The sequence below is a fragment of the Curtobacterium sp. Curtsp22 genome (assembly GCF_059492135.1).
This window is the reverse complement of the sequence record NZ_CP168519.1, coordinates 227,182-283,732: the sequence shown is the minus strand read 5'-3', so window position 1 is coordinate 283,732 and position 56,551 is coordinate 227,182. Positions and strand designations below refer to the sequence as shown.

Sequence of the window (56,551 nt, the reverse complement as noted above, 5' to 3'; positions counted from 1 at the left end):
GACGGCTTCGTGCTCGCGGACGGCGCCGCGGCGCTCATCCTCGAGACCAAGGAGCACGCCGAGGCCCGCGGGGCGACGATCTACGCCGAGGTCGCCGGCGCCGGCATCACCTCGGACGCGTTCCACATCACCGCGCCGGACCCCGAGGGCAGTGCTGCCGCCCGTGCCGTCCTGCAGGCGCTCGAGCACGCCGGTGCTGCGCGCGAGGACGTCGTGCACGTCAACGCGCACGCCACCTCGACCCCGGTGGGCGACGTCGCCGAGTACCACGCCATGCGCCGCGTGTTCGGCGACCACCTCGACAACGTCGTGGTGTCCGCCACGAAGGCGTCGACGGGGCACCTCCTCGGTGGTGCCGGTGCGATCGAGGCCGCGTTCACGGCCCTCGCGCTGCACAACCGCGTCGCGCCGCCGACGATCAACCTCACCCAGCAGGACCCGGAGATCGTGATGGACGTCGCCACGGCGCCGCGCGAGCTCCCGCAGGGCGATCTGCTCGCGGTGAGCAACTCGTTCGGGTTCGGTGGGCACAACGCCGTGGTCGCGTTCCGGAGCGTCTGAGTCCGGTCCGTCGGTCCGTCGGGTCCGTCCGTCGGTCCTGGAGGCCCGTCCCGCGTCGTCGGGGCGGGCCTCCGTCCGTCCCTGGTCGGTCTGGGCGCGGCGCACTCCCCGCGGCCGCGGCCCGTGGCGTGTGGCCGCGTCGGTGCGCCGACACTCGGCCCCGCGGACGGTTTCGCGGCTCCGGAAGCGCGAAACTGTCCGCCGAGGCGAGACTCGGCGCGGGCGGGCGGGCGGGCGGGCGGGCGGGCGGGCGGCCGCGGACGCACGAACCCCCCTCCGAGGGGCGGCGTTCGTGACGGAGGATCGGGCGCGACTCAGCCGACGCGGTGCAGCCAGACGACCGGGTTGCCCTCGGCGGCGTGTCGGAACGGTTCGAGTTCGTCGTCCCACGCCTGACCCAGGGCGAGTCGGAGCTCGCGGTGGAGTTCGAGGGCGTTGCTCCCCGCCACCTCCATCGCGTAGCGGACGCGGTCCTCGGGGACGACCATGTTGCCGGTGACGTCGGTCTGCGCGTAGAACACCCCGAGGTCGGGCGTGTGCATCCAGCGGCCGCCGTCCGACTCGGAGGTGGGTTCCTCGGTGACCTCGTACCGGAGGTGCTCCCAGCCGCGCAGGGCCGAGGCGATCGCCGCGCCCGTACCGACGGAACCGGTCCAGGTGAACTCGGTCCGACGGGCGCCGTCCTGTGCGGGCTGGTCGAGCCACGAGAAGTTCACGGCGCGACTCATGGCGCGACCTGCCGCCCATTCGACGTGCGGGCAGAGCGCGCGTGGTGAGGAGTGCACGTAGAGCACCCCGGTAATCGTTCCGTTCACGATTCCTCCGATTCGTCAGGTGCGACTTCCCCATCGACCTGAACTGGAGGTTCTCGTTTCGGAACCATCGATATCCGATTGTGATGTCCTTCCGGACACGCCCATTATGCAGGCTGCGCGCTGGGAACACCAGGCACCGCGACAGAGTCAGTGGAAGACGTGCCCCGATGCGTCGAGCGGGTGCCGCTCCCCCGCGGTGACCGGCACCGGGATCCGGTTCTCGGCGGGCGGGATCGGGCAGGCGAACTGGTACGAGAACGCGCACGGCGGCAGGACGAGGAGGTTCCAGTCCAGCTCGACGTCGGCAGCGACACCGGGGTCGTCGAGGTACAGGAACCGGCCCATCGAGTAGGTGCTGCCGGGATCGTCCTCGGGCAGGGCGCTCGTGGCGTCCTGCACGATGAGCTGCAGCCGTGCGGCGCCTCGGAAGGCCGCGGAGCGGACCGCCACCAACCGGACGGCCGATCCGCCCAGGGTGGTCTCGACGTGTCCGGCGACCTCGAGGGGATCGCCGGCTGCGTCGACGACGCTCGCCGCGCCTCCCGGGACCCCCGGCGTGTACCTGCCGGACGTGACCCACGCGGCGGAGTGGTCGAACCGGGCGATGTGGGCGAAGCGGGCGATCGCGTCGGACGCCGGGTCCCACACGCGCAGCGTGCCGCGGGAGACGGTGCCGGCGAGGCCGTCCGGGAAGGCGACGACCGACGGGACGACCGCCTCGTCGCCGGCGACGAGCACGGTGCCGTCCACCGGGTCGCCGTCGACGACCACCCCGTCAGCCGCGTCGGCGGTGACCGTCAGGCCGCCGGGTGCCGGTGCCCACTGCCCCGCGACCGGCCACACGGGCTGGGCGTGGTCGACACGCTGGGCGTTCACGAGCGCGAGCGGACCCCGAGCGCTGGTCGCCCAGCGGTCGCGGTCGGCGCGGTGCTCGTCGAAGGCGGTCACGCTTGCTCTTGGCGGGGGTAGATGACCTTCTGGACGATGATGATCACCGACGCGGCGACCGGCAGGGCCACGAGTGCGCCGAGCACCCCGCCGATGGTCCCGCCCGCGACCGCTGCGATGACGACGAGGGCGCCGGGGACCTGCACGGCACGCGACATGATCCGCGGCGAGATCACGTACGCCTCGACCTGCATGTACACGAGGTAGTAGATCGCGGCGGCGAGGGCCGTCGCGGGCGAAGCGAACAAGCACAGCAGCGAGATGACGATGGCCGACGCGAGCGTGCCCACGAGTGGGATCAGCGACCCGAGGAAGGCGAACGACGCCAGCAGCACGGGCAGCGGAGCACCGATGATGAGCAGGAACACCAGGCTGAGGATGCCGTTGATGAGCGCCTGGGAGATCTGCCCGACGACGTAGCGACCGACCGCCTGGGTGATCTGCTCGCTGACGTCGATGAAGTTCTCGCGACGGGACGCCGGGACGAAGCGGTAGGTCATCGACTTCATGCCGCGCATCGACGCGAGGAAGTAGAGCATCAGGATGATGACGATGACGGCGCCCGTGAGACCGGTCAGGATCCCGCTGCCGACCGCGAGGATCCCGCCGCCGAGGCTCAGCAGGTTGCCGGGGTTCTCGACGAAGGACTGCACGGACTGCAGCGCGTGGTCGATGTCGAACGACCCCGACAGCTGGTCGGAGAGGTTCTGCACCCACTCCTGCCTCGAGATGTCCTGCACGATGTCGGGGAAGTTCTGGATGAGGTTCGTCGCCTGCTGGACGAGGATCGGCACGACCGCGAACACCACCCCGGCGAACGCGGCGAGGACCCCGACGACCACGACGGTGATGGCCACCCAGCGCGGAACGAACCGTTCGAGGAAGGACACCAGCGGGTCGATGCCGAGCGCCAGGAACAGCGCGACGCCGACGTAGACGAGCACGGTGGAGAGCTCGTTGACGATCGCCCCCGCGACGACGGCGACGAGCACGCCGAGCGCACCCATGAAGCCGATCCGGAAGGCGTTCACGCGCACGCCGGTGCCACCACGGGTCACCTCGAACGTCACGTTGGGCGTCGGGCTGTGGTCGTCCTGTTGCTGCTGCGTGTCGCGCTTCCTCGGGAGGTGCACGCGGGGCGGGTGCGGTCGCTTGCTGTTGCTCGAACCCGCGTCGGCTTTTGACATGTAGGGCGGGCGGGACTTGAACCCGCGAATCGTTCGGTTATGAGCCGACTGCCTTGACCAGCTTGGCTACCGCCCCGTGCCGGGGACCGTCAGGCCACCGGTTCCCCACGATACAGCGACTCGAACGTCGAGAGCGTGCGGTTGATGTCGTGTGCCTCGATCATCGCCAGGCTGCGGTCGCGCATCGTGACGTAGTCCTCGTCCGACGCGGTCAGCACCGCCGTGAGCTTCGCCGCGAGGTCGTGCTCGTCACCGGGGGTGAAGAGGTAGCCGTTGCCGTCGATGAGGTGCGGGAGCGCCATCGAGTCCGCCGCGACGACGGGGAGGCCGGAGGCCATGCCCTCGAGCGAGGCGATGCTCTGCAGCTCGGCGGTGGAGGGCATCGCGAACACGGTCGAGTTGGTGAGCGCCTGCTGCTTGACCTCGTCCGAGACGAAGCCGAGGAACCGGACGCGGTCCTCGAGCCCGAGCTCCTTCGCCTGCTGCCGGAGCTTGGGGATCATCTCGCCGTCGCCGACGATCGTCAGCGTGGCTCCGAGCTCGGACGGCAGCAGTGCGAGGGCCTTCACGAGGACGTCGAGGTTCTTCTCGGGTGCGACCCGACCGACGAATACGATGTCGTTGTTGGCAGGCCGCCCCTCGCGTGCGACGTACCGCGTGGCGTCGATCCCGCACGAGATCGCCAAGACCCGCTGCCCGGCGATGGCCCGGCGCAGGTAGTCGGCGGCGAGGTTCGTCGGGGTCGTGATCGCGTCGGCGAGCCGGTAGGTCTTGGCGGCGTCGTTCCAGGCGATCTTCACCGCGATCGGCACCGTGCGCTTGCCGAACGGCGTGTACTCGAGGAGGTTCTCGGGCATGAAGTGGTTCGTGGCGATCACCCGGATGCCGCGCGCGTGCGCCTCGGGCACCATGCCCCGGCCGACGACGACGTGCGACTGGATGTGCAGGACGTCGGGCTGGAACGCGTCGAGGATCGGGGCAGTCCACTTCTTCACGCTCCAGGGCCACACGAAGCGCAGCCACGCGTGCAGCGGCCACTTGTAGGACTTCAGGCGGTGCACGACGAGGGTCACGCCGTGGAGCTCCTCGTCGAAGGTGCCGTAGTGGCGGCTCGCCGCCGGGGCGACGATCTGGACCTCGTGCCCGCGTTCGGCGAGGCCGACGGCGAGCTGCTCGGCGAAGGTCGCGGCTCCGTTGACGTCGGGTGCGAAGGTGTCCGCTGCGATGAGGACGCGCAGCGGTCGTCGACCGCCCGTCGCACCCGTCGGTCCGGCGGTGGCGGTGGTGGCGTCGTCTGACACGGCTGGCGTCGTCCTCTCGTGGGCGATTGCTGGTCGTTCGACGACGCTACCGCACGCCGCTCGGGCTGCGCGTCCGCCTCGCGGTGGACGCCGTCACCCCACGGGACGACGGCTCAGGAGCGGGTCTGCGGGTGGTGCTTGGCGAGGAGGAACACCCCGGTGATCGCGATCGCGGCGGCGACGACGAAGCCGAAGACGGCGAAGACCGGGGCGCCGGCGGCCTCGCCGAGGACGATCACCCCGATGCCGACGGCGACGATCGGGTCGATGACCGTCAGCCCCGCGATCACGAGGTCGGCCGACCCGCTCGAGTACGCGTTCTGCACGAAGTACCCGCCCAGTGAGGCGGCGACGACCACCCCGACGATCGCGAGCACCGTCAGCCAGTCGAACGTGCCGTTCACGAACCGGTTGAGCACGACCTTGGCCAGGGTCGCGACGAACCCGTAGAGGACACCGGCGCCGACGATGTAGTACAGCGCGTTCTTGTGCTTCGCGACGAGGCGGAACGACACGAGCACGAGCACCAGCACGACCGCCAGGATCACGAGCACGGTGACGAGCTGTCGGCTCGTGATCGCGCTCTCGTGCCCGACGAAGGCCGCGATGCCGACGAAGATGCCGACGCCGATGATGCACGTCCAGACCGCTCGCCGTGCCCGACGGCCGAGCGGCACCCCGGAGGACCGCGACGAGAACCAGGTCGTGATCACGAGGGCCACGGCGCCGAGCGGCTGCACGACGATGAGCGGCGCGTACGTGATGCTCACCAGCTGTAGGACCACGGCGATGCCGAGCATGAGCGTGCCGAGCACCCAGTAGCCGCTCGAGACCAGCCCGACGACGTGTCGGACGCTGAGGCCCTTCGACTGCCGACCGAGCCGCGCTTCCACCCGCTGCACCCCGCGGCTCTGGAACTGCGCCCCCAGTGAGAGGAACACGGCCCCGATGAGCGCGACGGGGATCATGAGCGCCTGGAACGGCGTGAGGTTCACCGCGTCGGGCAGCTGGAGGTCCGTCGTCACGCGTCGAGGCTACCGTTCCCCGCCGGATAACCTGGGTGAATGGCCGTTCTCCCGATCCGCATCACCGGCGAACCCGTCCTGCACGAGCGTGCAGCCGAGGTCACCGACTTCGACGACGACCTGCGATCGCTGGTCGCCGACATGTTCGAGACGATGGACCTCGCACCCGGGGTCGGACTGGCCGGCCCGCAGGTCGGCGTCGGCAAGCGGCTGTTCGTGTACTCATGGACCGATGATGACGAGGTCCTGCACCGCGGCGTCGCGGTGAACCCTGTTCTGTGGACGACCCCCGCCGTTCCCGAGGCTGTGGAGGAGCTCGACGAGGACGAGGAGTCCGAGGGCTGCCTCTCGGTCCCGGGCGAACGGTTCCCGCTCCGCCGCTCCGAGGGCGCGCTGCTCCGTGCCGTCGACGAGCACGGCACGCCGTTCGAGGTCGAGGCCCACGGCTGGCTCGCCCGCATCTTCCAGCACGAGTACGACCACCTCGACGGGTACCTCTACGCGGACCGGCTCGTGCACCCGTACGGCAAGCAGGTCGCGAAGGCCATCAGGAAGAACAGCTGGGGCGGGCCGGGCAAGTCCTGGCTGCCGGGGCGCGACCACCCCGAGGGCTGACGGCGGCGGACCGCGTCGGCTCGGGCCCGGTCGACGGCCGACCGCGTCGGCCCCACGCTGATCAGCAGGGCCCAGGAGGCGCGGCTCACCCCCGCCAGGCAGCGATCGCGTCCCGCAGGTGCTCGGTCTCCGGATGCCCCGGGCAGTACTCGAGCAGACCGGCCGCGACGTGCGCCTCGGCCGACGAGTCGACGGAGGCCGCCCACGGCCCGGTCCCCCGCACCGCGCAGGTGGTCGCGAGTTCCTCGAGCGTGGCGTCCCCCTCGGCGGCGTCGACCGCGGAGCGCTGCTGCGTCGACATCTCGGTGCCGGTGATCCGCTGCGCCCGGCAGTCGGTGCGCTCGTCGTCCCACACGGCGGAGTAGGTCGTGTACGTCTCGGAGCGGTCCGACGTCCCCACGTCGCAGACGAACGCGAAGACGATCGGCGCCGTGCCGGACACCGCGACGCCCGAGGTGGCGGTGGTGTCGAGCGAGTCGCCCGGCTCGGACTCCGCGCCGGCCGTGCACCCCACGAGGCCGATCGCCGCGGCCGCGACGACGCCCGCGGCGAGGGCTCGGCGCACGGTGATCACCTGTGAACGCTAACAGCTTCCGGCCATGCGTCCGCTGCGAGCTCTGACGCCACGCAAAAGGCCCCCACCCGAAGGTGGGGGCCGTTCGCTCCCCGAGTTGGACTCGAACCAACAACCTGCCGGTTAACAGCCGGCTGCTCTGCCAATTGAGCTATCGAGGATCACTGTCCGCTGGCGAATGTCGTGCGAACAACGGGTAACAGCATAGCAGCACCCGGGAGCGACCCCGCGCATCCGCCACGCATCCCGGGCGTGCCGCGCTCAGTACCCCGCGACCGGATCCACCACGCCGACGAAGCCCTCGCCGACCCCGCCGAGGAACGCCACGGTGTTCACCCGCACGCGCTCGGCCAGCAGCGGCGCCACCATCTCCGGCGTGTCGGCCTGGTGCGGCGTGATGATCGCGCCCGGCTCGTCCCAGAGCGGGTGACCGTCCGGCAACGGCTCCGGGTCGGTGACGTCGAGTCCGGCCGCCGCGATCGCACCGCTGCGCAGGGCGTCCACGAGCGCGGAGGTGTCGACCAGTCCCCCGCGGGCGATGTTCACGAGCCGTGCCGACGGCTTCATGATCGCGAACTGCGCGGGCCCGAACAGCTTCGCGGTCCCCGAGGTCATCGCCGCGGCGATCATGACCACGTCGGCATCGGGCAGGACGTCGTCGAGCTGGTCGGTCGTGACGGTCCGGTCCGCCCCGGGCACCGGCGAGGACGACCGGCGCACCACGGTGACCGAGACCTCGAACGGCGCGAGCAGGCGGATGTACTCCAGCGCGATGCCACCCGCGCCGATGACGACCACGTTCCGGCCGTAGAGCGAGACACCCTCGGGCTCGGTCGCCCACGACCGCGCACGGGCACGCTTCTGCAGCACCCGCAGCGTCCCGAGCGTCAGTGCGAGGGCGTGCTCGGCGACGGGCTCGGCGTACGCGCCCTTGGCCGAGGTGAACAGCACCCGGTCGCCGTGCTCGGCGATCAGCGAGGCGAAGGCGTCGACGCCGGCGAACGGTAGCTGGACCCAGCCGATGGACGGTGCGCCGTCGAGCGCGTCGGCGAGTCCCGCGGGATCGCGAGGGTCGAGCCACACGAGTCCGGCGGTGTCCGCCCCGAGCGGAGCGATGGTCCCACCGGCTGCGGCGACGGCGTCCTCGTGGAGGGCGGTGCCGTCCCCGGCGGGCAGGATCGCGATCGGGCCGGCGGTCGGCGGGGCGACCGGCAGCTCGGCACCCGCGTCGGTCACCACGGCCCGGTGCCCGCGCACCCCCGACGACGCATCCGCGCTCATGCGTTCTCCTGCCGCTCCGCGCGCGGGCCGGTGCCGGCGGCGACCGGCCGACGCGGCGCCGAGGACCGACGGGGTGCGGCCGACGCCGGCTGCCGACGCTTCACCGGACGGGCCGCCGTCGACGCGAGCGTCTTGACGTAGGGGTCGACGGGGTTGTCGAGGACCTCGTCGAAGGTGCCGAGGCCGACGAGCCGGCTCTCGGCCATGATCGCCACCCGGTCGGCCAGTGCTCGGGCCTCGCGCAGGTCGCTCGACACCACGACCGCCGAGAACTGCCGGTTCCGCTGCAGGGTCGCCAGCGCCTCGAGCACCGACTGCCGCACGAGCACGTCGACGCCGCGGGCGGGTTCGTCGGCGACGAGCAGCTGGGGCTCGAGCACGAGCGCCTTCGCGAGCGCGACGCGCTGCCGCTGCCCGCTCGAGAGCTCCCACGTGTTGAGTCGCATCACCCCGAGCGGCAGGTGCACGGCGTCGACCAGGCGGGCGACGATGAGGCCGGCCTCCTTCCGGTCGAACCGGCGGTCACGGGCGTAGATCGGTTCCGCGATCGCCTCGCCGACGGTGAGGTCCGGGCTGAGCCGGTCCGCGCCGTCCTGCGGCAGGTAGCCGATGCGGCCGCTGAGCCGCTCGAGCTTGCGGGACGTCGGTCGGAGCCCGCGCGTCTTCTGCCCGAGCACCGTGAGTTCGCCCCCGACGATGTGCCGACGGTGGGCGCCGTCGCCCTCGCCGGTGGTGCCGAGCTGGCCGGCGATCGCCGCGGCGAACGTCGACTTGCCGGACCCGGACTCGCCGAGCACGGCCAGGATCTCCCCCTGACGGACCGTGAGGCTCACGCCGTCGACGGCCCGGATCGCATCCGTCCCCCGTCCGCTCCGGTACTCGATCGACACGTCGTCCGCGACGACCGCCGGTCCGTTGACCGCGATCATGGGTCCCCTTCCACGCCGCCCCCTGGCGGCGGTTCGCGACGGACCGGGCTGCACCGACCGTCGTGCGTGTTGCGGTGGAGGTGACCGTCCAGGAGGCGCGGCGTGCGTCGTCGACGTCAGCCGCGCCTCCGGGGATGGTCGCGTCGGGTCAGGACCCGGCGTTCTCCAGTTCCACAAGCGTACGCCGTCGCTCCGCCTGTTCCGCCGGATCCGGCACCGGGAGTGACGCCAGGAGACGCTGCGTGTACGGGTGCTGCGGCGAGCCGAGGACCTCGGCCGTGGTACCCGTCTCGACCAGGTCGCCGCGGTAGAGCACGGCGATCCGGTCGGAGAGCGCGCCGACCACGGCGAGGTCGTGGCTGATGAACAGCGACGCGAACCCGAGGTCCTGCTGCAGCTCGAGGAACAGCTCGAGCACGCGCGCCTGGACGGACACGTCGAGCGCACTCGTCGGCTCGTCGGCGATGAGGAGCTTCGGCCGGAGCGCGAGCGACCGTGCGAGCGACGCGCGCTGCCGCTGACCGCCGGACAGCTCGTGCGGGTACCGGTCGCCGTAGGCCGCCGGGAGCTGCACGGCCTCGAGCAGTTCGCCGACACGCTTCCGGGCGGCACGCGGGCTCGACACCTCGCCGTGCACGACGAGCGGTTCGGCGACGCACTCCGAGATCGTGAGCAGCGGGTTGAACGAGGTCGCCGGGTCCTGGAAGACGAACCCGATGTCCTTACGGTGCCGCTTGAAGTCGCGTTCGCGGTACCCGAGCATCTCGGTGCCGAGTACCTCGAGCGACCCGCCGGTGATCTTCGTCAGGCCGGCGATCGCGCGGCCGATGGTCGTCTTGCCGGAGCCGGACTCCCCCACGAGGCCGAGGACCTCGCCGGGACGGATGTCGAGGTCGACGCCCTTGACCGCCTTGAACGCGTGCGACCCGAGCCGGCCCGGGTACTCGATCTCGAGCCCGCGTGCGCGGACGAGCGGCTCGACGTCGTCACTGATCGCCGCACGGCGGGCGACCCCGGTGGAGGCCTCGAGCCGGGGCACGGCGGCGAGCAGGCGCTTCGTGTAGTCGGCCTGCGGCGCCGCGAACAGCTCGGCGACCGGGGCCTCTTCGACGACCTCGCCCTGGTACATCACGGCGACGCGGTCGGCCAGGTCGGCGACGACGCCCATGTTGTGCGTGATGATGACGATCGCCGCGCCGAACTCGTCGCGGCACCGGCGGAGCAGGTCGAGGATCTCCGCCTGGACCGTCACGTCCAGGGCGGTGGTCGGCTCGTCGGCGATGATCACCGACGGTTCGAGGGCGAGCGCGCTCGCGATGACGACGCGCTGCTTCTGACCGCCGGAGAACTGGTGCGGGTAGTGGTCGACCCGGGTCTCGGGATCGGGGATGCCGACGCGGCGGAGGTAGTCGATCGCCTTCGCGCGGGCCTCCTTCGCGGAGACGCCGCCGTGGGCCCGGAGCCCCTCGGCGATCTGCCACCCGACCGTGAAGACCGGGTTCAGCGCCGTGGAGGGCTCCTGGAACACCATCGCGCCGGCGGTGCCGCGCAGGCTCCGGAGCTTCTGCGCACCGACCGTCACGACGTCCGTGCCGTCGAGGAACACCGCACCGCCGAGCGTCGCCGTCTCCGGCATGAGGCGCAGGATGCTCCGCGCCGTGACGGACTTGCCCGAGCCGGACTCGCCGACGAGGGCGAGGACCTCGCCGGGGCGGACGTCGATGCTGACGCCCTTGACCGCGTCGACGGCACCACCGTCGGTCGCGAAGGTGACGGTCAGGTCATCGACGACGACGACCGGTTCCGTCGTGGTGTCGCCGGCCTGGAGGCGCGTGGAGGCGCGGGACTGGTTGGTCGCGTCCGTCATGCGGTCGCCCCTTCCGTGCTGGCCGTCTGCTTGCGGGACACCAGCTGCTTCAGCCGGCGTCGCGCACGCAGGCGCGGGTCGGAGATGTCGTTGAGGCTCTCACCGATGAACGTCACGCCGAGGACGAGCACCACGATCGCGACCCCCGGGAAGACGCCGGTCCACCAGACGCCGCTCGCGACGTCGGACAGCGCGCGGCTGAGGTCGTAGCCCCACTCCGCGCCGCTGGTCGGGCCGATGCCGAAGCCCAGGAACCCGAGGCCCGCGAGCGTCAGGATCGCGTCGCTCGCGTTCAGCGTGAGGATCAGCGGGAGGGAGCGCGTGGAGTTCCGGAGGACGTGCCGGGTCATGATGCGCCACGGGTTCGTGCCCATCACCCGCGCGGACTCGACGAACGCCTCGTTCTTGAGCCGCACGGCCTCGGCGCGGACGACCCGGAAGTACTGCGGGACGTACACGACCGTGATCGAGATCGCCGCGGCGATGATGCCGCCCGCGTAGCTCGAGTTGCCGCCGGAGATGACGATCGACACCACGATGGCGAGGAGCAGCGAGGGGAACGCGTAGATCGCGTCCGCCACCACGACGAGGATCCGGTCGAGCCAGCCGCCGATGTAGCCGGAGACCATGCCGAGCAGCACGCCGATGATGATCGAGACGACGACGGCCACGATGACCACGAGCACCGCGGTCCGGGCGCCGTAGACGACGCGGCTGAAGACGTCGAAGCCGCCGACGGTCGTGCCCCAGATGTGCGTGGCGCTCGGTGCACCGGTGCGCGGGAAGCTCTGCCCGTCGGCGCCCTGCAGCTGGCCGAAGCCGTACGGGGCGATGAGCGGTGCGGCGATCGCGACGAGGAGGTACAGCGCGCAGATGACCACGCCGGTGATGAGCATGGCGCGCTGCCAGCCCGTGCTCCGACGGAGCTGCAGCACGACGGGGAGCCGCTTCCAGAGCGGCTCGTGGCGGTCGACGAGGGAGGTGTCAGCCATCTCTAGAACCTCACTCTCGGGTCGATGAGGGCCGCGACGACGTCCACGATGAAGTTCGTCACCGCGACGATCACCGCGAGCATCGCGACGATGCCCTGGACCGCGACGAAGTCGCGGGCCGACAGGTACTGGTTGAGCTCGAAGCCGAGCCCGCGCCACCCGAAGGTGGTCTCGGTGAGGACGGAACCCCCCAGGAGCATGGCGATCTGGAGTCCCATCACCGTGATGATCGGCACGAGGGCGGGACGGAACGCGTGCGTCCGGACGAGCCGCGCCTCCCGAACGCCGCGCGAGCGGGCCGCGTCGACGTACTCGGAACCGAGCGTCCCGATCATGTTCGCGCGCACCAGGCGCAGGAAGATGCCGGCGGTGAGGAGCCCCAGGGTCAGTGCCGGCAGGACGGCGTGCGCCAGCACGTCCCCGATGATCTGGGCGTTGCCGGTGCGCAGGGCGTCGATGAGGTAGATGCCCGTCGCGCCCTGGATGTTGTCGAGGACGAGCGACACCCGCGTGGACGCGCGGTCACCGAGCGGGAGCCAGCCGAGCCACACCGAGAAGACGAGCTTGAGCAGCAGGCCGCCGAAGAACACCGGCGTCGCGTAGGTGAGGATCGCGAGCGCGCGGAACAGGACGTCCGGCCACTTGTCGCGCATGTACGCGGCGAGCATGCCGAGCGGGATGCCGAGCAGCAGCGCGACGATGAGCGCGTAGAAGACGAGCTCGGCGGTCGCGCCGCCGTACGTGACGATGATCTCGGTGATCGGCCGGTTGTCGGTGGCCGTCGTACCGAAGTCGCCGCGGACGATGTTGCCGAGGTACTCGATGTACTGGACGAAGACCGGGCGGTCGTAGCCCGCGGCGTGCAGGCGTTCCTGCAGCTGGGACGGCGTGAGTCGGCCGCCGACCGATGCGGTGATCGGGTTCCCGATGACGCGCATCAGGAAGAACACGAGCGTCACCAGGATGAAGACGGTCGGGAAGATGAGGAGGAACCGGACGAGGACGTACCGGCCGAGTCCGCCGCCGCTGCTCCTGGCACTGCGCTGTGCCTCGGGCTTGGTGGGGTCGGTGGCCAGTTCCGAGCTCGCCTCTGGGGTGCTGAGGGTCACGGGGACGGGTGCCTTTCGGTGCCGTTGGGGACGCGGTCACGGGGGCGCTCCTCGTGGGAACGCCCCCGTGGACCGGAACCGGGCTTACTTGGAGAGGGTCGCGTACCGGAACTTGTACGAGGAGTCGAGGGTCAGGCCCTTGACGTCCTTGGCCGCGACGGCGACCGACTTGCCCTGCAGCAGCGGCAGCGTCGAGATCTGCGTCGCCTCACGCTCCTGCGCCTGCTCGATGAGGTCGGCGCGCTTGTCCTTGTCGGACTCCTGCTGCTCCTCGGAGATGAGCTGCTGGATCGTCGGGTCGTCGTAGTGGTTCTGCACGAAGTTGTCCTTCGTGAAGAACGGCGACAGGTAGTTGTCGGCGTCCGAGAAGTCCGGGAACCAGCCGAGCTGGTACACCGGGTAGGCGTCCTTCGTGCGCTCCTGGGCGTAGGTCGTGTAGACCGTCGACTGGATGTTCACGGTGAACAGACCGGAGTTCTCGAGCTGGGTCTTGAGCTCGGCGTACTCGTCGTCCGACGTCGAACCGTAGTGGTCCGGTGCGTACTGGATGTCGAGCTGCACCTTGCCGGTGACGCCCGCCTTCGACAGGGTCTCCTTCGCCTTGTCGACGTCCGCGCCGCCGTCGCCGTCGCCGTAGAGCTCCTCGAAGGGCTTCGCGGCACCCGTGAGGCCGTCCGGCACCATCGAGTAAAGCGGCGAGTAGGTGTCGTTGTAGACGTCCTTGGCGAGCTTCTCGCGGTCGACGACGTCCGCCACGGCCTGGCGCACGGCCAGGGCCTTCGTCTCGTCGGCGTCCGACTGCTTCGCGCCGAACGGCTGCGTGTTGAAGTTGAAGACCAGGTAGCGGATCTCACCGCCGGGGCCGTCAGTGACCTTCACCTTGTCGTCCTTGCGGAGGTCGGCGATGTCGGTCGGCGTCAGCGAGCGGTAGGCGACGTCGACGTCGCCCTGCTGCACGGCGAGCTTGAGGTCGGTCTCCTTGGTGTAGTAGCTCGCCGTGACCTCGTCGGTCTTCGGCTTGCCCAGGAGGCCGTCGTAGTTCTTGTTCGCCTTGTACTGGATCGTGTCGTTCTCCTTGTAGGAGCTGATCGAGTACTGCCCGGCGAACGCCTTGCCCTTGACGATGTCCGCAGCCGGCGTGAGCTTGTCGGCCGAGAAGACCTGCTCGTCGACGATCGGGCCGGCGGGGCTGGAGAGCACCTGCGGCCAGGTCTGGTCAGCGTGGTCGAGGTGGAACACGACCGTCGTGTCGTCCGGCGTGTCGATGCTCTTGAGGTTGGCGAGCAGGGACTGCGGCCCGTTCTCGTTGTTGATCTTCAGCTCGCGCTCGAACGAGAACTTCACGTCGCTCGACGTGAGGTCGTTCCCGTTCGCGAACTTCAGGCCCTTCTTGAGCGTCACCGTGTACGTGGTGTCGTTCGTGAACTCGCCCTTGGTCGCGATGTCCGGCTTGACGTCGGGGCTGCCCACCGGCGTGTTCATCAGGAACGGGAAGACCTGGTTCTGCACGGCGAACGAGCCGTTGTCGTACGAGCCCGCCGGGTCGAGCGACGTGATCTTGTCGGTCGTCCCGATGCTGATGCCGTTCAGGGCGGTGTCGCTCACGCTGCTGCTCGCGCAGCCGCTGAGCACCAGCGCCGTCGCTGCCACTCCGGCGCCGAGCGCGATGCCGCGCTTGCCCCACTTGGTCACGGATGCCATGTCCGATGCCTCTCTTGGTGATGAATGCAAGGGTCCTGGGCCGGAGGTGGATCGACTGTGTGCCCGGCCAGGAACGCTCATTGCTATCACCCTGTCACGGAACTCCACGAACCGAGGGAGATTTGTTTACACCGCTGTAATGCACGGTCGCGTCGCGTGCTGCATCATCCGTGCGTCTCCGGGCGGCGCGTCGCGCAGGATTGTTGCGCGCTGCAACGCGGGGCGTTGCGGGGTTCGGGAGCGCCGAGGTCGCACGAAGTGCCGCTCCGAGCGCTACCGACCGGCCGTTCGTGCGACCTCGGCGACACGCACGCGGCGTGTCGTGGGACCTCGGCGAGCGACCCCGGCGAACGACCCCGGGGCGAACGACCCCGCGCGAGCGACCCCGGCGAGCGACCCCGTGCGGGCGACCGAGGGCGAACGACCGCACGGCAGCCAGGTGGGCGCCGCGGCCCGCCTACGAGTTCGCCGCCGCCTCGGCGTCCGCGCGCAACCGCATCCGCTGCGCGTCGATGTCCACGAGCTGCCGCTGGATCTCCGCCCGCCGATCGGCCTGCTCGTTCGGGTCCGCCCGCTGCAACTGCCCGAGCAGCGATGCCTTCCGGGCGAGCAGGTCCCGCTCCACCAGCGCGACGACGATGCTCCGCGCGTAGATGGCCAGGTCCTCGTCGGTGCGGGCCGGGATCGGTGCGAGCGCGAGCTCCTGCACGAGGCCACGGAACGGTCCCGGCACGTCCTGCAGCAACCGTTCGAGCCAGTCCCCCGCCCCGATCGCGTCGACGTTCGCCACGACGGCGTCCCGGACGACGGACAGCATCGGCGCCGAGAAGGTCGCGGCCGCCGCCAACCCGAGGAGCGGCGCCCCGACGTGCCCGGGCTGCTGCACCATCGCCATCACGGCGTCGCGCTCCATGCGGGTGATCGGGTCGCTCGGCAGGAGTCGGAGCCCGGCCACGGGCTCGTCCGGAACGGCGGCCGCCTCGCCACCGGAGCCGGCGTGCGTGGCTGGAGCCGCGCCTCCTGAGCGGTGGTCGGTCGTCGACGCGCCCGCGCGCTGTCGGGCGTTCTCGACCGCGCGACGCACCTCGGGGATGTCGAGGCCGAGCCACTTGGCGGTCTCGCGCGTGTACGCCGTCGCGAGCGTCCGGTCGCGGATGCCCGCGACGACCGGTGCGGCGTCGCGGAGGCCGGCGACGCGCCCCTCGGCCGTCTCGATGTCGTGCGCCGCGAGCCGGCGACGGATGATGAACTCGAACATCGGGCGCTTCGTCTCGATGAGGCGCGTGACCGCGGCGTCACCCCGCGCCAGCCGGAGGTCGCACGGGTCGAGCCCACCCGGCGCCACCGCGACGTAGGTCTGCGAGGCGAAGCGGCTCTCTTCCGCGAACGCCCGCGAGGCAGCGCGCTGCCCGGCCTCGTCCGGGTCGAACGTGAAGACGATGTTGCCGAGCTGCGAGAGGTCGCGGCTGGCCGAGTCGCCGAGCATCGGCCGGAGCACCTTGATGTGGTCGACGCCGAACGACGTGCCACAGGTGGCGACCGCGGTGGTGATGCCGGCGAGGTGGCACGCCATGACGTCCGTGTACCCCTCGACGATCACGACCTGCTTCTGCTTCGAGATGTCCCGCCGGGCGAGGTCGAGCCCGTAGAGCACCTGGCTCTTGTGGTAGATCGGGGTCTCGGGCGTGTTGAGGTACTTGGGGCCCTTGTCGTCCTCGAGCAGCCGCCGCGCACCGAAGCCGATCGTCGCCCCGGTGACGTCGCGGATCGGCCACATGAGGCGCCCGCGGAACCGGTCGTACGGCGACCGGTCGCCCTGGCTGACGAGTCCGGCGGAGACGATCTCCTCGAGCGTGAACCCGCGACCGCGCAGGTGGTCCCGCAGCGCGTCGTACGACTTCGGGGCGAAGCCGACGCCGAAGTGCTGTGCCGCCGCGGGGTCGAACCCGCGCTCACCGAGGAACTGCCGAGCCGGCTCTGCCGCCGCCGTCGTGAGCTGCGCGGTGTAGAACTGCTGCGCCGCCTCGTTCGCGGCGATGAGCCGCGCACGGGCGTTGTAGTCGGTGCGGGGGCCGTCGCCCTCTTCGTAGTGGAGCGTGAAGCCGATCTTCGCGGCCATCCGCTCGACGGCTTCCTGGAAGGTCGTGTGGTCCTGCTTGATGACGAAGTCGAAGACGTCACCGTCCTCGCCGCAGCCGAAGCAGTGGTACCGCCCGACCTGGGGACGGACGTGGAACGACGGGGAGCGTTCGTCGTGGAAGGGGCAGAGGCCCTTCAACGACCCCACCCCGGCGGACTTCAGGGTCACGTAGTCGCCGACGACGTCGGCGATGTTGACACGCGAGCGGACCTCGTCGATGTCGTTCCGCGCGATCCTCCCAGCCACCCCTCGATCCTAGTTCGTGCGACCGACGTCGGCCGACCGTCACGAGACCTGTGGACAACGGCCAGGAGGCGCGGCTCGGCCCCGCCCCGCCCGGCGCCACCCCGCCGCGGGTCGCATCCAGGGCGCGGCGCACGTGGCCGCGCGCGCGACCGTCAGACCGGGATGTGCACCGTCTCGCGGTCTCCCACCACGAGCCGCTTGTGCCACGCCAGCGCACCCTGGTCGGTCAGGCTCGCCACCTGGTCGACCACGGCCCGCAACCGCCCGGCGTCGTCGGACGCAGCACGCCAGTCCGCCGCGAAGCCCGGCTCGAGGTCGGCGCTGCCGCTCGCCGCGAGGGCGTCGAGGAGCTCGGTCAGGATCCGCCGCTGGTCCTCGTACACGGGCTGTCGATCGCCCTGCGTCATGACGAACGCCGCGACGATGCCCTTCAGCACGGCGATCTCGCCGATGATCTCGGGCGGGGTCACGACCGACGCCGCGAAGCGCACGAGGGAGCCCGAGGCGTAGGACTCCCGCGTCGCCGCGGTCGCCGTCCGCGCGAACCGACCGATCAGCTGCGAGGTGAGGTTCTTCAGCCGCGCCAGGTCTCGTCGCGACCCGTCGTAGGAGGTCATCCACAGCGGCAGCGCGCGGAGCCGGTCGAACGCCTCGAGCAGCTCGTCGCGGCTGAGGTCCGAGCCGACCCAGGCGTGCATCGCCGACACGATGTCGTTCTCGCCGACGCGGTCGCCCAGTGCAGCGACGTCGATGAAGCCAGCGACGACGGCGTCCTCGAAGTCGTGCACCGAGTACGCGATGTCGTCCGACAGGTCCATGACCTGCGCCTCGATGCAGCGCTGCCGACGGGGAGCACCGGCCCGGAGCCACTCGAACGCGTCGTGGTCGTCGTCGTAGAAGCCGAACTTGGTGCGGCCGGACGACGCCTCGGACACGCCCTGGGCTGCCGGCCACGGGTACTTGCAGCTGGCGTCGAGCGATGCCCGCGTGAGGTTCAGCCCGTACGGACGGTGGTCCTCGGGCTCGGCGCCGTACACCTTCGGCTCGAGCCGGGTGAGGAGCCGCAGCGTCTGCGCGTTCCCCTCGAACCCGCCGATGCCCGCCGCCCACGCGTTCACGGCGGTCTCGCCGTTGTGGCCGAACGGCGGGTGCCCGATGTCGTGCGCGAGGCAGGCGGTGTCCACGACGTCGGGGTCGAGGCCGAGCGAGTCGGCGAGCTCGCGGCCGACCTGGGCGACCTCGAGCGAGTGCGTCAGACGGTTCCGGGCGAAGTCGAGCCCGGTCGTCGGACTGAGCACCTGGGTCTTCGCGGCGAGCCGTCGGAGCGCGCTCGAGTGCAGGAGCCGGGCGCGGTCACGGGCGAAGTCCGACCGACGGTTGCCGTGGGTCTCGGGCAGCCAGCGTTCGGCGTCGGCCGGCCCGTACGAACTCGTGGCGCTCATCCGCCGCTGTGGTGCAGCTCGGCGGCGGCGAGGACCTTGCGGAACTCGCTGTCGACGTCGCGCGACTCGAGCCAGCGGTCGGGCAGGGCGGTGCGCTTCGGGTGGCCCGCACGACCTCGGGGCCCTTCGGCGTCGGCACCGGGGTAGGGAGCGTCGTGGTCGAGCTGCCCGAGCAGGTCGTCGATCTCCTGCAGGCTGGACGCCATCGCGAGCCCGGACCGGACGTCTCCGCCGATCGGGTACCCCTTGAAGTACCAGGCGACGTGCTTCCGGACGTCGCGGCAGCCGTGCTCCTCGCTGCCGAAGAACTCGACGAGCAGTTCGGCGTGCCGCTTGAACGCCACCGCCACCTCGCCGAGGGACGGCATGTAGCGCAACCCCTCGCCGCGGAACGCCGCCGCGAGGTCGCCGAACAGCCACGGCCGACCGAGGCACCCGCGCCCGACGACGACGCCGTCCGCCCCGGTCTCGTCGACCATGCGGAGTGCGTCGGCAGCGGACCAGATGTCGCCGTTGCCGAGCACCGGGATGTCGGTGATGGTCTCCTTCAGCGTCGCGATCGCCGACCAGTCCGCGTGGCCCGAGTAGTGCTCGTTGGCGGTGCGGGCGTGCAGGGAGACCGCCGCGACGCCGGCGTCCCGCGCGATGCGGGCGGCGTCGAGGTACGTGAGGTGGTCGCCGTCGATGCCCTTGCGCATCTTCACGGTGACGGGGACGTCCCCGGCGGCGCGGACCGTCTTCGTGACGAGTTCCTCGAAGAGGTCGAGCTTCCAGGGCAGGGCCGCTCCCCCGCCCTTGCGCGTGACCTTCGGCACGGGGCACCCGAAGTTGAGGTCGATGTGGTCGGCGCGGTCCTCGCCCACGAGGATCGTCGCCGCCTCGGCCACCGTGTTCGGCTCGACGCCGTACAGCTGGATGGACCGCGGGGTCTCGGACTCGTGGTGCTGGATGAGCTGCATCGACACGGGGGTCCGTTCGACGAGCGCGCGCGAGGTGATCATCTCGCACACGTACAAGCCGGCGCCGTACTCGCGGCAGAGCCGGCGGTAGGCCATGTTCGTGATGCCCGCCATCGGCGCGAGCACGACCGGCACGTCGACCTCGATGGGGCCGATGCGCAAGGGCTTCGCCGGACGGGTCGCCGTCCCGGGTGCGTCAGTGATCGTCATACGTCTCCCATCCTCCCACGTCGGTGCGCGCCGGTAGCGTTCTCCACATGACGACCGACGCCATCACCAGGTTCGACGCCGACGCACGGGCCCGAGGGCTCCGGGTCGACGTGGTCGAACGACCCGCCGCGGACTCCCTGCACGGGGCAGCCGCACTGCTCGGCATCGAGCCCGGCGACATCGTGAAGACCCTCGTCGTGAAGCGGCACGACGGCGGCTTCCTGCTCGCCCTCGCACCCGGCGGCCGTGCCATCGCCTGGAAGAAGCTCCGCACCGTCGTCGGCGTCAACAAGCTCTCGATGCCCGACGCCGCCACCGCGCTCGAGGCCTCGGGCTACGAACGCGGCACCATCACGCCCATCGGCGCGACGGGCGACCTGCCGGTCTACGCCGACGAGCGGATCGTCGGACGCCGGGTCGCCCTCGGCGCCGGTCGGCACGGCGCGAGCGCCTTCGTCGACGCCGACGACCTGGTCGCGGCGTACGGCGCCACGGTCGCCGACATCACCGACGAGGAACCCGTCCGCTAGCACCCGCTCAGTCGGGGACCTCGGTCCAGACGCCCTCGGCGCCGGGCACGAAGCACGAGTCGCCCTCGCAGACCGGCGCACCGCCGGGCGTGACGAGCGTGAGCAGGGCGGGTCGCGCCTCCTGGCCGTCGGACTGGAGGCGCGGCTCGGCCGAGCCGTCGACGCGGACGTCCGTCATCGGGTCGCCTCCGCGTCTGCTGCCGCGTCCTCGGCGGACCGCTGCTCGGCCTCGGCGACGTCCGACGGGGTCGTCCCACGGAGGGCGACGACCTGCGTCAGCACCTGCTCGAACGCAGCCGGGTCCTGCGCGCCGGAGACGCCGTACTTGCCGTCGATGACGAAGAACGGGACGCCGTTGATGCCGTACGACTGCGCCTGCGCCTGGTCGGCGCGGACGGCCGCGAGCTGCGAGTCGTCGCGGAGCGTGGCGCGGACCTCGTCCGGGTCGAGACCGACCTCGGCCGCGAGGGACGCCAGCGACTCGTCCTGACCGACGTGCTCACCGCGCTCGAAGTAGGCGGCGAAGAGGCGCTCGACCATCTCGAGCTGCTTGCCCTGCTCGTTCGCCAGGTGGATGACCTGGTGCGCCTTCACCGTGTTGGTGTGGCGCATCGACTCGAAGTCGTAGTCGAGGCCCACGCTCGCGGCGATGCCGGAGACCTGGTCGAGCATCTGCTGCGCCTGCTCGACGGGCATGCCCTTGTGGCCGGAGAGGAACTCGGCCTCGGTGCCCTCGAAGTCCACGGGGGTGTCGGGGCTGAGCTCGAAGGAGTGGTACTCGACCTCGACCGGGGCGCCGTTCGGGGTCGAGGCGAAGGCAGCGACGCCGGCCTCGAACTTCCGCTTGCCGATGTAGCACCAGGGGCAGGCGATGTCCGACCAGACATCGACCTTCACAGAGTCGTTCATGCTGGTCGCAACCGGGGCCGCCGCAGCCGCATTCCCGCGCTGCCGGGCGCGGCGGGCGCGGCGCACAACCAAAAGCACCCCGCGCCGCGCATCAGCGTGGTTCGGGGTGCCTTTGGTTGTGCGAACGGCAGCGCCGCCGCGGCCGCGCCGCGCCGGCCGCACCGCGCCTACGCCCCGAGCAACCGCGCCGCGAGGTACCCCTGCAGCTGGTCGAGCGCCACCCGCTCCTGCGACATCGTGTCGCGCTCGCGCACCGTCACGGCCTTGTCGTCGAGCGTGTCGAAGTCCACCGTGATGCAGAACGGCGTGCCGATCTCGTCGTGGCGACGGTAGCGACGGCCGATCGCCCCCGCGTCGTCGAAGTCCACGTTCCAGTACTTGCGCAGGTCGTCCGCGAGGCCACGCGCCACCGGCGACAGCTGCTCGTTGCGGGACAGCGGCAGGACGGCGGCCTTGACCGGAGCGAGCCGCGGGTCGAGCCGCAGGACCGTGCGCTTGTCGACGCCGCCCTTCGCGTTCGGCGCCTCGTCCTCGTGGTAGGCGTCGAGCAGGAACGCCATGAGCGCGCGGGTGAGACCGAACGACGGCTCGATGACGTACGGCACGTACTTCTCGTTCGCGGCCTGGTCGAAGTACCGGAGGTCCTTGCCGGAGGACTCGATGTGGTTGTTGAGGTCGAAGTCCGTGCGGTTCGCGACGCCCATGAGCTCGCCCCACTCGGTGCCCGCGAACCCGAAGCGGTACTCGATGTCGGCGGTGGCGTCGGAGTAGTGCGCGCGTTCCCCGTCCGGGACGTCGAAGCGCCGCAGGTTCTCCGGGTCGATGCCGAGGTCGGTGAAGAACGCGACCGAGTCGGCGATCCACTGCTCGTAGTGCTCCTGCGCGGAGGCCGGCGGGACGAAGTACTCGATCTCCATCTGCTCGAACTCGCGCGTCCGGAAGATGAAGTTGCCGGGCGTGATCTCGTTGCGGAAGGCCTTGCCGACCTGGCCGATGCCGAACGGGGGCTTCATGCGGCTGGTCGTCACGACCTGCGCGAAGTCCACGAAGATGCCCTGCGCGGTCTCGGGGCGGAGGAAGTTCAGGCCCTCTTCCGACTCGACCGGGCCGAGGTAGGTCTTGAGCATGCCGGAGAACTCGCGCGGCTCGGTCCACTGGCCGCGGGTACCGCAGTTCGGGCAAGCGATCTCGGCCATGCCACCCTCGGGCTGCCGGTCCTTCTTCGCCACGAACGCCTCGATGAGGTGGTCTTCGCGGAACCGGTGGTGGCAGTGCAGGCACTCGACGAGCGGGTCGGTGAACGTCGCGACGTGCCCGGACGCCTCCCACACCTTGCGCGGCAGGATCACGGCCGAGTCGAGGCCGACCATGTCACCGCGGCCGCGGACGAACCGCTGCCACCACTGCCGCTTGATGTTCTCCTTCAGCTCGACGCCGAGGGGCCCGTAGTCCCATGCGGAGCGCGATCCGCCGTAGATCTCCCCCGACTGGAAGACGAAGCCACGGCCCTTGGCCAGGGCGATGACGCTGTCGAGACGGGAGGACTGTGCCACGGGATGCTCCAGAGGTCGCCGAGCTGGGTGCCCGGTTCGGAAACGTACCGGGCAAGCGTACCGGCCCCACGGGCCTCGGCGGACGGGAGGCGCGGTCCCTGTGGAGAACGGGCCTCACCCCTCCGGTCTGAAGCCGTCCACCGCGCCCAGTGCGTCCGCCACGCGCGTCACGTCGTCCTCGTCGTTCCAGAGGTGGAACGCCAGCCGGAGCCGACCGGCCCGCCCGCTCGCGGTGATCCCGGCTGCCGCGAGGGCCCGGAGGGCCGCGCCGTCGGCGTCCGCGAACGTCGTGATCGCCTGACCGCTCCGAGGTGACCCGAGCGTGTCGGCGAGCCGGTCCGTGAGACGCGTGGCGTGCCTCCAGGACGACGTCGCGTCGAGCGCGGCGACGTGCCGTAGCGCAGCCACCGCGCCCGGCCACGCCTGCCACGCCGGCGAGACGTCGAACCGACGCGCGTCGTCGGCGAGCCGCATCGCGGGGCCGTAGCAGGACGCCCACACGTCGGCGCCCGCGTACCACCCGGCCTGCACGGGGCGGAGCCGTTCGAGCGCGGCGTCCGAGAACGTCGAGAAGGCGACCCCGCGCGGCGCGCACAGCCACTTGTACGCGTGCGTGACGGTCACGTCGAACGGGGCAGCGTCCACCGGGAGCACACCGGCGGCCTGCGTGAGGTCGCACAGCGTGAGCGCGCCGACGGTCCGAGCCGCCTCGAGCACCGGCTCCGGATCGGTGACGACACCGCTCGACGACTGCACCGCGGACCAGGCGACGAGGGACGTCCCGGGCCGCACCGCGTCGACGAGGGAGGCGAGCGGGACGCTCCGGACCCGGACGCCCCGGTGCGCCTGGGCGAGGAACGGGAACACGAGCGAACTGAAGTCGCCGTCGGGGACGACCACCTCGGCACCGTCCGGCAGCGCAGCGGCGACGACCGCGACCATGGCGGAGGTCTGCGACCCCGTGGCGACCCGGGCCCGGTCGACGCCGACGATCCGTGCGAAGAGCGAGCGGCCCTCCTCGACGAGCGCGCCGTACGCGACCGGCGTGGACGCGGCGTGCTCCCACTCGTCGAGGTCGGCGCGCATGGCGGCGAGCGTGCCGCGCGTGGGGAGTCCGGCGGTGCAGGCCGCCAGGTAGCCGGAGCCGTCGACGAAGGAGTCCATGCCTCCACGGTGGCGCGGGGTCGCCCATCACACCAGGGCAGGCTTCTTCGATCCCCCATAACATGACGTTGTGGACGACCTCGATCCCCAACTCCTCCGCGTCCTGCGCGCCGTCCGTGACGCCGGCTCGATCAGCCGCGCGGCCGCCGCCCTCGGGTACAGCCAGCCCGCGGTGAGCCAGCTGCTCGCCCGCGCCGAACGCCGGACGGGCCACGAGCTCGTGCTCCGCGGAGCGCGCGGCGTCACGCTCACCGAGTCGGGACGGGTCCTCGCCGACCACGCCCTCGCCGTGCAGGCAGCCCTCGCGGCGGCGCAGGAGGACCTCGACGCCGTCGGCGGCCTCGCCCGCGGACGGGTGCGGATCGCCGGGTTCCCGAGCGCGTCGTCGACCCTCGTGCCGCCGGTGCTTGCCGCGATGTCGGCCACGAGCCCGGGCGTGGTGACCTCGTACGTCGAGGCCGAACCGCCGGAGGCCGTCGAGCTCCTCCGCCGCGGCGAGGTGGACGTGGCGCTGACGTTCTCGCACGCGTTGCAGGGCGACGACGTCGGCGCCGACCCGACGCTCACGACCCGGGTGCTCGGTCGCGACCCGCTCGCCCTCGTGACGCCTGCCCCGGCACTGAGCGGGTCCGCGCACGGTGCCGACGCGGTCGCGGACCTCGCCGCCTTCCGCGAGGCGCGCTGGATCGGCGGGTGCCCGCGCTGCCGAGGGCACCTGCTCGCGTCGTGCGCCGCCTCCGGCTTCACCCCGGACATCGTCCTCGAGACGGACAACGCCGCGGCGGTCGTCGGGTTGGTCGCGGCGGGCCTCGGTGTGGCCCTGCTCCCCCGCCTCGCGCTCACGACCACCGTGGTGCCGCCCGGCGTCTCGGTCACGCCGGCGAGCGACGAGCTCGCGCGGCGCGTCGAGGTGGTGGTGGCACGGGGCGCGGACCGGGTGCCGAGCGTCCGCGCGGCGCTCGACGCGGTTCGCGGCGCGGCGCACCTGCTCGGCTGAGCCGGAGGCGGGCGCTCGGTCGAGCCGGGAACCGTCGGACGGGAGGCGCGGGTCGGCGCCGCCCCGCGCCTCCTGTCAGGCCGTCGGTGCGTCCACCGCCCCGCCGAACCGTCGATCGCGGCGCGCGTACTGCTCGATCGCTCCCCACAGGTCGGTGCGACGGAAGTCCGGCCACAGCCGGTCGAGGAACACCATCTCGGCGTACGCCGACTGCCACAGCATGAAGTTGGACGTCCGCTGCTCCCCCGAGCTGCGCAGGAAGAGGTCGACGTCCGGCAGCTCCGGCACGTACAGCCGCTTCGCGAGGGCCTTCTCGGTGACCTGGCTCGGCTTGAGGCGCCCGGCCGCGACGTCCTCGGCCATGCCCCGCACCGCGTCGACGATCTCGTTCCGACCGCCGTAGTTGACGCACATCGTCAGCGTGCAGACGTCGTTGTCGGCGGTCATGCGCTCGGCGGTCTGCAGCTCGTCGATCACGCTGCGCCAGAGCCGCGGCCGCCGTCCCGCCCACCGGATCCGGACGCCCCACGCGTTCAGTTGGTCGCGGCGGCGGTGCAGGACCTCGCGGTTGAAGCCCATCAGGAAGCGGACCTCGTCGGGTGAGCGCTTCCAGTTCTCGGTCGAGAACGCGTACGCCGAGACGTGCTTGACACCGATCTGCACGGCGCCGGCGACAACGTCGAGGAGCGATGCCTCACCCGCACGGTGCCCCTCGACCCGGGTGAGGCCGCGCTGGTTCGCCCAGCGGCCGTTGCCGTCCATCACGATCGCGACGTGCTCGGGGACGAACTGCAGCGGGATCGCCGGAGGGCGCTCACCCGTCCAGTCGACGGGCTTCAGCGGCTCGGACTCGGCGTACCGGCGAGGGCTCATGCAGGGGTTCCTCCGTGGTCGGACGGCTGGTCGGGCGCGTGGTCGGTTGCGTTGCCCGGCGCGTTGCCGGTCGCGTTGCCGGACAGGTCCGGCGGCTCCGGCAGCGTGGGTGCCGGGGTGGCGGCGACCGCGGCGGGCACACCACCCGGTGTCGGCGCGACCGGGGACGGGTGCTCGGTGCGGTCGACGTGCGGCAGCGACCGGAGCGATCGTTCCAGGTGCCACTGGGCGTACGCCGCCACCACGCCGGACGCTCGGGAGCGCGTGCGCTCGTCCGACGCGTCCACCGTGCGCCAGTCGCCGGCGAGCAGTGAGCCCAGGAGCTGCAGGGTGTCCGGGTCGAGCCGCGGTGTCCCCGGCGGAGCCGCGTGGTCCGCCACCACGCCGCCGAGCTGCACGACGAACGCCGAGTGCGGCCCGGGCTCGCCGGTGACCGCGCAGTCGCGGAACGACGGCGCCCAGCCCGCGATGCTCATCGCGCGCAACAGGTACGAGTCGAGCGTCGCACTCGTCACGTGCTCGCCCCGCGCCAGCGACCGGAGGGCCCCGACGAGGAGCAGGTACTGCTGCAGTCCGGCGTCCGCCTCGCTCAGGCGGTCGGCGGTCTCGACCATCGCGCTGGCGGCGGTGTAGGCCCCGTAGTCGGCGACGATCTGCGCGCCGTACGAACCGAGCGACTCGGCCTGGGTGACGATGTCGAGCGAGCGGCCCTCGTAGAACTGGGCGTCGACGACCATGAACGGCTCGAGCCGGGACCCGAACTTCGACGCGGTCCGCCGGACGCCCTTCGCCACCGCCCGGATCTTGCCGTGCTGCCGGCTCAACATCGTGACGATGCGGTCGGCTTCACCGAGCTTGTGGGTACGCAACACGACGCACTCGTCCCGGTACAGCGGCATTGGTCAAGTATCCCCCGCGCCACCGACGCTGCGCGCCGCGCGGCTCGCGGCGCACGAGCGTTCGCGGCGCGCGATCAGGCGGGCGTCGAGCGCGCGGGGGTCGAGCGGGCGCGACACGCCGCTCACGTCCGCCGAGCGGGCGGAAGGCGGCGCTCGCCACCGCCGAGCGGGACAGAAACGTCCCGCCCGCGGCGCGCACGCACGCACGCACGCACGTAAGCACGCACGCACCAGCGCGACCACGCACAGGAGGCGCGGTGCGGGTCGGACCCGCACCGCGCCTCCTGGACGGAACGCGTTACGCCGAGACCAGCTCCGACGCGCCGGACGCAGCCCCCGCGCGCACCGCGCGGTTGACCGCCGAGACGATCGCCTTGAGCGACGCGGTGGCGATGTCGGCGTCGATCCCGACGCCCCACAGTCGGACGCCGTCGACGTCGAGCTCGACGTAGGACGCGGCCTGCGCGTCACCGGAGGCGCTCATCGTGTGCTCCGAGTAGTCGTAGAGCGTCACATCGACGCCCTGTTCCCGCATGACCGTGAGGAACGCGTCGATCGGGCCCGTCCCGACGGCGTCGGACGTGATCGAACCGTCGTCGACGCGCAGTGCGACCGAGAGCTTCGTCGTGCCGTCGAAGTCGCTCGACGTCGCCGTCTTCGTGATTTCGTAGCGGCCCCACTTGTCGGACTCGTCGGCCGCGGGCAGGTACTCGTCGCGGAAGAGGTCCCAGATGCGCTCGGACGAGAACTCGCCGCCCTCGGCGTCGGTGCGCTGCTGCACGACACCGGAGAACTCGATCTGCAGCTTGCGGGGCAGGTCGATCGAGTGGTCCGTCTTGAGCAGGTAGGCGACGCCGCCCTTGCCGGACTGGGAGTTGACGCGGATGACTGCCTCGTACGAGCGGCCGATGTCCTTCGGGTCGACGGGCAGGTACGGCACCGCCCACTCGATCTCGTCGATGTCCTTGCCAGCGGCCGCGGCCTTGGCCTTCATGGCCTCGAAGCCCTTGTTGATGGCGTCCTGGTGCGAGCCGCTGAACGCCGTGTACACGAGGTCGCCCGCCCACGGCTGGCGCTCCGGCACCGGCAGCTGGTTGCAGTACTCGACCGTGCGCTTGATCTGGTCGATGTCCGAGAAGTCGATCTCGGGGTCGATCCCCTGCGTGAACAGGTTCATGCCGAGTGCGACCAGGTCGACGTTGCCGGTGCGCTCACCGTTGCCGAACAGGCAGCCCTCGATGCGGTCGGCGCCGGCCATGTACCCGAGCTCCGCGGCCGCGACGGCGGTGCCACGGTCGTTGTGGGGGTGCAGGGAGAGGATGACGTCCTCGCGGTGGGCCAGGTTGCGGGACATCCACTCGATGGAGTCGGCGTAGACGTTCGGCGTCGCCATCTCGACGGTCGCCGGCAGGTTGATGATCACCTTGCGGTCGGGCGTCGGCTCGAAGACCTCGAGCACGGCGTTGCAGATCTGGACCGCGACCTCGAGCTCGGTGCCCGTGTACGACTCGGGCGAGTACTCGTAGAACACCTTCGTGTCGTGCTGCAGGGTCGCCTCGGCCGCACGGCACAGCTTCGCACCGGACACCGCGATGTCGACGACGCCCTGCACGTCGGTGCGGAACACGACCTCGCGCTGGACGATCGACGTCGAGTTGTACAGGTGCACGATGGCCTGCTTCGCGCCGTCGATCGCCTCGTACGTGCGGTTGATGAGGTGCTCGCGCGCCTGGGTCAGCACCTGGATCGTGACGTCGTCGGGGATGGCGCCCTCGTCGATGAGCGAGCGGACGAAGTCGAAGTCGGTCTGCGAGGCGCTCGGGAACCCGACCTCGATCTCCTTGTAGCCCATCCGGACGAGCAGGTCGAACATGGCGCGCTTGCGCTCGGAGTCCATCGGGTCGATCAGGGCCTGGTTGCCGTCGCGCAGGTCGACCGCGCACCACCGCGGCGCCTCGTCGATGCGCTTCGTCGGCCAGGTGCGGTCCGGGAGGTCGACACGGATCTGCTCGTGGAACGGGACGTACTTGTGGATCGGCATCCCGGAGGGGCGCTGGGTGTTCTGCATCGTTTCGTCGCTTTCGTCGTCAGGTGTGGGTCAGGCCACGACGGACTCCGCGACGAGGTGGGCCGTTGTGTCAGGCCTCGTCGCGGCAGCGAAGGAGGAGGAGCGCCGAGTACATCGGGTCCACGGTAGCACCGGCGGCGGTCCGTGTGACAGACCGAGCCGCCGCGGGGCATTGAGGTCGCACGGGTGCCGCGGCCAGGGCGTCGAGGTCGCACGGACGCCGCGGTCGCACGACCCGCACCCGGCGAACGGGGCGCCGAGGTCGCACGACATGCCGCGGCCCGCGCGACGAGGTCGCACGAACCGTCGCCCGCAGGCGCCGCGAGCGACACTTCGTGCGACCTCGGGCGACCCGAACGACCGAACGTGCGACCTCGGCCGACCCGAGCGACCGAACGTGCGACCCGAGCGACCCGGCGACCGCGGGCGACGGGTCAGTCGACCGCAAGCGCCTCCGTCGGCGGCACCCGCATCGCACGCCGCACCGGACCGAGCACCGACCAGAGCGCGACCGCGAGCGTCCCGATCACGACCACCGCGACGGCCGAGAGTGGGAAGACGGGCGCGATCAGCGCTGCTCCCTGTGTCGTCCCGAGGATCGAGTACGCGCCGGCCCAGCCGTAGCCGACACCGAGGAGCACGCCGAGGACCAGCGCCACCGTCACCATGACCACCGTCTCGACCGTGACCATCACGGCCACCTGACGCCGGGTCGCACCGAGCGTTCGAAGCAGTCCGAACTCCTGCCTGCGTTGTGCGACGGTCATCGACGAAACGTTCACCACACCCGCCGCCGCGATCACGCCGGCACCACCGATCAGCACGGTGAACATCGTCGAGAGCGCGACGAACTGATCGTGGATGCCGCGGTAGTAGACCGGGTCCCCGTCGACCTGTCGGACGAGCATGGCCTCGTAGGTGGCGAGCCCGACCGAGAACGTCACGACGAGGGTGACCGCGATGAGGAGCCCGACGGCGGCCCGGGAGGCGCGCGCCGGCGACCGCAGGGCGTTGCGGCCCGCGAGCATCGCCATCGGGAACCGGCCGACCGCGGCCACGAGTCGGAGGACGGGCGGCAGGACGACCGGCGACCCGAGCACCAGCCCGGAGAACGAGACCGCCCCCGCCGCGACGGCGAGCAGCACGGCGAGGTACGACGTCGCTCCGAGGACGATCGAGCCGGCGACACCGATCCAGCCCCCGAGGAAGAGGACCACCGCGACCGCCGTGCGCCACGGACTCGTGCGTGCTGAGACCTCGGACTCGACCGTCGACCCCAGCGCCTGCAGGGGCGCGAGCGAGAGCACCCGACGGGACCCGATCCGGAACGCAATGACCACGGCGCCCGCGACCGTCACCCACACGACGAGGGACTGCAGGGGCACCATCGGACTCGAGTCCTCGACGATGCCGGTCGACGCCGCCACGACGACCCCCACGTTCGCCAGGGCGAGCGCAAGGAGCACCCCGGCCAACGCCCCGACGATCCCGACGACCGCGCCGTCGCGGGTCAGCCGTCGGCGGAGCAGGGACGCCGAAGCGCCCAGCAGTCGCTCGAGTGCGAGCACCCGGGTCCGACCTGCCATCGCGGTCCCGCACGTGTTCACCGTGACGACCGACGCGACGGAGAGTGCGACGCCGAAGAAGACCCACGCCGCCAGCGGGAGGAGGACTGCGACGGTGCCGCTCTGGCCGGTGCGCGCTCCCGCGTCGAGGATCCGCCCTGCGAGCTCGGCAGCCGCGACGACCACTCCACCGAAGGTCCCGGCGAGGACGGCGACGACGACCGAACCGCCGTTGTCCGCGAGCGCTCGTGTCGGGACGGACCACCGGCGGGAGCGGCGCGCACGGTGCTGCCCGTTCACGCTGCGGTCTCCATCCCGAGCATCGTGGTCGAGATCGCCGCAGCATCCATCGCCGGACGATCCCCCACCACACGACCATCCGCCAGGAACAGGATCCGATCAGCATTCGCCGCAGCCACCGGATCATGCGTAACCATCACCACGCTCTGCCCCCACTCCGACACCGCACCCCGCAAGATCTGCAACACATCACGACCCGTCCGCGAATCCAACGCCCCCGTCGGCTCGTCCGCGACCACCACCGCCGGCCGCGACGCCAACGCCCGAGCGATCGCCACCCGCTGCTGCTGCCCACCCGACAACTGGTGCGGACGATGCGACAACCGATCCCCCAACCCCAGCATCTCCACGAGACCATCGATCCACGCCGACTCCTCACGCGACACCTTGTGCCCACCCAGCAGGAACGGCAACCGGATGTTCTCCCCCACGTCCAACGTCGGCACCAGGTTGAACGACTGGAACACGAACCCCAACCGACGACGCCGCAACTCCGTCAACTCCCTGTCACCCAACCCCGTGACGTCCACCCCGTCGATCCAGATCCGACCCGACGACACCTGGTCGAGCCCCGCCGCGACGTGCATCAACGTCGACTTCCCCGAACCCGACGGACCCATCACCGCCGTGAACTCCCCCGCACCGATGTCGACGCTCACATCGTCCAACGCCGTCACCCGCCGCACGGCATCGCCGTAGTGCTTCGAAACGCGGTCAAGACGGATGATCGGTTGCATGTCCATGCGTCCAGTATTTCAATATCGGGCAGACGCCGCGTCATCCGATCGGTTGATCAGGAGCGTGCGACGTCTCAGTCGACCGCCAGCGCCTCCGTCGGCGGCACCCGCATCGCACGCCGCACCGGCGCGATCGTCGCGACCACCGCGAGGACCAACGCTCCCACGACCACGATCCCCACGGTCAACGGCGGCAGCACCGGCGTCGTCGCGAAGCCGAGCGAACCGAGCAACGTCTGCCCACCGACCCACCCGTAGAAGGTGCCGAGCACGAGCCCGGTGACGACGGCTGCGACGACCATCTGGACGGCCTCGGTGACGATCATCCGTCGGACCTGCGCCCCGGTCAGCCCGAGCACCCGCAGCAGCCCGAGCTCCCGCCGGCGCTGCAGCACCCCGAGCGCGAGCGCGTTCACGACACCCACCGCGGCGATCACGGCGGAGAACCCGACGATGACGCTCACCACTGCGTTCAGCTGCACGAAGAAGTCACGCTGCCCCTCGAGCATCTCCTTCGTCATCTGCCCCTGGTCCATGGCCTGCAGCTGGGCACCGAGCACGTGCTGCATGATGCCGAGCGCCACGGCGAACGTGACGAGCAGGGTGACGCCGATGACGAGCCCGATGGTCGCCCGTGCGGACCGGCCGGGTGCGCGCATGGCGTTTCGGCCGGCGAGCAGCACGACGGGGTCACGGGCCCCGATGCGTCCGATGAGCTGCAGCACGGGCGGCATCACGATCGTCGCACCGACGGCCACCCCGGCGAAGGAGACGAAGCCCCCGAGTGCTGCCGGCAGGACCGCGATGGGCGAGAGCCCGCTGGCGAGCAGCCCGACGAGCAGGAGCAGGCCGCCCGCCGCCATGAGCACGATCGCCCAGACCTTCCGGGCGGTCCCGGAGCGGACGTCGTCGTGACTCGGTTCGACGCTCGACGAGAGCGCCTCGAGCGGCGTCACGGTGAGCACCCGCCGCGAACCGGCCACGAACGCACCCCAGGTCGCGAGGACGACCGCCACGACCGGGAGCACGAGCTCCCACGGCACGATCGTGTACGCGGTGTCCGGCAGGAACCCGTTGCCCCGCAGCACGACGACGAAGAGCGCACTGAGCCCGGTGCCGACGACCGCCCCGATCAGACCGCCGAGTACCCCGACGACGAGGCCGGTCCGGGTGATCCGTGCACGCAACGAGGCGCCGGTCGCCCCGACGAGCCGCTGCAGCGCGATGGTGCGGGTCTGCCCGGCGATGAGCGTGGCGCAGGTGTTCGCCGTGACGATCGCACCGACGTAGAGGGCGATGCCGAGGAAGAGCCACCCGACGACCGAGAGGATCGCCTTCACCGGGCCGAGCTCGGAGAGACCGGAGGCCGCCAGGGCCTCGGTGACGATCCCCGGCGCGATGACCAGTGCCGACCCGAAGGTGGTGCCGAGCGCCGCGACGAGGACGGTCGGGGCGAACGCGCGGACGCCGTTCACGCTGCGGTCTCCATCCCGAGCATCGTGGTCGAGATCGCCGCAGCATCCATCGCCGGACGATCCCCCACCACACGACCATCCGCCAGGAACAGGATCCGATCAGCATTCGCCGCAGCCACCGGATCATGCGTAACCATCACCACGCTCTGCCCCCACTCCGACACCGCACCCCGCAAGATCTGCAACACATCACGACCCGTCCGCGAATCCAACGCCCCCGTCGGCTCGTCCGCGACCACCACCGCCGGCCGCGACGCCAACGCCCGAGCGATCGCCACCCGCTGCTGCTGCCCACCCGACAACTGGTGCGGACGATGCGACAACCGATCCCCCAACCCCAGCATCTCCACGAGACCATCGATCCACGCCGACTCCTCACGCGACACCTTGTGCCCACCCAGCAGGAACGGCAACCGGATGTTCTCCCCCACGTCCAACGTCGGCACCAGGTTGAACGACTGGAACACGAACCCCAACCGACGACGCCGCAACTCCGTCAACTCCCTGTCACCCAACCCCGTGACGTCCACCCCGTCGATCCAGATCCGACCCGACGACACCTGGTCGAGCCCCGCCGCGACGTGCATCAACGTCGACTTCCCCGAACCCGACGGACCCATCACCGCCGTGAACTCCCCCGCACCGATGTCGACGCTCACATCGTCCAACGCCGTCACCCGCCGCACGGCATCGCCGTAGTGCTTCGAAACGCGGTCGAGACGGATGATGGGTCTGCTGCTCGTGGTCATGACTCCACGATGACGGCCAGGAGGCACGCCCCGCGTCGACCCAGCGGCTCCTGTGGATCGTCCGCTCGGCTCCGCTGCCTGGGGAGAAGTCATCCTGGCGGATGACGGACCGTCAGCGCGCAGCGCGCAGCGCGCAGCCGGACATCCCGCGGTCAGTCGGCCTTCGCGACCAGACCGTGCTCGTGCGCGAACACCACGAGCCGCACCCGGTCCCGCAGCTCGAGCTTGGTCAGGACGCGCGAGATGTGCGTCTTCACGGTCGCCTCACTCACGTACTCGTGCTGCGCGATCTCGCTGTTGCTGAAGCCCCGCGCCGCCAGGTCGAAGATCTCCCGTTCGCGCGGCGTCAGGTCGGCGAACGCGGCCGGCACCGAGGGCGCCTGCTCGCTCGTGTCCTCGTAACGGCGGAGGAGCTCACGGGTCGCCGACGCCGCGAACACCGCGGTCCCGGCGTGCACCGTGCGGATCGCCGCGAGCAGGAACTCCGGGTCGGCATCCTTCAGCACGAAGCCGCTCGCGCCGGCTCGGATCGCCTTCGCCGCTGCCTCGTCGAAGTCGAACGTGGTGAGCACGAGCACCTTCGCGCCGTCGGTCCCGCTGTCCTCGACGATCCGGGCGGTGGCGGTGATGCCGTCCATCACCGGCATGCGGACGTCCATGAGCACGACGTCGGGACGCCCGCGCCGCACGAGCTCCACGCCCTCGGCACCGTCGCCGGCCTCGCCGACGAACTGCAGGTCGGCCTGCGAGTCGATGAGCATCCGGATGCCGGTGCGGAACAGGGCCTGGTCGTCGACGAGCGCGACGCGGATCGGGGTGTCGTTCATCGGCCGGTGCGCTCCTGGAGGGTCGAGGGGGTGGTCGGGACGAGCCCGCGCGGCATCTGGCCGCTCGCGGGGACGGACGGCATCCGGACCGCGACCGCGAAGTCGTCGCCCCGCGGTCCCGCGGTCATCGTTCCCCCGGTCATGGTGGCACGTTCGCGCATGCCCACCAGCCCGTGTCCGGTACCGGGCCCGCGCGTGCCGTCGTCGGCGCGCCGGTTGACGACCGTGATCTCGACGGTGTCCGGCCGGTACGTGAGGCTCGCGCACACCGGGGTGTTCGGCTCGCCGTGCTTCCACGCGTTCGTCAGGCTCTCCTGGACGATCCGGTAGACGGCGAGCTGCGTCGTGGTCGGCAGGCCCGACGAATCGCCCTCGCGCTCGACCCGCACGTCGAGGCCGACGCCACGCATCTCGCCGATCAGCCGGTCGATGTCGTCGATCTCCGGGGTCGGTGCGGTGCCCTGCTCGTGCCGTAGCGCACCGAGCAGTTCGCGCACGTCGCCGAGGGCACGGCGGGCGGTGCTCGAGATCGTCCCGAGCGCTTCGTCGGCGATGGCCGGGTCCGCCTTCAGCGCGTACCGGGCGCCGTCCGCCTGGGCGATCACGACCGCCAGCGAGTGCGCGACGATGTCGTGCATGTCCCGGGCGATCCGGACGCGTTCCTGCTCCACGGCGACGGCGCGATCGGCCCGTGCGGCGTCGCGCTCGGCGAGGAGCTGGGCCTCTCGGCTCATGCTCGCCGACCGCCGGGTGCGGAGCACGAGACCGGCGAGCCACGGCAGGAGGAGCAGCAGCAGCACGATCGCGAAGTACGCGATCGCGACCTTGAGCGACTCCTGCTCGGGCGTCGTCGCCGTCACGATGCCCTGCCGCTGCCGGTAGTCGTCGAGACCGAGGTAGACGGCCGCCGTCACCGGACCGACGATCGACGACACCAGGCCCGCCAGCCGGACGCGCCGGCTGCCGTAGCGGCTCGTCGAGTACACCACCCCGGCGATGAACGCGTTCGACAGGTCGGGCATCTGCATGGTGACCATCTCGAGGACGGCGAACACCCACGCCACACCGAGCGCGAGCCCCGGCGACAGGCGCCGGAGCGCCAGCGCGGCCGTCATGCCGAGGACCGTCAGGAGCGCGAACGGCGAGTCCAGTCCCCGCGCGGTCACGACGAGCACGAGCGCGCCGAGCAGGACCGCGATCACGACGTCGGTGATCACCTGCACGCGCAGCATGGGACGGAACACCACCCCACGGTACGTCCAGGAGGCGCGGTGCGCGTCCGCCTCCAGGTTGACGTCAGCAGACGGTCGGGTCAGAAGCCCAGTCGCCCGAGCTGCTTCGGGTCGCGCTGCCACTCCTTCGCGACCTTCACCCGGATGTTGAGGTACACGTGCCGGCCGCCGAGCAGCGCCTCGATCTCGGTACGGGCCCGCGACCCGACGTCCTTGAGGCGCTCCCCCTTGCGACCGATGACGATCGCCTTCTGGCTGTCCCGCTCGACGAAGAGGTTCGCGAAGATGCGCAGCGGGCCGTCCGGTTCGTCGTCCTCGTCGGGCTCGACGACGTCTTCGATGACGACCGCGAGCGAGTGCGGCAGCTCGTCGCGCACGCCCTCGAGCGCGGCTTCGCGGATGAGTTCGCCGATCCGCTCCTCGTCGGTCTCCTCGGTCACCGCGGCGTCGTCGTAGAGCTGGGGCGACTCGGGCAGCAGCGACGTGATCACGCCGAGCAGGTCCTCGAGCTGCAGTCCCCTCGTGCCCGAGGTCGGCACGATGGCGTCCCACTCGCGCAGCTTCGACACCGCGAGCAGTTGCTCCCCGACCTTGTCCTTGGCTGCCCGGTCGATCTTCGTGACGATGGCGACCTTCTTCGCCCGCGGGTACTGGTCCAGCGTGTCGTTGATGAACCGGTCGCCGGGGCCGATCGGCTCGTTCGCCGGGACGCAGAGCCCGATGACGTCGACGTCCCCGAGGGTGGACTGCACCAGGTCGTTCAGCCGCTCGCCGAGCAGGGTGCGCGGTCGGTGCACGCCGGGGGTGTCGACGATGATGACCTGCCCGTTCGGCCGGTGCACGATCCCGCGGATGGCGCGGCGGGTGGTCTGCGGCTTCGACGAGGTGATCGCGACCTTCTCGCCGACGAGTGCGTTCGTCAGCGTGGACTTCCCGACGTTCGGGCGCCCCACGAACGAGACGAACCCGGCACGGTACGGCTCGGTCGGTCCGGCGGTGGCTGGCGTGGTGTCGGTCATGCGTGCGTGGTTCCCGTCGTGGTGGATGCTGCGTCGTCGAAGGCGTCCTCGACGTCCGCGAGTCCGGGCGTGCGCTCGGCGAGCACGGTGATGAGGTGGCGGCGCTTGCCCTCGACCCGGTCGGCCGTGAGCACGACGCCGGACACGGTGACGCTGTCGCCGCTGATCGCCAGGTGGCCGAGCTCCTTGGTGAGCAGGCCGCCGGCGGTGTCGACGTCGTCGTCCTCGAGCTCGATGCCGAACAGGTCGCCGAGGTCGTCGATCGGCAGTCGGGCGGAGATCCGCCAGACGCCCGGCTCGACCTCGACCCGGTCGACCACGGCGCGGTCGTACTCGTCCGAGATGTCCCCGACGAGCTCCTCGATGAGGTCTTCCATCGTGACGAGCCCGGCGACGCCGCCGTACTCGTCGACGACGAGCACGAGGTGGTTCTTCGCGACCTGCATGTGGCGCAGGGTGTCGTCGGCGGCCTTCGACTCCGGCACGAACTCTGCCGGGCGGAGGAGCGTCGTGACCCGCTTGGTACCGGACCCCGGGCGCTCGTACAGGGCCCGGGCCACGTCGCGCAGGTAGAGGACCCCGAGCACGTCGTCGCTGCCCTTGCCGGTGACGGGCATGCGGGAGACGCCCGCGGCGAGGAACTGCTCCATGCCGCTCGCGAGGGTGTCCGAACCGTCGACGGTGAGCATGTCGGTGCGCGGCACCATCACCTCACGCACGAGGGTGTCGCTGAACTCGAAGACCGAGTGGATGAGCTCGCGGTCGTCCTGCTCGAGGACGTTGCTCTCGGTGGCCTCGTCGACGAGCGACAGCAGCTGTTCCTCGCTCGACACCGTCGACGCACTGCCCCCGCGCCCGGGCGTGACGCGGTCGCCGATCGCCACGAGCAGGCCGGCGAGCGGACCGAGCACGATGCGCACGGCTCGGACGAGCCCGCCCGTCGTCGCGATGAGCCGTTCGGCGTGCGCGCGACCGACGCTGCGCGGGCTGGACCCGACGAGGACGAACGACACCGCGGTCATGATCGCGGCGGCCACGATGAGCGCGACCCACCACGTGTCGAAGACCATCACGAGCGCGATCGTGACGAGCACGGCGGCGGCGGTCTCGGCGAGCACCCGGAAGAAGTTGAGCGCGTTGACGTGCGCCCCGACGTCGTCGCCGACCGCCTCGATGGCGCGGCGGTGCTTGCTCTCCCGCGCGATCTCGTCGAGGTCGGCGCGGGACAGGACGGAGAGCGCGGCGTCGGACGCGGCGAGCAGGCCACCGACGACGACCAGCACGAACGCCACCGCCAGCAGACCGACGACGAGCAGCATCAGCTCACCGCCCGCGGCGCTGGGCGGCGAAGGCCGTGAGGATCTCGCCCTGCAGCCCGAACATCTCCGCCTTCTCGTCCGGCTCGGCGTGGTCGAACCCGAGCAGGTGCAGGATGCCGTGGCAGGTCAGCAGGAGCATCTCGTCGGTGCTCGAGTGCCCGGCGGTCTTCGCCTGTTCCTCGGCCACTTGCGGGCAGAGCACGATGTCGCCGAGCAGCCCGGCGGGCGTCGGGTCGTCCTCGGTGCCCGGACGGAGTTCGTCCATCGGGAAGCTCAGGACGTCGGTCGGCCCGGGTTCGTCCATCCACCGGACGTGCAGCTGCTCCATCGCGCCCTCGTCGACGAGCACGATCGCGAGCTCCGCATCGGCGTGGACGTGGAGCGCGTCGAGCGCGAAGGCGGCGAGGCGCTGGATGGCTGCCTCGTCGACCTCGACGCCGGACTCGTTGTTGAGCTCGATGCTCACCGGTTCCCTCCTCGGGAGTCGTTCTGGGGGTACGGGGAGCGCTGGCGGTCCTGCGGCGGACGCCCCCGTCGCTCGGCGCGGTTCGCACCGGCGGGGTTCGGCGTGGCGGCGCTGCCCCGGCCGCCCGGGCGGTACCCGGACTGCTCGGCGAGGCGTTCCTCGTCGTAGACGGTGTAGGCGTCCACGATCCGTCCGACGAGCGTGTGGCGGACGACGTCCTCGCTGCCGAGGCGGGCGAAGTGGATGTCGTCGACCTCGCCGAGGATGCGCGTGACGAGCCGGAGCCCGGACAGGTTGCCCGGCAGGTCGACCTGGGTGATGTCACCCGTGACGACCATCTTCGAGCCGAACCCGAGCCGCGTCAGGAACATCTTCATCTGCTCGGGCGTCGTGTTCTGCGCCTCGTCGAGGACCACGAACGAGTCGTTCAGCGTGCGTCCGCGCATGTACGCCAGCGGGGCCACCTCGACCGTGCCGGCGGCCAGCAGCTTCGGGACCAGCTCGGGGTCCATCATCTCGTTGAGCGCGTCGTAGAGCGGACGCAGGTACGGGTCGATCTTGTCGGTGAGGGTGCCCGGCAGGAAGCCGAGCCGCTCGCCGGCCTCGACCGCGGGGCGCGTCAGGATGATCCGGGTGACCTCGCGCCGCTGCAGCGCCTGGACGGCCTTCGCCATCGCCAGGTACGTCTTGCCGGTACCGGCGGGGCCGATGCCGAACGTGATCGTGTGCTCGTCGATGGCGTCGACGTACGCCCGCTGCCCGTCGGTCTTCGGCCGCACGGACTTGCCGCGGCTCGACACGATCGGCGTGCCGAAGGTGTCGGACGGCTTGCGGTCCTCGTCGAGGAGCTTCGCGGAGACGGGGATGTCGGAGGGCCCGATGTCCTGCCCGCGCTTCACCATGCCGACGAGCTCGTCGACGAGGGCGTGCGCGCGCGCGACGTCGCGTTCGGGCCCGGTCAGCGTGACCTCGTTGCCACGCACGAGCACGCGGACGCCCGGGTACTGGCGTTCGACGGTCTTGAGCAGTCGGTCCTGGGGGCCGAGCAGCTGCACCATGGCGATGCCGTCGACCTGGATCGAGGCCGACACGTCCGTCGGGTCGGCCGGGGTGGGTGCTGGTTCGTTAGCCGGCAAGGGTGCCTTCCTGCAGTTCACCTGCGAGTACGTGCGCGTGCACGTGGAACACGGTCTGACCGGCGGCTTCGCCGGTGTTGAAGACGAGTCGGTACTGGCCGCCGGCGCGCTCGTCGGCGATGCGCTGCGCGGTGGCGACCAGGTGGGCGAGGAGGTCCGGGTCACCGGCTGCGAGCTCGGTGACGTTCCGGTACTGCTCGGTCTTGGGGATGACGAGCACGTGGACGGGTGCCTTCGGCGCGATGTCCTCGATGGCGATCACGCGGTCGTCCTCGGCGACGACGGTCGCCGGGATCTCGCGCGCGATGATCCGGGAGAAGATGCTGGGCGTGCTGGTGCTCATGGCTCCATCGTAGAACGCGGTACCGACGCCACGCCTTCCCGATCCGGGCGCTACCAGCGACCGAGCCGCGTCTGGAGGACCGCGAGCGCGGCCGGGCCGGCGGTGGACGTCCGGAGCACCGTGTCGCCGAGGCGGACCCGGACGGCGCCGGCGGCCACCAGCCGGTCGAACTCGGAACCGTCGATGCCGCCCTCCGGTCCGACGACGAGCACGATCTCGGCGACGTCGCTCGGCGGTTCCCACTCGGAGAGCCGGACGTCGCCGACCGGGTCCAGCACGAGCACGACGCGAGCACCGTCGGCCGCATCGGGAGCCGGAGCCGCGAGCTGCCCGGTCGTCACCGGCGCGTCGACGACGGGCACCCGGGAACGGATCGCCTGCTTCGACGCCTCGTGCGCGATCGCCTTCCAGCGTGCGCGGCCCTTCTCGACCTTCGCGCCGTCCCAGCGGGAGACGCTGCGGGCCGCCGACCACGGCACGATCCGGTCGACACCGATCTCGGTCGCCGCCTGCACCGCCATCTCGTCGCGGCCGCCCTTCGCGAGCGCCTGCACGAGCGTGAGCGTCGGTGTGGGTGCGTCGTCGACGGCGACCGTGGACACCGCCAACGAGAGCGTGTCCCGCCCGAGCGCGGTCACGGCCCCGGTCACGACGGTGCCACGACCGTCGGACAGGCGCAGCATCTCCCCCACCCGGACCCGGGCGACCGTGACGGCGTGGCGTCCCTCCGCCCCGTCGAGCGGGACGGTGTCGCCGACCGTGACGCCGTCGAGCGACCCGACGAGGTAGAGCGATGCCATCAGAAGTTGAAGAACCGGTCACGGAGCTTGCCGAACATGCCCTGCTGGAAGCGGGCGAGCTGCGGCTTCGCGGCCTTGTGCGACTTCGCGAGCTGCTCGACGAGCTGCCGTTCCTTGTGCGAGAGCTTCGTCGGCGTCAGGACCTGCACACCGACCCGGAGGTCGCCGCGACCGTTGCCCCGGAGCTTCGTGATGCCGCGGTCCTTGATCACGAGGACGTCGGCGCTCTGCACACCCGGCCGGACCTCGAGCTCGACCGGGCCGTCGAGCCCGTCGATCGTCGCGGTCGTCCCGAGCACGGCGTCGGTCATCGCGACCTCGAGCGTGGCGAGCAGGTCGTCCCCGTCGCGGCTGAACACGTCGTGGTGGCGCACCCGGATCTCGAGGTAGAGGTCACCGGAGGGGCCGCCGGCCGGGCCGACCTCGCCCTGGCCGGGCATCTGCAGGCGGAGCCCGGAGTCGACGCCGGCGGGGACGTCGACCGGCACCGTGCGGCGGGCGCGGACGCGTCCCTGGCCCTGGCACGTGGGGCACGGGTTCGGGATGACGGTGCCGTACCCGCGGCAAGTGCCGCAGGGTGCGCTCGTCACGACGTTGCCGAGGAGCGAGCGGACCTGGCGCTGGATGTGGCCGGTGCCGCCGCAGATGTCGCACGTCTGCGGGCTCGTGCCCGGCGCACAGCAGGAACCGCCGCACGTCTCGCACAGCACCGCGGTGTCGACCTCGACGTCCTTGTGGGTGCCGAAGACGACCTCGTCGAGGTCGACGTCGATGCGGAGCAGGGCGTCCTGTCCGCGCTCGGCACGGCTGCGCGGGCCGTTGCCACGACCGCCGCCGCCACCGCCACCGAAGAACGCGTCGAAGATGTCGCTGAACCCGCCGGCTCCGCCACCGAAGGGGCTGTCGGCCTGGGGCCCGGCGTCGTACCGGCGGCGCTGCTCGGGGTCGCTCAGCACGTCGTACGCGTGCGTGACGTCCTTGAAGCGCTCGGCCGCGTCGGGGCTCGGGTTCACGTCCGGGTGCAGTTCGCGCGCCAGACGGCGGTACGCCTTCTTGATGTCGGCATCGGAGGCGTCCTTCTGGACGCCGAGGACGTCGTAGTGGTCTGCCACGTATCCCTCAGTCGGTTCGGTTCGGTCGGTCGGGTGCGGCGGTCGCCGCGGTTCTGGTGGTCGTCGGTGGGCCTGGAGGCGCGGGTCGCCCCGTCGGGACCGGCTCGCTCAGGCGCGTGGGCACCTGGTCAATGTTCACCCAGGAGTTTGGACAGGTACCGTGCGACGGCGCGCACGGCGGCCATGTTCGTGCCGTAGTCCATCCGGGTCGGCCCGAGCACGCCGAGCCGGGCGAGTTCGCCGCCGGCCAGGTACCCGCCGGCGACGATGCTCGTCGCGTCGAGCCCGTACTCGGCGTTCTCCACGCCGATGCGCGCCGCGACGCCGTCGTCGATCTGCATCTCACCGAACAGGCGGAGCAGGGTCACCTGTTCCTCGATCGCCTCGAGCACGGGGAAGAGCCCGCCCGAGAAGTCCTGCTCGCTCTTGGCGAGGTTCGCCGCACCGGCCATCACCAGGCGGTCCTGCCGGTTGGCGGCGACCTGCTCGATAAGCGTCGCGACGACGACCCCGGCGAGCGGTTGGGCGTCGGGGCGAATCTGCTGCGGCACCGCGCGGAGCGCCGTCGAGACGTCCTGCAGCAGCAGCCCGACGCCGGCGCCGTTCACCACCGTGCGGAGTTCGGTGAGCGAGCCCTCGTCGAGCGCCACGTCGGTCTCGACGACGCGCTGCTCGACCCGGGCGGTGTCGGTGATGAGCACCACCATCAGGCGGTTGTCGCCGAGGCGGACGAGCTCGATGTGCTGGACACGCGCGCGCACCATCGAGGGGTACTGCACGAGGGCCACCTGGTTCGTGAGCTGGCTGAGCAGCCGGACCGTGCGGCCGAGGACCTCGTCGAGGTCGTTCGGCGCCCCGAGGAACGTCTCGATCGCGTGCCGCTGGGCGCTGGACAGCGGCCGCGCGCCGGCGAGGTGGTCGACGAAGACGCGGTACCCCTTGTCGGTGGGGACGCGACCGGACGAGGTGTGCGGTGCCGCGATGAGCTGCTCGTCCTCGAGCTGGGCCATGTCGTTCCGGATCGTGGCGGCGCTGACCCCGAAGGCGTGCCGCTCGACGATCGTCTTCGAACCGACCGGCTCGCGTGACGCGACGTAGTCCCGCACGATGGCCTTGAGGACCTCGAGGCTGCGTTCGCTGACCACCCGGACCCCTTCCACTCGATCTGGCACTCGGACGTGTCGACTGCTGATCCTACGCCCGACCACCGACGGACCGGGACTTCTCCACACGCCTGCCAGTACGCTTCCGCCATGACCTACGGACAGCAGCCCGGTGGCCCCCAGTTCCCGGGCGGGTACCAGCCGCCCCAGCCCATGTCGCCCGAGGACCAGCGCCTCTGGGCCACGCTCACGCACATCGGCGGGATCTTCTTCAACTTCGTCGCGCCGCTCGTGGCCTACCTCGTCCTGCGCGATCGCGGCGGCTTCATCCGCGAGCACACGCGCGTGGCGCTGAACTTCCACATCACGATGGCGATCGCCTACGTCGCCGCGGGCCTCTTGACCATCGTGCTGATCGGCGCGGTGCTCCTGCCGGTGATCGGGATCCTGACGATCATCTTCGGGATCATGGCCGCCGTCGCCGCCAACCGCGGGCAGTTCTACCGCTACCCGCTCTCGATCGAGTTCATCAAGCAGTAGCTCAGTCGAGCAGCTCGCGGACCACCGCGTCCGCGAGCAGGCGACCCCGCAGGGTCAACTCGATCCGTCCCCGCACCGCGGCCGACCCGTCCACGAGCCCACGTGCGATGAGGCCGGCGACGCGGCCCCGTGCCTCCTGGCCCAGCTCGCTCGTCGCCAGCTCACCGCGGACCCGCGCCGCGAGCAGCACGCGCTCGACGTACCGGGTCTCGTCGTCGAGGGTCTCGCGGCCCGCCGCGGGCGACTCGCCCTGCAGCACCCGGTTCGCGTACGCGGCCGGGTGCTTCACGTTCCACCAGCGGGTGCCGGCGACCGCGGAGTGCGCGCCCGGGCCGACGCCCCACCAGTCGTGGCCCTTCCAGTAGGACAGGTTGTGCCGGCTCGCGTGGTGGTCGCCGCGGGACCAGTTCGAGACCTCGTACCAGGAGTACCCGGCGTCGCCGAGGACCTGGTCGGCCAGCTCGTACATGTCCGCCGCGAGGTCGTCGTCCGGCGCCGGCAGCTCGCCGCGTGCGACCATCCGACCCATCGCGGTGCCGTCCTCGACGATGAGCGAGTACGCCGAGACGTGGTCGGGCGCACACGCCAGGGCCGCGTCGAGCGAGGTGCGCCAGTCGTCGAGGGACTCGCCCGGCGTCGAGTAGATGAGGTCGAGCGAGACGTCGAGCCCCTGCTGCTTCGCGGCGTCCACGACGAGCGGCACGCGCTCGGGGTCGTGCGTCCGGTCGAGCGTCGCGAGCACGTGCGGCACCGCGGACTGCATGCCGTAGCTCATGCGGGTGAACCCACCGGCGCGCAGCGTCGCCAGGGACGACTCGTCGACGGAGTCCGGGTTCGCCTCGGTCGTGACCTCGGCCCCGGGCAGGATGCCCCAGGTGTCGTCGATCGCCCGCAGGATCATCACGAGGTCGGACGCCGGCAGCATCGTCGGCGTCCCCCCGCCGAAGAACACCGTCGACACCGGGCGCCGCGGGACGCCGGAGCGGTCGAGGACGTCCGCCGCGAAGCGGATCTCCTGCACGGCGTGCCCGGCGTAGTCGTCCCGCCGGACCCCGCGCAGCTCGGACGCCGTGTAGGTGTTGAAGTCGCAGTAGCCGCACCGCACGCGGCAGAACGGCACGTGCACGTACACGCCGAACGGGACGTCACCCGCGGACGCCGCGGGCGAGAGCAGCCCGTCCGCTGGTGCGGGATCGGCGATCGGGAGAGCACTCGGCATGGACTCCATTGTCCGTCATGATGGAGACATGGAGCACCACCCCGTCCCCACCACGGTGCTGTGGGACATCGACGGCACCCTCGTGATGAACGCCTCCTCGCCGGGCAACCTCTACCACCTCGCGCTCGAGCGGGCGGTGGGTCGTGACCTCGTCCTCCGCGTCGGACACCAGCACGGCCGCACCGACGCCGGGCTCATCGCCGAGCACGTCCGGGCCCACGAACTGGACGACTCGCTCATCCCCACCGTGAGCCGCCACCTGCACGACCTGACCGAGGAACGGCACGTGTCCGGCGACCACCGGAGCCCGGCGCCGGGTGCGATCGCCCTCGTCCGACGGTTCGCCGAGCTCGGCTGGCGCAACGGCCTGCTGACCGGCAACTCCCCCTACCGCGCCCGCGTCAAGCTGCAGGGCGCCGGGTTCGACGTCGACGCGTTCGACTGGGAGCACTCGTACTTCGGGGACGCCGAGGTCGAGCGCAGCGGGGTGACCGCACGTGCTGCCGAGGCCCTCGCGGGCACCCGGGCCGTCATCGTCGGGGACACCCCGCGGGACGGCGAGGCAGCCGAGGCCGTCGGGATCCCGTTCCTCGCGGTGGCGACCGGGGTGTTCGACGTCGACGCGCTCCGCGCCACGGGTGCCGTGACGATCGCCCGGAACTGCGTCGACGACGCGTCGCTGATCGAGGACGCCATCGCGGCGCTGCCGCCGCTCCGCCCGGTCGGCGAGGGCTCCTAGCCGAGCGGACCTAGTCGCCGCGGAGCGCTTCGAGGTACTTCTGCGCCATCACGCGCTGCTGCCGACGGAGCAACGGGGCCACGAACTGCCACTTGCGGCTGGACGGCTGTGAGAACTGCCGGATCTGCAACCACACCGAGCCGTCGGGGGTCCGCTCGACGACGAAGGACTCCTCACCCGAGAGCGGGTGCCCCTCGAGCGTGCCGTACGCGAAGCCCTTGCGGTCGGTCTCGTCGATGATCGAGACGACCCGGACCGGCGCCTGCACCGTCTGGCCGAACGCGTGCATCGTCAGGGTCGCACTCGTCCCCGCCGTCACGAGCGGCGTGCCGTCCGGGGCGAACTTCTCCACCCGCGGCGTCCCGATCGAGGCCGGGGCGATCGGCACGCCGTCCTCGTCGAAGGTCACCGGGTTGTAGCGGACCTCGTCGTCGTCGGGCTGTTCCTCGACGTGCACGCGGATCCCGCTGCGCTCCTGGATCTGCCAGGTCAGGGCCTGGGTCACCGCGGTCTCGAAGCGCTGGTCGCCGTGGCCGATCCGGGAGCGCGACTCGGACGGGGCGAACCCCTCCGGCGGGTACGTCATGAGGTCCGGCGCCTGGGTCGCACCCACGGCTCCGTACGTCAGGGCGGTCCGGTAGCTCCCGCGGGTACTCATGCGGCCCACTGTACTGGGGACTCGTCCCCCGGATCGAACCGAGTCGCCCTCGGGTGCGCAACCGGCGGTCCGCTTTCCGCGCGCCCCGAACTGGAGGCCCGACACGCGTCCGACTCGCCCCTATCGTGGGTGCGTGCCCCGCTCCCCCCTCGCTCGCGCGCGGTCCGTCGACCGCACGACGGCCGCGTTCGCCGTCCTGACGCTCGCGGCGTTCGGGCTGGCGGCGACGGCACGGGCCGCGGTCGAGTGGGCGACGGCCGGCCTCGGCGCTCCCTCCCGGTACGTCACGACGCCGCCGGGGGACGTCGACGTGTTCGACACCGCGAACGCCATCGCGGCGTTCGGGGCGTGCAGCGCCGGAGCGGGAGTGCTCCTGTTCGGGGTGACGCTCGTGCTGGCGGTGCGCCGACACTCGGCACGCCGGCTGCCCTACGTGCTCGGGTTCTGCACGCTGGCGATGGTGGTCGGGTCGGTGGTGGCCGGGTTCGCCGCAGCGGCGCAGGCCGACTACGACACGGCTGCCGGACTCGTCATCCTGCGGACCGCACTCGCGGGACTGGCCGCGGCGAGCCTCCCGGCACTGGGCCTCGCAGCGTTGCGGGCTCGCGCCCGCCGCGTCTGACGCGCTCCGCTACTTCTTCTTCTCTTCGACGTCGCCGGAGAGCGCCGCGATGAAGGCTTCCTGCGGGACCTCGACGCGACCCACCATCTTCATGCGCTTCTTGCCCTCCTTCTGCTTCTCGAGGAGCTTGCGCTTGCGGGTGATGTCACCGCCGTAGCACTTCGCGAGGACGTCCTTGCGCATCGCCCGGATGCTCTCGCGGGCGATGATCCGGGCGCCGATGGCGGCCTGGATCGGGACCTCGAACTGCTGGCGCGGGATGAGCTTGCGCAGACGCTCGGTCATCAGCGTGCCGTAGGCGTAGGCCTTGTCGCGGTGCACGATCGCGCTGAACGCGTCGACCTGCTCGCCCTGGAGCAGAATGTCGACCTTCACGAGGTCGGCCGCCTGGTCACCCGTGGGCTCGTAGTCGAGCGACGCGTAGCCCTGGGTCTTGCTCTTCAGCTGGTCGAAGAAGTCGAAGACGATCTCGCCGAGGGGCATCTCGTACCGGATCTCGACGCGGTCCTCGCCGAGGTACTCCATGCCGAGCAGCGATCCGCGGCGCGACTGGCACAGCTCCATGATCGCGCCCACGTAGTCCTTCGGCGCGAGGATGGCCGCACGGACCATCGGCTCGCGGACCTCGACGATGCGGCCGCCGGGGAACTCGGAGGGGTTCGTGACCTCGGTGACGGTGTTGTCCTCGTTCGTGACCTCGTAGATCACGCTCGGAGCCGTGGTGATGAGGTCGAGCCCGAACTCGCGGCTGAGGCGCTCGGTGATGATCTCGAGGTGGAGCAGACCGAGGAAGCCGCAGCGGAAGCCGAAGCCGAGCGCCACCGACGTCTCCGGCTCGTACACGAGGGCGGCGTCGGACAGCTTGAGCTTGTCGAGCGCCTCGCGGAGGTCGGGGTAGTCGGAGCCGTCGATCGGGTACAGGCCCGAGAACACCATCGGCTTCGGGTCGGTGTACCCGGCCAGCGCCTCGGTCGCGGGCTTCTGCGCCGTCGTGACCGTGTCGCCGACCTTCGACTGGCGGACGTCCTTCACCCCGGTGATGAGGTAACCGACCTCGCCGACGGAGAGGCCCTTCGTCGGCTTCGGCTCGGGCGCGGACACGCCGATCTCGAGGATCTCGTGCGTCGACTTGGTCGACATCATCTGGACCTTCTCGCGCGGGTGGATCGTGCCGTCCACCATCCGCACGTAGGTCACGACGCCGCGGTAGCTGTCGTAGACCGAGTCGAAGATCATCGCGCGCGGCGGAGCGTCCACGTCGCCGACGGGGGCCGGCACGGAGCCGACGACCCGGTCGAGCAGTTCAGCCACGCCCACGCCGGTCTTGCCGGACACGCGCAGGACGTCGTCGGGCGAGCCACCGATGAGCTGCGCGAGCTCGGCCGCGTACTTCTCCGGCTCGGCCGCCGGCAGGTCGATCTTGTTCAGGACCGGGATGATCTCGAGGTCGTTCTCGAGCGCCAGGTAGAGGTTGGCGAGCGTCTGGGCCTCGATGCCCTGCGCGGCGTCGACCAGGAGGATCGCTCCCTCGCACGCCGCGAGCGACCGGGACACCTCGTACGAGAAGTCCACGTGACCGGGCGTGTCGATCATGTTGAGGGCGTACGCCTGCCCGTCGAGCTCCCACGGCATGCGCACCGCCTGGGACTTGATCGTGATGCCGCGCTCGCGCTCGATGTCCATGCGGTCGAGGTACTGCGCACGCATGGCGCGGTCCTCGACGATGCCGGTGATCTGCAGCATGCGGTCGGCCAGCGTGGACTTGCCGTGGTCGATGTGCGCGATGATGCAGAAGTTGCGGATCGCGTCGGCCGGGGTCGAGGCGGGCTCGAGCGGCGCGGATGCTTGTGGGCTCACGGTTCCTCGGGGTGGGTCGGACGGTCGAACGATTGTCCCACGTCCGCGCGACGGCGGCGCGCACGTCCCGTCAGACCACGGCGTGCTCCGGCGCCGGCAGCGCACCCAGTCCGCGGCGCAGGTCCGCCGGCGTCGCCGCGAGGCACACACGGATCCAGCCCTCGCCGGTCCGGCCGAACGCGCTCCCGGGCGCCACGGCGACCCGCTCCCGCTGGAGGAACCCGAGCGCCCACTCCGCGACGTCGCCCTGCGAGGCGTGGGACATGTCGATCCACAGGTAGAAGGCGCCCCGCGGATCGAGGTAGTGGATGCCGGCGGCGTCGAGCACCTCCTTCGCGATGCCGAGGTTGGCGCGGTAGTGCTCGCGGGCGTCCTGCACGGCGGAGTGGTCCCCCACGATCGCCGCGAGGGCCGCCCACTGGTCGGGTTCGGCGACGCAGCTGATCATCGCCTCCTGGGTCGTCCGCATCGTCGGGCCGAGTCCCTTCGGCGTGACGAGGTACCCGACACGGACGCCCGTCATCGCGTAGGTCTTGCTCAGCGAGAAGGCGGTGAAGACACGGTCGTCCTCGTCGAGGCTCGCCAGGCTGACGTGGCGGGTGCCGTAGGTGAAGTACTCGTAGACCTCGTCGCTGATCACCCAGAGGTCGTGCCGCTTCGCCAGGGCGAGCAGGTCGCGGAGGGTCTGCTCGCCGAAAACGGAGCCGAGCGGGTTCGACGGGGAGTTCACGACGATGGCGCGGGTCCGCTCGGTGATGCTCGCCTCGAGGGCCTGCAGGTCCGGCTCGAACCCGTGCTGCGGCTCGAGCCGGTACGGCACCGGGGTCGCTCCGATGATGTGGGCGTTCATCGTGAAGGTCGTGTAGCCGGGGTCGGGCACGAGGACCTCGTCACCGGGGCTCAGCACGAGGGTCATCGCCTGGAAGAGCGCCTGTGTCGCGCCGATCGTCATCCAGATCTGCTCGACGTCGACCTCGATCCGGTTCTCGCGGCGGAGCTTGTCGCGGATCGCCTCCCGCAGCGGGGCGATGCCGCCGTTCGGGGTGTAGTCGGTGCGGTCCTCGGTCCAGGCGCGCCGGGCGGCCTCGCCGATGTGCGCCGCGACGGGCACGTCGGGTTCGCCGATGACGAGCATCGCGATGTCCGTGCCGGTCGCCTGGTCCGTCGGCTCGGCCTGCATGCGTGCGGCTTGCTCGAACACGCGGCGGATGCCGGAGGCGGGGACGGTCTCGATGCGGGGCGCGAGCGATGGCATGCTCGTCACGGTAGCGAACGGTTGTTGCGGCACGGTTTCGGCGTTTCGGTGCTTTGGTCCAGACGCTCCGGCCTGGTAATGTTGGTGGCTGGCTTCCGCGTTCCCCGCCCACGGGTGGAACGCGATGCGACCAAGGGCCCCTCTACCCAGCGGTCGCGACCACCCGTAGAGACGATCAAGGAGCAACACGCATGGCGAACATCAAGTCGCAGATGAAGCGCATCAAGACCAACCTCAAGGCCCAGGAGCGCAACAAGGCCTACCGTTCGGAGCTCAAGACGGTCATCCGTCACACGAACGAGGCCGTCGTCGCCGGCGACAAGGACAAGGCCGTCGCGGCCCTGACCCTCGCGTCGAAGAAGCTCGACAAGGCCGTGAGCAAGGGCGTCATCCACAAGAACCAGGCCGCGAACCGCAAGTCGGCCATCGCGAAGAAGGTCGCGTCGCTCTGACGCACTGACCCTTCTGGTCTGCAGGCCCCGCACCGTTCGGTGCGGGGCCTGTTTGCGTGTGCGGGGCATGTTTGCGTGTGCGGGGCGCGTGCGGGCGCGTGCGGGGAACCACGCGGCTTTCGAGGAAGTGCGCGTCGATCGACAAGCGGGATGTCGCACGACGCGCGCAGTGCCGTGCGACATCGTGGGCCGGGCGGGGGGGCTCAGCTCGGCCCGGCGGGCGGCCGGGTTCGGCGCGGTCCGGCGGGCGGGCTCGGCTTGCGGGCGAGCGGCTGCGGCTCTGGAGGCGCGGCTCGCCTCAGCGCGCCTCGCCGCGCCGGGCGATGGTGCGGACCATGACCTCGAGCGCGTAGTGCGCGTCGCGCGAGCCACCCTTCACGGCGGTGTCGGCCTCGGCGATGCTGATGATCGCGTTCGCGAGCCCGGACTCGCTCCACCCCGCGACGTCACGCTGTGCCCGCTGCACCTGCCACGGCGCCATGCCGAGCGCCGAGGCGGCCTGCCCGCTCGGCCCGCGGAAGGCACTGACCTTCGCCATCGTGCGGATCTTCGACGCGAACGCCGCCACGATCGGCACCGGAGCCTCGCCCGTGGAGAGCGCGTGCCGCAACTCGACGATCGCCGGGGCCGAACGGCCGGCGAGTGCGATGTCAGCGACCTTGAACGCGTTCGTCTCGACGCGGCCGCCGTAGTACTTGTCGACCACCTTGTCCGTGATCTCGGCGGCCTCGTCCGCGAGGAGCTGCCGGCACGCGGCCGCGAGCTCGGCCAGGTCGTCCGCGAACGCCGCGACGAGGGTACGCACCGCCGAGGGCGCGATCTTCCGTCGGGCAGCGCGGAACTCCGCCGTGACGAAGTCGATCCGGTCGGTCTCGCGCTTGAGCTCGTCGCACTGCACCTCGACGCCGCCGCCGACACCGCTGCGAATCGTGTCGAGCAGCTTCTTGCCGCGCACTCCCCCGCCGTGGCGCAGCACGAGCGTGACGTCGTCCGCCGGGGCACCGAGGTACGAGATCGTCTCGGTGATGAACGCATCGGTACACTTCTCGACGTTGGTGACCCGGACCAGTCGGGGCTCGCCGAACAGGGACGGGCTCGCGAGGGTGGCGAGGAGGCCGGGAGCGTACTGGTCGGCTTCGAGATCGTGCACCTCGAGCGCGGGGTCCTCGCCCAGGAGCAGGTCGCGCAGGACGCTGCTCGCTCGCTCGGCGAGGAAGGTCTCGGGCCCCGTGACGAGCACCACCGGCGCAGGGCGGATGCCCGACCAGGGCACCTGGTCGATCTTCGCTGCGGCGCGGACGGGCTTCTTGGCGGCCATGCCTCGATCCTACGGGCGACCGCTGACGCCGAACGCTCCGTCCACACCCGGAGGGTGTCGGGTCCGTCCCGTCCGACGACCACGGTCCCCTGCTGGTCGGTCCGGTAGGCGCGGGTGCCCGCGGCCTCGAGCATGTCCAGCGCCGAGCGGGTCGGGTGGCCGTACGTGTTGTCCGCACCGACGCCGATGAGCCCCACCGCGGCCGCGGTCTCGCGGTAGAGCACCGGGTCCTGGTCGGCCGAACCGTGGTGCGCCACCTTCACGACCTCGATCGTGGTCCCGGGCCGGGCCTGCGCTCCGGTGTCGGCCCGGTTCGCCAGGACGCCCCGGAGCCGGCGCTGCGCGGTCTCCCCCAGGTCTCCGAGGAACAGCCCGGCGACGCACGACGTGCAGCCCGGCCCGGGTTCCGTGCGGAGGACCAGACTCGCGTCGTTGCCGGCGTCCCGCGCACCCGACCGCGGCCACACCACCCGCCACCGGAGCGGCCCGAGCGTGCCCGACGTCGTGTCGTCGGCCGTCAGGACGTCGATGCCCGCGTCGACGAGTGACCCGAGGATGCGCTCGTCCTCGACCCGACCGGTCGGCCCGACGAGCGCGGTCGTCACACGGTCCGCGACCGACGCGACCGCACCGACGTGGTCCCGGTCGAAGTGCGTCAGCACGAGCAGGTCGACCCGGTCGACGCCCAGGAGGTCCAGGCAGGCGCCGAGTCGCTCCGGATCGTCGCCGACGTCCACCAGTGCGGTGCCGCTCCCGCCGCGGACGAGCACCGCGTCCCCCTGTCCCATGTCGCACGCGGCGACGGCCCAGTCGCGCGGCAGCCCCGCGCGCACGACGAGTCGTGGCACGGCGACGAACACGATCCCGACCGCTGCGACCGTGCACGCGGCGAGGAGCAGGCGGAAGCGGACCGCTCGGGGCGCGAGGACCGCCACCGCGACCGAGGCGCTCACGACGGCAGCGCCGACCACCCCGAGCACGCCGGCTGGCCAGGGCGCTGCGGCGTACGGGAGCGCAGCCGCTCCGTGCGCGATGCCTCCGATCGCGCTGGCGGGCACCCACGCCACCGCAGCGAGCACCGAACCGCCCCACGGCCACAGCGGCGCGGTCAGGCACGCGGCGAGCCCGACCACCGTCACGATCGGCGCGAGCGGCTCGGTCAGCAGGTTCGCCGGGACCGCGTAGGTCGGGAACGTGGCAGACAACGGGATCGTGACCGGCCAGCAGGCGAGCTGCGCCGCGACGGGGATGGCGAGCGCTGCCGCCACCGGCGTCCACATCCGCCGTGCGAACAGCGCCGTCAGCGGCGGACCGAGGACCACGATCCCACTCGTCGCGAGCACCGACAGGGCGAACGCGAACGACCGGGCGTACCAGGGGTCGACGACGAGCATCCCGACCACGGCGAGGGCGATCAGCGGGACCCCACGCACCGGACGTCCTGCGAGGTGCACCACGAGCACGACCACCGCCATCACGGTCGCCCGCACGATCGAGGGGTCCGGACGGACCAGGACGACGAACGCCAGCAGGAGCACGATGGCGACCACCGCCCGACCCGCTCGCGGGAGGCCGACGACCCGCCCCAGCACGACCACGAGTCCCACGATCACCGCACAGTTCGCGCCTGTCATGGTTTGATAGGGGTATGCCTCCCGCGCCTCTTGTCGTTCGCGAGTATCTCCGGGTCTCCAGGGACCGTCTCGGCACGGGAAAGAGCCCTGATCAGCAGCACGATGAGAACCTCGCGTCGATCGAGCGACAGGGGTGGCACATGCACCCCGACACTCCGTACCGCGACACCGATCGCAGTGCGAGCCGGTACGCGAAGAAGGGCCGCGAGGACTTCAAGCGCTTGATCGACGATCTGGAATTGGGAGCGTTCGCCGCAGACATTCTCGCGCTCTGGGAGTCGAGTCGAGGTTCGCGCCGAGTCGGCGAGTGGGTTGACCTGGTGGACCTCTGCAAGCAGCGCGGCGTGCAGATCTGGGTAACAACCCACGGGCGGCTCTATGACCCCGCGAACGCCCGTGATCGGCGAAGCCTCCTCGAGGACGCCGTCGATGCCGAGTACGAGTCGGACAAGTCTTCAGAGCGAATCCGTAGAAGCATCCGCGCGGCCGCCGAGAGCGGTCGGCCTCACGGCAAGCACATCTACGGCTACGGTCGGGTCTACGACCCGAAGACACGAGCTCTGCTGCGTGTCGAACCGCACCCGGAGCAAGCGGCCATCGTTAAGGAGGCCGCTCGCCGTGTCCTCAACGGCGAGTCGCTGTATGGCGTCGCGAAGGACTTCAATGAGCGAGGGATTCCTCCACGTCGGCCAGCAATCAAGGCTGACCGAGCGAACTTCGGCTGGACGCCGCCGGCTGTCAAGCAAATGCTATCGATGGCGGCATATGCAGCGAAGAGGCAACACCGCGGGGAGATAGTTGGGGATGCGGATTGGCCGGCTCTGATCCCGTACGACGACTGGGTCAAGCTGCAGGCCGTTCTTTCCCCGCCCGACAGACGTCGCACGAACGACTGGCCAGCCAAGCACCTTCTGTCCGGTATTGCAGTATGCGGTGTTTGTGACGCGAAGATGCGGGTCGGTCGTCAGAACGCAGGAAGCCGCTCGGTCGGCGCGGATGGGGAGACGCTGCCGCGGAAGACCTACCTGACATACGTCTGCGCGGGTGTGCCTGGGCGACCGGGGCCGGGTGGCCGGAAGGGCTTCCACGTCGCCATGCGGGTTGAGCACCTTGACCGCGTGGTGACTGAAACGTTGCTCGCTAGAATCAGACGCCCAGATTTTCTCGCCCTAGTTGGAGATCGGGGAGAGTCTGTTGACGGAGAGCGCGAGGACCTCATCGCGGAGATCGGTGGATACCAGGCGTACCTGGAGTCCGTGCGGGAAGAGGCAGCCGCAGCCATGCGCACAGATCTGCTCTTCGATCAGGAGCGACGGATCGAACCGAAGATCAAGGCGGCGCAGGCAAAGCTCGAACAACTGAGCGGTGTTGACCCGTTCGTGATCGCCTTCGTCTCTGGCGGCGCGGCCGATCTCGACTGGGAAGACCTTGATCTTGCGAAGAAACGAGCACTCATGAGGGGCGTGGTGGCCCCCCGCGTCCATCCGATCGATCCCTCGGATCGCGGACGTCGAACAGTGAATCACGATCGTGTTGAGTTCGTCTGGATGTAGGCGCGCCCGCACCCCGGGCGGCGTCCGCGTCGATCGTCCCGGGACTGGCACGGGGCGGACGAGGCCGCTTGCCGAGCGGCGTCCGTGAGCTGGAGGCGATCGCACCGATGGACGCGGGGTGAAGTGCGACACAAAGGTGCGACGCGAAGTGCGACCGTCAGATCCGAGCCCCCGCGCAACGGCACGTGGTGCTGTCGCACTGTCTCACTGATCAGGAAGAAATACTACAGACGGGCCTACTCAGGGTGCCAATACTGCGGCGAACTTCCTTCAGGACTAGTGCGACCATCACCCCTGTCCCTGCGAGCACACGGAAGCGCGCGTCGCACAGAGAGTCAACCGAGACGTGCGACACGCCTCCCCGATCAGCTTCGACCGCCGCCGGCAGGGAAAGTTTCGCAAAGCACGAAGCGCGGCGAGAACCGCGTGTTACGTTTCTTGAGCTCGGCACCGCCGGGTGCACAACTCAACAGGTATACCGACCGCTGGCAAGCGGCTCGGCGAACGCATCATGTCGCCCCCTCGTGGAGCGTGGACCGCAAGCTCGTGGCTGAGCCCGGTCGAGAACGAAACGCCCAACACAGACGAGACCCCTCGCGGGTGCGGATCGCAAGCTCGTGGCTGAGCCCGGTCCAGAACGAACAAGCCCAGCACTCAGAATCTGACGTTGTGCTCCTACTCACCAAGGAGCACCAATGGCTACGGCCACAACCGACTACATCGATCTCGCAACCGCTGGCGCCCAGAGTGCAATGAGCGCCTCGCTCTTGCGCTACTACATCCGCACTTCACGGCTGCCGGCAGTGAAGATCCGCGGCAAGCTGCACGTCGCGAGAGCGGATCTTGACGACTTCCTCGCGCCGAAGCCGGCCAGCACCGAAGACACAGCGCTTCGTGCGTGGGCTGAGAAGGTGGCCGCGAAGGCGCCACCGCTTCGACCTGAACAGGTTGATCTCATCGTCTCAACCTTCAGCTCGCTCTTGAAGGGCAAGTGAGCCAATGAGCAACAGAGAAAACCGCCCCGCCGAAGGCGAGGCGGTCTCCCACGAGTTTCGCGGCTCTGGGCGTCAGATTAACACAGAGCAGCACGATAGCGACGCGGAAGGCGCGGGACTGGAGCCGGATTTCCTCACTCGTGACGAGATCCTTCTCGGCGGCGTCGAACGCGTAATCGCGGCCTCTGCTGTGACGCCACTGACGACGCTTGGTAACGCGTGCGTGCGAGAAACGGAGCTGATTGTCGCTGCGGAGAACACGAAACGCCGCGCAATCGGCGTAGCGGCCCTCGCGCCCATCCGCGACCTCGAACCCGTGCAAGCTGCTGCACTGCTGCAGGCGAAGCTCCGAATCGTCGAGGTGACACCGAGCGGTGTTCGCAGCGATGCTGGTCTTGGGATCCTCGCGATCTACCAAGACGCCGGCGACTTCGAGGGTGCCTACCTCGACGCGGAGAGCGGCCTCCTCGAGGAGCTCGCCGGTCAACTCCGGCCGTCCGGGCACGAGGGTTGGCACAAAGAGGTGCGGAACGCACTTCGGCGGACCGTCGAGAAGGCGTCCGAAGTGTCCGATCCCGACCTGGTCCCGATGCAGAACTGCTGGTTCCACTACGCCACGGGTGAGCGGTTC

General features: G+C 70.8%; 52 protein-coding genes, 2 tRNA genes and 2 pseudogenes (2 of these 56 running past the window's edge). 11 read left to right on the top strand and 45 right to left on the bottom strand.

Annotated features, from left to right (window positions below; all coding sequences use genetic code 11):
* On the top strand, positions 1 to 561 hold the 3' end of the coding sequence (locus ACEN8D_RS01340) for a beta-ketoacyl-[acyl-carrier-protein] synthase family protein (protein WP_070418717.1). It extends 684 nt beyond the left edge of the window; only the last 561 of its 1,245 coding nucleotides appear in the window; its start codon lies off the left edge, out of view; its stop codon occupies positions 559 to 561.
* A gap of 314 nt (positions 562 to 875) precedes the next feature.
* Here the strand turns inward: ACEN8D_RS01340 and ACEN8D_RS01335 are convergent, their stop codons facing one another.
* From ACEN8D_RS01335 to ACEN8D_RS01310, 6 genes are all read right to left on the bottom strand, one after another.
* Positions 876 to 1,355 (bottom strand): DUF3145 domain-containing protein, encoded by a 480-nt coding sequence (locus ACEN8D_RS01335; RefSeq protein WP_083403207.1) that lies wholly within the window; start codon positions 1,353 to 1,355, stop codon positions 876 to 878.
* Positions 1,356 to 1,523: 168 nt separating this feature from the next.
* Positions 1,524 to 2,324: a DUF1684 domain-containing protein gene (locus ACEN8D_RS01330; RefSeq protein ID WP_413461288.1), complete on the bottom strand. Its 801-nt coding sequence runs from the start codon at positions 2,322 to 2,324 to the stop codon at positions 1,524 to 1,526.
* The gene (locus tag ACEN8D_RS01325; protein ID WP_413398726.1) at positions 2,321 to 3,457 is read right to left on the bottom strand and encodes an AI-2E family transporter; all 1,137 of its coding nucleotides are present in this window, start codon (positions 3,455 to 3,457) and stop codon (positions 2,321 to 2,323) included. The genes ACEN8D_RS01330 and ACEN8D_RS01325 overlap by 4 nt, the downstream gene beginning before the upstream one ends.
* A gap of 55 nt (positions 3,458 to 3,512) precedes the next feature.
* A tRNA-Ile gene (locus ACEN8D_RS01320) sits at positions 3,513 to 3,587 on the bottom strand.
* Positions 3,588 to 3,600: 13 nt separating this feature from the next.
* Positions 3,601 to 4,812 (bottom strand): glycosyltransferase, encoded by a 1,212-nt coding sequence (locus ACEN8D_RS01315; protein ID WP_071301896.1) that lies wholly within the window; start codon positions 4,810 to 4,812, stop codon positions 3,601 to 3,603.
* 113 nt (positions 4,813 to 4,925) lie between these two features.
* Positions 4,926 to 5,837, bottom strand: a complete 912-nt coding sequence (locus ACEN8D_RS01310) for a DMT family transporter (protein WP_181015106.1) — start codon at positions 5,835 to 5,837, stop codon at positions 4,926 to 4,928.
* A gap of 39 nt (positions 5,838 to 5,876) precedes the next feature.
* Between ACEN8D_RS01310 and def the strand changes: the two genes are divergently transcribed.
* Positions 5,877 to 6,452 (top strand): peptide deformylase, encoded by a 576-nt coding sequence (def, locus tag ACEN8D_RS01305; protein WP_071294837.1) that lies wholly within the window; start codon positions 5,877 to 5,879, stop codon positions 6,450 to 6,452.
* A gap of 85 nt (positions 6,453 to 6,537) precedes the next feature.
* On the opposite strand, the gene ACEN8D_RS01300 is transcribed toward def, so the two are convergent.
* The 12 genes and pseudogenes from ACEN8D_RS01300 to dusB all read right to left on the bottom strand — a co-directional run bounded on the left by ACEN8D_RS01300 (position 6,538) and on the right by dusB (position 19,902).
* Positions 6,538 to 7,026, bottom strand: a complete 489-nt coding sequence (locus tag ACEN8D_RS01300) for a hypothetical protein (RefSeq protein WP_413398724.1) — start codon at positions 7,024 to 7,026, stop codon at positions 6,538 to 6,540.
* A gap of 88 nt (positions 7,027 to 7,114) precedes the next feature.
* Positions 7,115 to 7,187: transfer RNA gene (locus ACEN8D_RS01295), tRNA-Asn, on the bottom strand.
* Positions 7,188 to 7,287: 100 nt separating this feature from the next.
* Positions 7,288 to 8,307, bottom strand: a complete 1,020-nt coding sequence (locus tag ACEN8D_RS01290; protein ID WP_413461287.1) for a D-isomer specific 2-hydroxyacid dehydrogenase family protein — start codon at positions 8,305 to 8,307, stop codon at positions 7,288 to 7,290.
* Positions 8,304 to 9,236, bottom strand: a complete 933-nt coding sequence (locus ACEN8D_RS01285; RefSeq protein ID WP_070418712.1) for an ATP-binding cassette domain-containing protein — start codon at positions 9,234 to 9,236, stop codon at positions 8,304 to 8,306. The genes ACEN8D_RS01290 and ACEN8D_RS01285 overlap by 4 nt, the downstream gene beginning before the upstream one ends.
* Before the next feature lie 148 nt (positions 9,237 to 9,384).
* The gene (locus ACEN8D_RS01280) at positions 9,385 to 11,103 is read right to left on the bottom strand and encodes an ABC transporter ATP-binding protein (protein WP_229085309.1); all 1,719 of its coding nucleotides are present in this window, start codon (positions 11,101 to 11,103) and stop codon (positions 9,385 to 9,387) included.
* Positions 11,100 to 12,095 carry an ABC transporter permease gene (locus ACEN8D_RS01275; protein ID WP_309779323.1) on the bottom strand — a complete coding sequence of 332 codons (996 nt, stop codon included), beginning with the start codon at positions 12,093 to 12,095 and terminating at the stop codon, positions 11,100 to 11,102. The genes ACEN8D_RS01280 and ACEN8D_RS01275 overlap by 4 nt, the downstream gene beginning before the upstream one ends.
* A 2-nt stretch (positions 12,096 to 12,097) precedes the next feature.
* Positions 12,098 to 12,763, bottom strand: a complete 666-nt coding sequence (locus tag ACEN8D_RS01270; RefSeq protein ID WP_374115159.1) for an ABC transporter permease — start codon at positions 12,761 to 12,763, stop codon at positions 12,098 to 12,100.
* Between the two features lie 183 nt (positions 12,764 to 12,946).
* Positions 12,947 to 13,045: pseudogene (locus ACEN8D_RS01265) on the bottom strand (hypothetical protein); the annotation flags it as partial.
* A gap of 243 nt (positions 13,046 to 13,288) precedes the next feature.
* A complete protein-coding gene (locus ACEN8D_RS01260) occupies positions 13,289 to 14,905 on the bottom strand; it encodes an ABC transporter substrate-binding protein (protein ID WP_309779322.1) in 1,617 nt (538 codons plus the stop codon).
* A 457-nt stretch (positions 14,906 to 15,362) separates the two neighbouring features.
* Entirely contained in the window at positions 15,363 to 17,291 is a 1,929-nt protein-coding gene (gene dnaG / locus ACEN8D_RS01255) for a DNA primase (RefSeq protein WP_413398633.1), read from the bottom strand.
* A gap of 152 nt (positions 17,292 to 17,443) precedes the next feature.
* Positions 17,444 to 18,733: a deoxyguanosinetriphosphate triphosphohydrolase gene (locus ACEN8D_RS01250; protein ID WP_413398634.1), complete on the bottom strand. Its 1,290-nt coding sequence runs from the start codon at positions 18,731 to 18,733 to the stop codon at positions 17,444 to 17,446.
* Positions 18,730 to 19,902, bottom strand: a complete 1,173-nt coding sequence (gene dusB / locus ACEN8D_RS01245; RefSeq protein ID WP_413398635.1) for a tRNA dihydrouridine synthase DusB — start codon at positions 19,900 to 19,902, stop codon at positions 18,730 to 18,732. Before dusB ends, ACEN8D_RS01250 begins: the two co-directional genes overlap by 4 nt.
* Before the next feature lie 47 nt (positions 19,903 to 19,949).
* Between dusB and ACEN8D_RS01240 the strand changes: the two genes are divergently transcribed.
* Complete coding sequence (locus tag ACEN8D_RS01240; RefSeq protein ID WP_413398636.1) at positions 19,950 to 20,432, top strand: aminoacyl-tRNA deacylase; 483 nt, start codon at positions 19,950 to 19,952, stop codon at positions 20,430 to 20,432.
* A 7-nt stretch (positions 20,433 to 20,439) separates the two neighbouring features.
* Here ACEN8D_RS01240 and ACEN8D_RS01235 read toward each other — a convergent pair whose 3' ends face one another.
* The 4 genes from ACEN8D_RS01235 to ACEN8D_RS01220 all read right to left on the bottom strand — a co-directional run bounded on the left by ACEN8D_RS01235 (position 20,440) and on the right by ACEN8D_RS01220 (position 24,058).
* Positions 20,440 to 20,610, bottom strand: a complete 171-nt coding sequence (locus ACEN8D_RS01235; protein WP_175473623.1) for a hypothetical protein — start codon at positions 20,608 to 20,610, stop codon at positions 20,440 to 20,442.
* Complete coding sequence (locus ACEN8D_RS01230; RefSeq protein WP_413398637.1) at positions 20,607 to 21,341, bottom strand: DsbA family oxidoreductase; 735 nt, start codon at positions 21,339 to 21,341, stop codon at positions 20,607 to 20,609. The genes ACEN8D_RS01235 and ACEN8D_RS01230 overlap by 4 nt, the downstream gene beginning before the upstream one ends.
* 167 nt (positions 21,342 to 21,508) lie before the next feature.
* A complete protein-coding gene (locus ACEN8D_RS01225; RefSeq protein WP_413399938.1) occupies positions 21,509 to 22,894 on the bottom strand; it encodes a glycine--tRNA ligase in 1,386 nt (461 codons plus the stop codon).
* A 114-nt stretch (positions 22,895 to 23,008) separates the two neighbouring features.
* A complete protein-coding gene (locus ACEN8D_RS01220) occupies positions 23,009 to 24,058 on the bottom strand; it encodes an aminotransferase class V-fold PLP-dependent enzyme (RefSeq protein ID WP_309779315.1) in 1,050 nt (349 codons plus the stop codon).
* A gap of 70 nt (positions 24,059 to 24,128) precedes the next feature.
* Here ACEN8D_RS01220 and ACEN8D_RS01215 point away from each other — a divergent pair, with 70 nt between their 5' ends.
* The gene (locus tag ACEN8D_RS01215; protein WP_402736837.1) at positions 24,129 to 25,055 is read left to right on the top strand and encodes a LysR family transcriptional regulator; all 927 of its coding nucleotides are present in this window, start codon (positions 24,129 to 24,131) and stop codon (positions 25,053 to 25,055) included.
* A 75-nt stretch (positions 25,056 to 25,130) separates the two neighbouring features.
* Here ACEN8D_RS01215 and ACEN8D_RS01210 read toward each other — a convergent pair whose 3' ends face one another.
* The 17 genes from ACEN8D_RS01210 to hrcA form a co-directional block, all read right to left on the bottom strand.
* Positions 25,131 to 25,928, bottom strand: a complete 798-nt coding sequence (locus tag ACEN8D_RS01210; RefSeq protein WP_309886849.1) for an isoprenyl transferase — start codon at positions 25,926 to 25,928, stop codon at positions 25,131 to 25,133.
* Entirely contained in the window at positions 25,925 to 26,827 is a 903-nt protein-coding gene (gene recO / locus ACEN8D_RS01205) for a DNA repair protein RecO (RefSeq protein ID WP_413400211.1), read from the bottom strand. Before recO ends, ACEN8D_RS01210 begins: the two co-directional genes overlap by 4 nt.
* 298 nt (positions 26,828 to 27,125) lie before the next feature.
* Positions 27,126 to 28,895, bottom strand: coding sequence for a 2-isopropylmalate synthase (gene leuA, locus ACEN8D_RS01200; RefSeq protein ID WP_309886848.1), 1,770 nt, complete (start codon positions 28,893 to 28,895; stop codon positions 27,126 to 27,128).
* A 434-nt stretch (positions 28,896 to 29,329) separates the two neighbouring features.
* On the bottom strand, positions 29,330 to 30,760 hold the full coding sequence (locus tag ACEN8D_RS01195; protein WP_309779313.1) for an ABC transporter permease: 1,431 nt from the start codon (positions 30,758 to 30,760) through the stop codon (positions 29,330 to 29,332).
* Positions 30,757 to 31,497 (bottom strand): ABC transporter ATP-binding protein, encoded by a 741-nt coding sequence (locus ACEN8D_RS01190; RefSeq protein ID WP_413398106.1) that lies wholly within the window; start codon positions 31,495 to 31,497, stop codon positions 30,757 to 30,759. The genes ACEN8D_RS01195 and ACEN8D_RS01190 overlap by 4 nt, the downstream gene beginning before the upstream one ends.
* 74 nt (positions 31,498 to 31,571) lie before the next feature.
* The gene (locus ACEN8D_RS01185) at positions 31,572 to 32,972 is read right to left on the bottom strand and encodes an ABC transporter permease (protein ID WP_413398105.1); all 1,401 of its coding nucleotides are present in this window, start codon (positions 32,970 to 32,972) and stop codon (positions 31,572 to 31,574) included.
* Positions 32,969 to 33,721, bottom strand: a complete 753-nt coding sequence (locus ACEN8D_RS01180) for an ABC transporter ATP-binding protein (protein ID WP_413398104.1) — start codon at positions 33,719 to 33,721, stop codon at positions 32,969 to 32,971. The genes ACEN8D_RS01185 and ACEN8D_RS01180 overlap by 4 nt, the downstream gene beginning before the upstream one ends.
* A 152-nt stretch (positions 33,722 to 33,873) precedes the next feature.
* The gene (locus ACEN8D_RS01175) at positions 33,874 to 34,548 is read right to left on the bottom strand and encodes a response regulator (RefSeq protein WP_309779309.1); all 675 of its coding nucleotides are present in this window, start codon (positions 34,546 to 34,548) and stop codon (positions 33,874 to 33,876) included.
* A complete protein-coding gene (locus ACEN8D_RS01170) occupies positions 34,545 to 35,792 on the bottom strand; it encodes a sensor histidine kinase (RefSeq protein ID WP_309779308.1) in 1,248 nt (415 codons plus the stop codon). Before ACEN8D_RS01170 ends, ACEN8D_RS01175 begins: the two co-directional genes overlap by 4 nt.
* A 68-nt stretch (positions 35,793 to 35,860) precedes the next feature.
* The gene (gene era, locus ACEN8D_RS01165) at positions 35,861 to 36,799 is read right to left on the bottom strand and encodes a GTPase Era (protein ID WP_309779307.1); all 939 of its coding nucleotides are present in this window, start codon (positions 36,797 to 36,799) and stop codon (positions 35,861 to 35,863) included.
* On the bottom strand, positions 36,796 to 38,118 hold the full coding sequence (locus ACEN8D_RS01160) for a hemolysin family protein (RefSeq protein WP_070418694.1): 1,323 nt from the start codon (positions 38,116 to 38,118) through the stop codon (positions 36,796 to 36,798). Before ACEN8D_RS01160 ends, era begins: the two co-directional genes overlap by 4 nt.
* Positions 38,119 to 38,122: 4 nt before the next feature.
* Positions 38,123 to 38,584: an rRNA maturation RNase YbeY gene (gene ybeY / locus ACEN8D_RS01155; protein ID WP_070418693.1), complete on the bottom strand. Its 462-nt coding sequence runs from the start codon at positions 38,582 to 38,584 to the stop codon at positions 38,123 to 38,125.
* Entirely contained in the window at positions 38,581 to 39,720 is a 1,140-nt protein-coding gene (locus ACEN8D_RS01150; RefSeq protein ID WP_070418692.1) for a PhoH family protein, read from the bottom strand. Before ACEN8D_RS01150 ends, ybeY begins: the two co-directional genes overlap by 4 nt.
* Positions 39,710 to 40,063, bottom strand: a complete 354-nt coding sequence (locus ACEN8D_RS01145) for a histidine triad nucleotide-binding protein (protein WP_070418691.1) — start codon at positions 40,061 to 40,063, stop codon at positions 39,710 to 39,712. Before ACEN8D_RS01145 ends, ACEN8D_RS01150 begins: the two co-directional genes overlap by 11 nt.
* Before the next feature lie 50 nt (positions 40,064 to 40,113).
* Entirely contained in the window at positions 40,114 to 40,863 is a 750-nt protein-coding gene (locus ACEN8D_RS01140) for a 16S rRNA (uracil(1498)-N(3))-methyltransferase (RefSeq protein ID WP_413398103.1), read from the bottom strand.
* Complete coding sequence (gene dnaJ / locus ACEN8D_RS01135) at positions 40,863 to 41,975, bottom strand: molecular chaperone DnaJ (protein ID WP_413398102.1); 1,113 nt, start codon at positions 41,973 to 41,975, stop codon at positions 40,863 to 40,865. Before dnaJ ends, ACEN8D_RS01140 begins: the two co-directional genes overlap by 1 nt.
* Before the next feature lie 128 nt (positions 41,976 to 42,103).
* The gene (hrcA, locus tag ACEN8D_RS01130; protein ID WP_070418688.1) at positions 42,104 to 43,120 is read right to left on the bottom strand and encodes a heat-inducible transcriptional repressor HrcA; all 1,017 of its coding nucleotides are present in this window, start codon (positions 43,118 to 43,120) and stop codon (positions 42,104 to 42,106) included.
* 108 nt (positions 43,121 to 43,228) lie between these two features.
* Between hrcA and ACEN8D_RS01125 the strand changes: the two genes are divergently transcribed.
* A complete protein-coding gene (locus ACEN8D_RS01125; protein ID WP_070418687.1) occupies positions 43,229 to 43,618 on the top strand; it encodes a DUF4870 domain-containing protein in 390 nt (129 codons plus the stop codon).
* A gap of 1 nt (position 43,619) precedes the next feature.
* Here ACEN8D_RS01125 and hemW read toward each other — a convergent pair whose 3' ends face one another.
* Positions 43,620 to 44,837, bottom strand: a complete 1,218-nt coding sequence (hemW, locus tag ACEN8D_RS01120; RefSeq protein ID WP_413398101.1) for a radical SAM family heme chaperone HemW — start codon at positions 44,835 to 44,837, stop codon at positions 43,620 to 43,622.
* 28 nt (positions 44,838 to 44,865) lie between these two features.
* Between hemW and ACEN8D_RS01115 the strand changes: the two genes are divergently transcribed.
* Complete coding sequence (locus ACEN8D_RS01115) at positions 44,866 to 45,576, top strand: HAD family hydrolase (RefSeq protein ID WP_413398100.1); 711 nt, start codon at positions 44,866 to 44,868, stop codon at positions 45,574 to 45,576.
* 10 nt (positions 45,577 to 45,586) lie between these two features.
* On the opposite strand, the gene ACEN8D_RS01110 is transcribed toward ACEN8D_RS01115, so the two are convergent.
* Complete coding sequence (locus ACEN8D_RS01110; protein ID WP_070418685.1) at positions 45,587 to 46,234, bottom strand: DUF1990 domain-containing protein; 648 nt, start codon at positions 46,232 to 46,234, stop codon at positions 45,587 to 45,589.
* Between the two features lie 133 nt (positions 46,235 to 46,367).
* On the opposite strand from ACEN8D_RS01110, the gene ACEN8D_RS01105 reads away from it, so the two are divergent.
* Positions 46,368 to 46,856 (top strand): hypothetical protein, encoded by a 489-nt coding sequence (locus tag ACEN8D_RS01105; RefSeq protein ID WP_071294817.1) that lies wholly within the window; start codon positions 46,368 to 46,370, stop codon positions 46,854 to 46,856.
* A gap of 9 nt (positions 46,857 to 46,865) precedes the next feature.
* On the opposite strand, the gene lepA is transcribed toward ACEN8D_RS01105, so the two are convergent.
* Positions 46,866 to 48,713 carry a translation elongation factor 4 gene (gene lepA, locus ACEN8D_RS01100; protein ID WP_413398099.1) on the bottom strand — a complete coding sequence of 616 codons (1,848 nt, stop codon included), beginning with the start codon at positions 48,711 to 48,713 and terminating at the stop codon, positions 46,866 to 46,868.
* A gap of 70 nt (positions 48,714 to 48,783) precedes the next feature.
* Positions 48,784 to 49,968, bottom strand: a complete 1,185-nt coding sequence (locus ACEN8D_RS01095; RefSeq protein WP_413398098.1) for a pyridoxal phosphate-dependent aminotransferase — start codon at positions 49,966 to 49,968, stop codon at positions 48,784 to 48,786.
* Positions 49,969 to 50,159: 191 nt separating this feature from the next.
* Here ACEN8D_RS01095 and rpsT point away from each other — a divergent pair, with 191 nt between their 5' ends.
* Complete coding sequence (gene rpsT, locus ACEN8D_RS01090) at positions 50,160 to 50,420, top strand: 30S ribosomal protein S20 (protein ID WP_070418682.1); 261 nt, start codon at positions 50,160 to 50,162, stop codon at positions 50,418 to 50,420.
* Positions 50,421 to 50,718: 298 nt separating this feature from the next.
* Here the strand turns inward: rpsT and holA are convergent, their stop codons facing one another.
* Positions 50,719 to 51,738 (bottom strand): DNA polymerase III subunit delta, encoded by a 1,020-nt coding sequence (holA, locus tag ACEN8D_RS01085; protein WP_071294815.1) that lies wholly within the window; start codon positions 51,736 to 51,738, stop codon positions 50,719 to 50,721.
* Between the two features lie 377 nt (positions 51,739 to 52,115).
* Positions 52,116 to 53,372: pseudogene (locus ACEN8D_RS01080) on the bottom strand (ComEC/Rec2 family competence protein); the annotation flags it as partial.
* 14 nt (positions 53,373 to 53,386) lie between these two features.
* Between ACEN8D_RS01080 and ACEN8D_RS01075 the strand changes: the two are divergent.
* From ACEN8D_RS01075 to ACEN8D_RS01065, 3 genes are all read left to right on the top strand, one after another.
* Positions 53,387 to 54,925, top strand: a complete 1,539-nt coding sequence (locus ACEN8D_RS01075) for a recombinase family protein (RefSeq protein WP_413398170.1) — start codon at positions 53,387 to 53,389, stop codon at positions 54,923 to 54,925.
* Between the two features lie 695 nt (positions 54,926 to 55,620).
* Positions 55,621 to 55,920 carry a helix-turn-helix domain-containing protein gene (locus ACEN8D_RS01070; protein ID WP_413398172.1) on the top strand — a complete coding sequence of 100 codons (300 nt, stop codon included), beginning with the start codon at positions 55,621 to 55,623 and terminating at the stop codon, positions 55,918 to 55,920.
* 4 nt (positions 55,921 to 55,924) lie between these two features.
* Positions 55,925 to 56,551, top strand: partial view of a phage/plasmid primase, P4 family gene (locus ACEN8D_RS01065; protein WP_413398173.1) — the 5' portion only. It continues 1,176 nt past the right edge of the window; the window shows 627 of its 1,803 coding nt (coding positions 1-627); its start codon is at positions 55,925 to 55,927; its stop codon lies beyond the right edge, outside the window.

What these genes read in the sequence shown, in the direction of transcription:
- def (WP_071294837.1), top strand. Translation starts at nt 5,877, where the DNA reads ATGGCCGTTCTCCCGATCCGCATCACCGGCGAACCCGTCCTGCACGAG.
- ACEN8D_RS01290 (WP_413461287.1), bottom strand. Translation starts at nt 8,307, where the DNA reads ATGAGCGCGGATGCGTCGTCGGGGGTGCGCGGGCACCGGGCCGTGGTG.
- ACEN8D_RS01285 (WP_070418712.1), bottom strand. Translation starts at nt 9,236, where the DNA reads ATGATCGCGGTCAACGGACCGGCGGTCGTCGCGGACGACGTGTCGATC.
- ACEN8D_RS01280 (WP_229085309.1), bottom strand. Translation starts at nt 11,103, where the DNA reads ATGACGGACGCGACCAACCAGTCCCGCGCCTCCACGCGCCTCCAGGCC.
- ACEN8D_RS01275 (WP_309779323.1), bottom strand. Translation starts at nt 12,095, where the DNA reads ATGGCTGACACCTCCCTCGTCGACCGCCACGAGCCGCTCTGGAAGCGG.
- ACEN8D_RS01270 (WP_374115159.1), bottom strand. Translation starts at nt 12,763, where the DNA reads ATGCTCGCCGCGTACATGCGCGACAAGTGGCCGGACGTCCTGTTCCGC.
- ACEN8D_RS01260 (WP_309779322.1), bottom strand. Translation starts at nt 14,905, where the DNA reads ATGGCATCCGTGACCAAGTGGGGCAAGCGCGGCATCGCGCTCGGCGCC.
- ACEN8D_RS01250 (WP_413398634.1), bottom strand. Translation starts at nt 18,733, where the DNA reads ATGAGCGCCACGAGTTCGTACGGGCCGGCCGACGCCGAACGCTGGCTG.
- dusB (WP_413398635.1), bottom strand. Translation starts at nt 19,902, where the DNA reads ATGACGATCACTGACGCACCCGGGACGGCGACCCGTCCGGCGAAGCCC.
- ACEN8D_RS01240 (WP_413398636.1), top strand. Translation starts at nt 19,950, where the DNA reads ATGACGACCGACGCCATCACCAGGTTCGACGCCGACGCACGGGCCCGA.
- ACEN8D_RS01235 (WP_175473623.1), bottom strand. Translation starts at nt 20,610, where the DNA reads ATGACGGACGTCCGCGTCGACGGCTCGGCCGAGCCGCGCCTCCAGTCC.
- ACEN8D_RS01230 (WP_413398637.1), bottom strand. Translation starts at nt 21,341, where the DNA reads ATGAACGACTCTGTGAAGGTCGATGTCTGGTCGGACATCGCCTGCCCC.
- ACEN8D_RS01220 (WP_309779315.1), bottom strand. Translation starts at nt 24,058, where the DNA reads ATGGACTCCTTCGTCGACGGCTCCGGCTACCTGGCGGCCTGCACCGCC.
- ACEN8D_RS01210 (WP_309886849.1), bottom strand. Translation starts at nt 25,928, where the DNA reads ATGAGCCCTCGCCGGTACGCCGAGTCCGAGCCGCTGAAGCCCGTCGAC.
- recO (WP_413400211.1), bottom strand. Translation starts at nt 26,827, where the DNA reads ATGCCGCTGTACCGGGACGAGTGCGTCGTGTTGCGTACCCACAAGCTC.
- leuA (WP_309886848.1), bottom strand. Translation starts at nt 28,895, where the DNA reads ATGCAGAACACCCAGCGCCCCTCCGGGATGCCGATCCACAAGTACGTC.
- ACEN8D_RS01190 (WP_413398106.1), bottom strand. Translation starts at nt 31,497, where the DNA reads ATGCAACCGATCATCCGTCTTGACCGCGTTTCGAAGCACTACGGCGAT.
- ACEN8D_RS01180 (WP_413398104.1), bottom strand. Translation starts at nt 33,721, where the DNA reads ATGACCACGAGCAGCAGACCCATCATCCGTCTCGACCGCGTTTCGAAG.
- ACEN8D_RS01175 (WP_309779309.1), bottom strand. Translation starts at nt 34,548, where the DNA reads ATGAACGACACCCCGATCCGCGTCGCGCTCGTCGACGACCAGGCCCTG.
- era (WP_309779307.1), bottom strand. Translation starts at nt 36,799, where the DNA reads ATGACCGACACCACGCCAGCCACCGCCGGACCGACCGAGCCGTACCGT.
- ACEN8D_RS01160 (WP_070418694.1), bottom strand. Translation starts at nt 38,118, where the DNA reads ATGCTGCTCGTCGTCGGTCTGCTGGCGGTGGCGTTCGTGCTGGTCGTC.
- ACEN8D_RS01145 (WP_070418691.1), bottom strand. Translation starts at nt 40,063, where the DNA reads ATGAGCACCAGCACGCCCAGCATCTTCTCCCGGATCATCGCGCGCGAG.
- ACEN8D_RS01140 (WP_413398103.1), bottom strand. Translation starts at nt 40,863, where the DNA reads ATGGCATCGCTCTACCTCGTCGGGTCGCTCGACGGCGTCACGGTCGGC.
- ACEN8D_RS01125 (WP_070418687.1), top strand. Translation starts at nt 43,229, where the DNA reads ATGACCTACGGACAGCAGCCCGGTGGCCCCCAGTTCCCGGGCGGGTAC.
- hemW (WP_413398101.1), bottom strand. Translation starts at nt 44,837, where the DNA reads ATGCCGAGTGCTCTCCCGATCGCCGATCCCGCACCAGCGGACGGGCTG.
- ACEN8D_RS01115 (WP_413398100.1), top strand. Translation starts at nt 44,866, where the DNA reads ATGGAGCACCACCCCGTCCCCACCACGGTGCTGTGGGACATCGACGGC.
- ACEN8D_RS01110 (WP_070418685.1), bottom strand. Translation starts at nt 46,234, where the DNA reads ATGAGTACCCGCGGGAGCTACCGGACCGCCCTGACGTACGGAGCCGTG.
- ACEN8D_RS01095 (WP_413398098.1), bottom strand. Translation starts at nt 49,968, where the DNA reads ATGCCATCGCTCGCGCCCCGCATCGAGACCGTCCCCGCCTCCGGCATC.
- rpsT (WP_070418682.1), top strand. Translation starts at nt 50,160, where the DNA reads ATGGCGAACATCAAGTCGCAGATGAAGCGCATCAAGACCAACCTCAAG.
- holA (WP_071294815.1), bottom strand. Translation starts at nt 51,738, where the DNA reads ATGGCCGCCAAGAAGCCCGTCCGCGCCGCAGCGAAGATCGACCAGGTG.
- ACEN8D_RS01075 (WP_413398170.1), top strand. Translation starts at nt 53,387, where the DNA reads ATGCCTCCCGCGCCTCTTGTCGTTCGCGAGTATCTCCGGGTCTCCAGG.
- ACEN8D_RS01070 (WP_413398172.1), top strand. Translation starts at nt 55,621, where the DNA reads ATGGCTACGGCCACAACCGACTACATCGATCTCGCAACCGCTGGCGCC.